Origin of the sequence: Streptomyces sp. NPDC007896 (genome assembly GCF_042959425.1) — a bacterium.
In the GTDB taxonomy this organism is placed as follows: Bacteria; Actinomycetota; Actinomycetes; order Streptomycetales; family Streptomycetaceae; genus Streptomyces.
In genome coordinates this window covers 112939-153649 of the sequence record NZ_JBIBKX010000025.1, presented here as the reverse complement: position 1 = coordinate 153649, position 40711 = coordinate 112939, and the positions used below count along the sequence as shown (strand labels likewise).

Here is a 40711-nt window from a genome sequence, read left to right as displayed (position 1 = left end):
CCAAACCCCCACCCCCACCACCCACATCACCGCACACCAAAACAACACCACCGTCTTCACCGCACAACTCACCACCCACACCCCCACCACCACCTGAGAGAACGATGATCCGGAAGTGTGGGACGGCGCGGCTGAATCCGCGGAAGTCGATTACGAGTTGTGGGCGGCGGGGAGGGCGGAGGCAGGCCGACGGGTGGATCCGTCGCAGCAGGCGCCCCCCGGTGGGCGGTCCACTGGTCGGCGCTGGGAACCGCGAGGGGTTTACCGGGGGCCTTCTACTTGACCCCTTCCATCTGTTCGCCGAGTTCGGCGAGCCCGTTACGACCCATGGCCTTCCACACCACGACGTGGTGTTCCTCGACGCTTTCCATGACGCGGCTTCCCCGGACGGCCTGTGCCGCTGGGCCTGAAGCTCGGCACGATCCTGCGCCTCCGTACCGGTGGGCTGACCAACGCTCGCGTGCCGAGGCAGCGGCGCAGCAATTCCCGCGCACCCGGAGACCGCTCACGCGTGGGAAGCCCGTCGACGCGGGCCGTTCGGACACCGGTAGCGCCTGAGCGATGCGCGCGAACGGATTGACCGCAGAACTTCGGGACACAAGCACGATGTGCTGAAGATACTTCTGGTCGCCCTGCTCGGCTCGCTGGCGATGGCCGGCGCGGCCACCGCCGTCCTGGTCTCACCCTGGTGGTGGGCCGCGGCCTGCCCGTTGCTTCTGCTCGCGCTCGTGGCCGTCCACGATCTCGTACAGCGTCGGCATTCCGTCCTACGGAACTACCCGCTGCTGGGGCACCTCCGATTCGCGCTGGAGGCGCTGCGGCCAGAGCTCCAGCAGTACTTCATCGAGCGCAACTTCGACGGCCGCCCCTTCGACCGCGACACCCGCAGCATCGTCTACGAGCGCGCCAAGGGCACCGATGCCGAGGAACCGTTCGGCACCGAACTCGACCTGTACCGGACGGGCAGCGAATTCCTCACTCCGTCCATGGCCCCCCGGTCGGTGCACACCGAGGCGCCGCGTGTCCGAATCGGCGGACCCGAGTGCACCCGGCCCTACGACATGGCCCTGCTCAATGTCTCGGCGATGAGCTTCGGCTCACTGTCGGCCAATGCCGTGCTGGCCCTCAACACCGGAGCACAGCTGGGCGGCTTCGCCCACGACACCGGCGAGGGCGGCCTGTCGGAGTACCACCTGCGCCCCGGCGGGGATCTCGTCTGGGAGATCGGCACCGGATACTTCGGCTGCCGGACGGACGACGGGGACTTCGACGAGCGACAGTTCGCCGCGAAAGCGGCGCACGAGCAGGTCAAGTGCGTGTCGTTGAAGATCAGCCAAGGCGCCAAACCCGGCATTGGAGGAGTCCTGCCGGGTGCCAAGGTGAACGCGGAGATCGCCGCAGTCCGCGGCGTTCCGCAAGGGGAGACCGTCATCTCGCCGCCCTTCCACCGCGTCTACTCCACACCGCGCGAGCTGGTGCGCTTCCTGGCCCGGATGCGCGAACTGGCCGACGGCAAGCCCGTCGGGTTCAAGCTGTGCGTCGGCTCGCGCCGTGAGTTCCTCGCCGTGTGCAAGGCGATGCTGGAGGAGGGCAGCGCACCGGACTTCATCGTCGTCGACGGCGCGGAGGGCGGAACGGGCGCGGCGCCGCTCGAGTTCGCGGACAACGTCGGCCTGCCGCTGGGTGAGGGACTGATGGCCGTGCACAACGCCCTCGTGGGCGTCGGGCTGCGCGACCGGATCAGGATAGGTGCGAGCGGCAAGGTCGCCACCGGCAGCGACCTCGTCAAACGCCTGCTCCAGGGAGCCGACTACACCAACTCCGCCCGCGCCATGATGTTCGCGATCGGATGCATCCAGGCCCAGCGCTGCCACACCAACACCTGCCCTGTAGGGGTCGCCACCCAGGACGAACGGCGCGCCCGCGCCGTCGACGTTCCCGACAAGTCCCAGCGCGTACGGCGCTATCAGCAGGCAACGGTCAAGAGCGCGCTCCAGATCATGGCCTCGATGGGCGTCGACGACCCGCACGGGCTGCAACCCCACATGCTGCTCCAGCGGGTGAACCCCCACACCGTCCGCTCCTACGCGGAACTCCATGAGTGGCTCACCCCTGGACAACTGCTCACATCGGCGCCCTCGAACTGGGCATCCGACTGGAAGACGGCAGACCCGGACCGCTTCACCCACTGATGCACCCACTCATTCATCCACTGAACCCGGCACTCATTCCGAGGGCCGCACCGGACCGAAGGGCCCTCCCGTGGCACGAACCGTCGCCCGCGTGATCGTCGACGCACTCAAGGACCTGGGCGTCCAGCATATCTTCGGAGTGGTCGGAGACGCCTTGAACCCACTGACCGACGCGATCCGCACCACTGACGACCTGAAGTGGGTCGGCTGCCGGCACGAAGAAGCCGCGGCCTTCGCCGCCGGAGCGCAGTCCCAGCTCTCGGGAACCCTCGGGGTGTGCATGGGAACGGTGGGACCCGGCTCCGTACACCTTCTCAACGGGCTGTACGACGCGGCCAAGAGCCGTACCCCCGTCCTCGCGATCTGCGGTCAGGTTCCCCTCGCCGAGGTCGGCAGCGACTACTTCCAGGAAGTCGACAACGACCTGCTCTTCCGTGACGTGGCCGTCTACCGTGCCACCGTCTCCTCCCCCGACCAGATGCCGCGGATGCTGGAGTCCGCCGTGCGTACAGCCGTCAGCCAAGGCGGAGTGGCGGTGCTCACCGTACCGGGGGACCTCGGTGACCGGGAGCTGAGCGACGACCGGCCCGCCCGCTTCGCCCTCGACCGGCCCGTCACCCGCCCGGACGACCCGGCGCTCGCGGCGGCCGCCGAACTCCTGAACGCCGCCGACCGCGTCACCCTGCTCGTCGGCCGCGGGGCGCGCGCCGCCCGCGCCGAGGTCCTTCGGACCGCCGAAGTGCTCGCCGCGCCGATGGTGCTCACCCTCAAGGCGAAGGAGGGGTTCGAGGGGGACAACGACCTCCAGGTGGGCCAAACCGGTCTGATAGGCAACCCCGCCGCTTCCCACGCGCTCGACAGCGGCGACGCGCTCCTGATGCTGGGTACCGACTTCCCGTACCGGGACTGGTACCCGAAGGGGTGCAAGGTCGTCCAGATCGACACCCGTGAGGAGCACTTGGGCCGCCGGGTTCCCGTGGACGTGGGTCTGACGGGCGATGTCGGCGCGACACTACGAGCCTTGCTCCCGCTGCTCGATGCGGTCCCGGACCACGGCCACCTGGACGGTGCGCGGGAACGGTTCGCCCACTGGCAGGAAGGACAGCGGCGCCTGGCCGACCCACGTCACGAGCGCCGCTGGACCGGGAAGCTGAGGGCCGCTCTGGACAACCGTGACCACGAGATCCGCCCCGAGGCGCTGGCCGCCGCAGTGGACGCCTACGCCGCCGAGGACGCCGTCTTCACCTCCGACACCGGGATGGCCACCGTCTGGCTGTCGCGCTTCGTCACCATGCGCGGCAGCAGGCGCCTGATCGGCTCCTACAACCTCGGCTCCATGGCCAATGCCATGCCCCAGGCCCTCGGGGCCCAGCTCTGGGCGCCCGATCGCCAGACCGTCGCCTTCTGCGGCGACGGCGGGCTGAGCATGCTGCTCGGCGACCTCATGACGATCAAGACATACCAACTGCCGGTGAAGCTGGTGGTCTTCGACAACCGCCGTCTGGGAATGGTCAAGCTCGAACAGGAGCAGGCCGGCCTGCCTGAATTCGGTACGGAACTCGACAACCCCGACTTCGCCGCGGTCGCCACCGCGCTCGGCCTCACCGGCATCCGCGTCACCGACCCGGCCGATCTCCACGACAGCGTGCGCCGGGCCTTCGGCACCCCTGGGCCGGTCCTGCTGGACGTGCTGACCAACCCCGAGGAGGTGGCCGTGCCGGGCAAGCCGACCGCGGCACAGGGGTGGGGCTTCGCGATCGCCAAGGTCAAGGAGATTCTCCCGAGCCATGAAGGCTGACCGGAAGCATCAGCCGGATGAGCGCCGCGAGGCGCAGGGCAGCGCCGCAGGGCCTACCCGTCCACTGCGGAGACCTTGACGAAGTACGCGAACCACAGCTGGGTCCACTACCTCGGCGCCCCGTCACGACTGCAGCCACTCGGTCCCGGGGGGCCGTGGAACCGTCTGCGAGGATGGGCGTATGAGTGTGCGGAGCAGGAATCATGTGACGGTGACCGGCCAGGCCGGTCGCCCTGTGCTGATGCTGGCGCACGGGTTCGGGTGCGACCAGAACATGTGGCGGCTGGTGGTACCGCTTCTGGAGCGCGACTTCACCGTGGTGCTCTTCGACCACGTGGGAGCGGGGCGTTCCGATCTTTCGGCGTGGAGCATGGAGCGTTACTCCTCGCTGGAGGGATATGCCGATGATGTGCTGGAGATCTGCCGTGAGTTGTCGCTCGGGCCGGTGACCTTTGTGGGGCATTCGGTGAGCGCGATGATGGGCGTTCTGGCCGCGGCGCGGGAGCCGGAGGCTTTCGCCGGTCTGGTCCTGCTCGCCCCGTCGCCGTGTTTCATCGACGATTCGACCGCCGGTTATCGGGGCGGGTTCAGTGCCGAGGACATCGATGAGCTCCTGGAATCGCTGGATGCGAACTATCTGGGCTGGTCAGGTGCCATGGCGCCGGTGATCATGGGCAATCCCGAGCGTCCGGAACTGGGCGAGGAGCTCACCAACAGCTTCTGCCGGACCGATCCCGACATCGCCCGGACCTTCGCCCGGGTGACATTCCTGTCCGACAACCGCGACGACCTCGCCAAGGTCACCGTGCCCACTTTGGTCGCGCAGTGTTCCAGAGACGCGATCGCGCCTCCGGAGGTCGGAGCCTTCGTACAGGCGCAGATCCCCGGGAGCCGCCTGGTCACGCTGAACGCGACCGGGCACTGCCCCCAGCTCGCCGCCCCGGAGGAGACGGCCGCCGCGATCAGCGCCTTCGCGAGAGCGGGTCGATGATGTGCAGGACCAGTGACGGCGAGAACAGCCAGAGCCGTGACGACCACGCGGCGTTCTCCGCACTGTTGGAAGACAGCGCGGAAGACCTGTACGAGCATGCGCCGTGCGGCTACCTCTCCACCCTGCTGGACGGTACGATCGCGAAGATCAACACCACGCTGCTCGACTGGCTGGGCCACCGACGCGGCGACGTCGTGGGCAACAAGACGTTCTCCGACCTGCTCACTGTCGGAGGCCGGCTCTACCACGAGACGCACTTCGCTCCGCTGCTGCGCATGCAGGGAGAGGTCAGCGGAATCGCTCTGGAACTCAGGACGGCCGACGGCAGCCGTCTGCCGGTACTGGTGACCTCCACGGTCAAGACCAGCAGCGACGGGCAGCCACTGCTGATCCGTACCACCGTCTTCGACGCCCGCGACCGCCGCGCCTACGAAACCGAGTTGCTGCGCGCCCGGCAGGAAGCAGAACGCGAACGCGAAGAACTCAAGCGCCTCAACGCCACCCTGCAACAGACTCTCCTGCCGCCTGCCCTGGTGAGTGTGCCCGGCTTGGACGTAGCCGCTCACTACCACATCGCCTCCACCGACAAGGTCGGCGGCGACTTCTACGACCTGTTCCCCCTCGCTTCCGGAACGTGGGGACTGTTCCTGGGGGATGTGTGTGGCAAGGGCGCGGCCGCAGCGGCCGTCACCTCCCTGGCCCGCTACACCCTGCGCGCCGCCGCCGTCTACGACCCCGACCCGGTTACCGTCCTGAGCAACCTCAACACGGTTCTCAACCACGAATACAACGGCCAGGACCCGCGGTTCTGCACGGTCATCTTCGGACTGCTCACCCCCGACACCGACCGAGGCGGCTTCCGTGTCACCCTGGCCAGCGGCGGTCACCCCCCAGCTCTGCTCATGCGCGCCGACGGCAGCGCCGATTACCTGCCCACCCCCGGCGGACAGCTCATCGGCGTCCTGCCCGACGCCCACATCGCCACCACCACCGTCCGCCTGGACCCCGGCGACACCCTGCTGCTCCACACAGACGGTCTCACCGAGGCACACACCGCCCAGATCACTGACGGCGACCGCTACGGTGACGACGCTCTCCTCGACTTCGCCCAGGCCCTGGCACCGACGACCGCCTCCGACGCCATCGCCGCGGTACGTGACCTGCTCGACACATTCGGCACCGGAGTGGACGACGACGCGGCCGTGCTCGCCATCAGCGTGCCCCGACCCACCCGTGAAGAGCAGCCGTGACCGAGCTGACCGTCCACACCCGCGCCACCCCCGCCGGGCCCGTCATCGAACTGACCGGAGAACTCGACAACGACAGCGCCCCCGACGTACGTGCGCTCCTGCCCCGCCTGACACTCCATGCAGGCCAGCAGCTCGTCATCGACCTGACCGGCATCACCTTCTGCGACTCCAGCGGCATCACCGTCCTGATCGCTGCCCGCAATCACGCCCTCGCCGCCCAGGCAGACATCGCTCTGGCAGCGGTCCCCGACCGCATCAGTCGAATCTTCCACATCGTCGGGCTGGACCATGTCTTCCCCACCCACCCCACCGCACAAGCAGCCGAAGCAGCCTGGACACCACCCACTGTGCTTCCTTGAGCAGTGCCCCATGGAAGGATCGGGATGTGACCTGTGACGTGTGTGGACACGAAGCGCGAAGGATGCCGGTATCGGAGCCGCAGACGGAATGGGGCCTGCGGGTGAAGGAGCGGTGGTTCTGCCCCTGGTGCCATGCATGGACCGAGCTGGGACACCAGCCGCAGGAGGTCTCCCGGCCGCAGTACCAGCCCGTGGACCTGCGCTGGGAGCGGGCGGAATCACCGGAGCTGCCCGGGGACGTGTCGCACGCCTACGACGATGCCCATGCCTACGAGGACTTCGGCATGACCTTGTGCGGCATAGTGAGCGACAGCCTGACCCCCTCTCCGTACGGCATGTGGACGCCGGAAGGGCAGGATGCCTGCCAACTCTGCGAGGAGGCCGCGGCCGCCATCGACCAGCGCTGGCCGCTGGGGATGCGCGGCGCCGGGAAACGGATTCATCCCACGCCTCCCGCCGATTCGGGCTGGCCCCCCTTCTAGGACAACCGACGCGATGACATGAGCCGCCTTCAGCGGATCAGTGCGCATCCGAGCCTGAGGAATGCTTCGTGGATGTCATCGCGAACCTCCCAGCGGATCCGTAGGCGGCGGAACCAGTGCGGATGGGCGAACACTCGCTCCACGACCCGGCGTTGGGCACCGAGTCCGGAGCTGTGCTCGGTGACGCGGCGGGCGATCAGCGGCTTCACACCGAGGTCCCGGACGAGCCGGCGGTAGTCAGGTGTTTGAGCCGGGTCCGACCGCTGTACCGGCCGGACCGGACACGACGAACGGCTCCGCCGACTCCCCCAGCCCGCAGTCCTGAATCAGCACCTGCCGCGGTTTCATACGTCGCGGCGCCGCACGACGACCAACGCGAGCACGACCGCGACGAGCGGCCAAACCGCGTACACGATCCAGGAACCGGCGACCGTGGCGGTGTAGTCCAGGGATTCGGGATCCGGCGGCCAGTTCTGGACCAGGCGCTTCCAGGCGGTGACGACCATCGCGTGGTTGACGTCGGCGGACCAGCGCTTGCGCTGCGAGAAGATCGTGGGCAGCATCAACAGCGTGAAGACGCTGGTGACCATGGTCGCGGCGCTGTGCCGGATCAGGACGCCGAGCCCCAGGCCGACGAGTGCGCAGACCGGGGCCAGCAGCGCGGATGCCACCAGCGCCCGGAGCACCCCGGGGTGGGTGATCGGGACGCCTGCGTGCCGCCCGTTGAGTATGGCCTGGGAGACCAGGAAGGAACCGGTGGAGACGGCCGTGCCGACAGCGGTCCACACGCCGGCGGTGACGACCGCTTTGGCCAACACCACTGAGCCGCGGGCAGGGACGGCCACGGTGGTGGTGCCGATCAAGCCGCTGCTGTATTCGCTCGCGACGGTGATGGCGCCGACACTGCCGGCGACGAGCATCAGCGTCATGTAGCCGGCCGGCGGATAGGCGTCGAAGGGCAGGAAGTCAGGGGGCGGCCGCATGCTCGCGCCGGAGCCCTCGAAGTTCTTGTAGTCCGCCAGTGCGGCCGCGGCGGCGGACCCGATGACGAACAGGATCGTGAGTGCGATCGTCCACGGAGTGGAGCGCAGGGACCACATCTTGACCCACTCCGCGGCCAGGAGGTCGTGGAAGCGGGCGGGCGGCTCGGCGACCGGCGCGTCCGACGTGGTCGGAGGGACGGAGTTGATCGTAGTCATCGGGGTTGCCCTGCCAGGTATTCGACACTGTCGGCGGTGAGTTCCATGAACGCCTCCTCGAGTGAGGCGGTTCGGGTGGTCAGCTCGTTCAGCATGATCTGGTTCTCGAAGGCAAGCGCTCCGATCCGCTCTGCCGGCAGCCCGGCCACGGCGAGTTTCTCGGTGCCCGTCGAGCCCTGCGGCTCGACCGATGCGCCTGCGGCGGCCAGCACCGCTGCCAGCGCGGCAGCCTGCGGGCTGCCCACCACGACGTTGAGGCGGGTGCTGCGGGCCGCGAAGTCCCCTAGCGACTCTGCGGCGATGAGCCGGCCCCGGCCGATGACGACGAGCCGGTCGGCGGTGTTCTCCATCTCCGACATCAGGTGGCTGGAGAGGAAGACGGTGCGCCCCTCGGCGGCCAGACGCCGGAACAGACGGCGCGCCCAGAGAACGCCTTCCGGGTCCATGCCGTTGATCGGCTCGTCGAACATCAGCACGGGCGGGTCTCCGAGCAGGGCGGTGGCGATACCGAGCCGCTGTTTCATGCCGAGCGAGAACCCGCCGATGCGGCGGGTCGCCGCATCGGCCAGCCCCACCTCCTGCAGTACCTCGTCCACCCGGCGCAGCGGGAGGCCGTTGCTGTGGGCCAGCGCGGACAGGTGGGCGGCGGCGCTGCGTCCGCCGTGGACCCGGGTGGCGTCGAGGAGTGCGCCGACGTGCCGCAGTCCGCGTCGGTGGCTGTGGAAGGGGACGTTGCTGACGGTGGCGGCACCGGCGGTTGGCGCGTCCAGGCCGAGAATCATCCGCAGGGTGGTGGTCTTGCCGGCACCGTTGGGGCCGAGGAATCCGGTGACCTGGCCCGGTCGAACGGTGAAGGACAGATGGTCTACGGCGGTCTTGCTGCCGTAGCGCTTGGTGAGTTCGCTGACTTCGATCACACGGTCAACCCTGCCGGGAGGCCCCCGGCCGGGCATTGGCCCTGGGGCGGCAATCGCGCCGCCGGGTTAGCCCGCGGGCGTACGTCCCGGGGCCGATGCCGCGTGGGCGGCGGCTGGTTAGTCTCACGGCATGGACGCCACACCGACCACCCCGACGGCTGCCTGCGGTTTCGCATCGCAGCCTCGCTCTCGAGAGGGCACACCGACGGCGCCAAGGCCGGCGGTGATGGCCTGGATCGGGGGTGTCCTGTACCTCTTCATGCTGCTTCTGCTGCTGGGGGGCGCGCCGCGGGCTTCCGGCACCGTCCACGCCGTCGGGTCGCTACTGGCTGTGAGCCTGCTCGCCGGTGTACTGCGCCGGGTGCCGTTGCTGGCTCTGGCCATGACACTCTTCGGCGCCACCGCCGTGGTGGTGATGCCGCCCCGCCACGCGCGTGCGAGCCTGGCGCTGTCGTATCAGGGCGAGTTCCTGTCGTATCTGGCGGTGGACCTTGTCCTGGGCTTCATCGTCGCAACCCGCACGCGACGGGATTCGATCGTCGCGGTGGCCGTGTCCCTCATCGCGCAGCTCCTGCTGATCGGCGGCTTCGCGCACGGGGACAACCTGACGGCCAACAGCGTGATCGCCCTTCTGGCGATGGCCGCATCGTGCACGGTCGGTCTGCTCAGTCGCGAGCGCCGCGAGCACGCGGTGGCGCTGCGCGCGCAGGAGGTGGCCGAGGCCGTGACCGCCGAACGGCTGCGGATCGCACGGGAGTTGCACGACATGGTTGCGCACAGTATCGGCATCATTGCCATCCAGGCCGGTGTGGGCCGCCGGGTCATCCAGACGCAGCCTGCGGAGGCCCGCGAGGCGCTGCGAGCCATCGAGGCCACCAGCAGGGAGACCTTGTCGGGCCTTCGGCGCACGCTGGTGGCGCTCCGTCAGGCCGCCCCGGAGTCAGCGGCCGCGGGGCAGTCATCTCGCACGCCCTCACCGGGACTGGCGGACATCGAGCTGCTCGCGGCGGCGACCGCGGACGCGGGGGTACGCGTCGACGTGCGCTTCAGCGGGGAGCAGCGGCCCTTGCCGGCCGACATCGACCTGTCCGCCTACCGTATCGTGCAGGAGGCGCTGACCAACGTGGTCCGTCACGCGGGCACCGGGCACTGCCGGGTGACCGTCGACTACGGGGACGAGGAGCTGTCCGTGGAGGTCGTCGACGACGGGCGCGGCGCCACTGAGAACGGCTTGGCCCACGGCTTCGGCATCGTCGGCATGCGGGAGCGGGTCGGCCTGCTGCACGGCCACCTCAGCGCCGGACCGCGTCCGGAGGGCGGCTTCCAGGTGGCTGCGCAACTGCCGCTACCCAAAACCAAAACCATCGGCGTTCGGCTGGAGGCCCGGTGACTGTCCGAGTCGTGCTCGCCGACGACCAGCCGTTGGTACGGTCCGGTCTGCGCGTGCTCATGGCCGATCACCCCGACCTGGAGGTCGTCGGTGAGGCCGCCACCGGCGCCGAGGCGGTCCAACTGGTCAGGAATGTCAGCCCCGACGTCGTGGTGATGGACATCAGGATGCCCGGCATGGACGGGATCGAGGCCACGCGCCAGGTCACGGCCGGTCCGGCAACGACCCGCGTCCTCATACTGACCACCTTCGACGAGGACGACCACGTGTATGGCGCGCTCCGAGCCGGCGCAAGCGGCTTCGTGGTCAAGGACATGGAGCTGGACGACATCCTCGCGGCGATCCGCGTGGTCGCTGCCGGCGACGCACTGATCGCGCCGAGCGTGACGCGCCGTCTGATCGCGGACTTCGTCGGACGCCCCGTGGCTGCCCCGGAGCGCCCTCCACGGCCGGTCGAGGGCCTCACCGACCGGGAATGGGAAGTGCTGGCCCTGGTCGGACGTGGCCGGTCGAACACCGAGATCGCGGAGGAACTCTTCATCACGGTGGCCACCGCCAAGTCGCACGTGTCACGGCTGTTCACCAAACTGGGCGCCCGGGACCGGGTTCACCTCGTGATCACCGCCTATGAGGTGGGGTTGGTCAAGCCGCCCCGCTGAGCGCGTCACTGGGCCCACCGCGAAGCCGGAAGGCTTCAGTACCTCGAACAGGTCCTGCCGGCGGGCAGGATCAATGCTGTCACCTGCGGCCACCGTCTGATCTTCTGTCTTCGCACACCGATGATCACCGGTGGCCGCACCCGTTCCCGGACCAGCCCCGACCAGCAACACCACGATCTGGGCCGGAGTACGAGCTCTGGAGTTGAATCGGCAGATGGACATGTCCTCCCGAGAGATCCGCATACCCCTCGACGAGGTCGTCGCAGTCCTCCAGGACCTCAACGAGTTCGTGGTTTCCCTCGACCGACTCGGATCCCGCCAGGCGTCCGCAACCGCCGACGAGTACACCGTCGGCAAATTCATCGCCGACTGGGATGTCGCTCGGCGATTGGCCCGCGCCCGAGACGTCCTCGGCGTCGCGCTTGACGGGCAACTAAGGGAGGACGAAATCGCCGAGCTCGACGCCCTGTGTGACCAGGGCCGCTTCTACGGCACGGATATCGCCGCCAGCACCCCCACAGACCAGTCCAACTGAGACGGCAAGCACATCGGGCACGAAGCCGGCGGCCGCGCCCTGCCCGAGTGGAGCCCGCAGGCCGCGCTCGAGCTGATGGACCTGCTGGGCACCAGCACGGCCATCGTGTCCGTCTCCACCCCCGGTACCGGCTTCCTCACCGACCCGGGCGAGGCCGCCGACCTGGCGCGGCGGCTCAACGACTTCTCCGCGTCCCTCGCCGCTGATCACGCGGGCCTATTCGGGTACTTCGCCACCCTGCCCATACCCGATGCCGCCGCCTCCGCCGCGGAGGCCCGGCGGACGCTGGAGGAACTCGGCGCCGACGGAGTCACCCTGCTGGCCAACAACCAGGGCGCCTACCTCGGCGCGGGCGGTCAGGACGCGCTGTGGCGGGTCCTGGACGAGCGGGGCGCGCTCGTCTTCGTGCACCCCGCCGAGTTGCCCGCACCGGCCGTCGAGGGCATTCCGCCGTTCGCCGCCGACTCCCTCCTGGACACGACACGGGCCGCGTACCTCCTCGTACGCAACGGCATCGCGCGCACGTACCCGAACATCCGGTTCATCCTCAGCCACGCCGGCGGCTTCGTGCCCTACGCCTCCCACCGCATGACCGTCGCCATCGCGAGCGACACCGGACGCAGCCCCCTGGACGTGCTGGACGACTTCCGCGCCTTCTACTTCGACACCGCACTGTCCTCCAGCCCCGCCGCCCTGCCCAGCCTGCTCGCCTTCGCCCGCCCCGGGCACGTCCTCTTCGGCAGCGACTGGCCCTTCGCCCCCACCCCGGCCGGCCAGTACTTCGCAGGCGGACTCGACACCGGCGTGGACCCCAACGTCCTCCAGGCCGTCAACCGCGGCAACGCCGAAGCCCTGTTCCCCCGCCTGGCCGCCACCCCCGCACCGACCCCGGCTCGTCCGGTCCCGACACGTCCGCGCCATGCCGCCCAACAGGCCTCCGCCCGCCTCGTCTTCAAGAGCTCTGGTCAGCACGGAGGGCAGTGGCCTGTCAGGGCGGAACACTAACAAAACGCCTCAACTGGTGACTGCGCTCATTGGGCGCAGGTGATCCAAGAGTCCATCGGGCGGCCCGCTTCAACTGCCGCTTCCAGGCGGCTCGGTCGGAGTGCAGACCGCGCTCGTGGTGTGACAGGCAAGGGTGCTCCAACGCCTACTCGAAGCCTCACGGGTGATCTCGACTGCGAGGACGGTGTCCTGACCCTCCTTGGTCCCCCATCCGCAGCGATACATCATCCAGAGGAAGGACGGCTTGATCCACGTCAAGCCTCGCTCGCAGCCTTTGTCTCCAACTCATTGAACGCGCCTTTGCCACACACTGCTCGCGTGACTCGTCAGCCCAGCAAGTCGAGGACCTCGCGGTAGTCGTCATAGGCTTCGCCGTATTGTTGGGCGGCGACAAGGAACATGGAACGGTCGGTCAAGGCCCGTCCCAACGCCTCCCGGCTCTGCTCCACGCCTGCCACGTCGGCCAAGCGGCGTGCGAGTGCCACGCCTGCGTTGAAGAGCGGGCGGAGTGGCTTCAGGATGCGGTGGCTGCGCTGCTCCCGGTAGAGGGCCGAGCGAATGGTAAGCCTTCGGTGCAGGGCTACCAGTTCGGGAAGATGTCCGCACGGGTCTGTCTTGGCCGCCTCTCTCAGGCTGGCGACCTGTTCTTCGAGGGCGGGCAGGCCGTTGAAGTACGCCTGCTTGATGTCGGGTGACCAGTCGTGGAACGGGAGGCCGAACGGAGGCGCGGGCGCCTTCGACAGCGGCACGGGCTCCACCGACCGGCCCGACAGGGCGTACAGAGTGGTCCACCACGACAGGATGTTGCTCCAGCTCTTGCGTTCCCCGGTCTCGTCCAGCTCGGACAGGAAGGCAAGGGCCTCCTCTCGGGCCCCGCGAGCCTCGACGCGGTGCCCGGCGGCGTCCAGCATCCCGGCCTGGTGGACCAGTTGCCATATCAGGATGGCCAGCGGTGTGCTTCCCTCGCCATCGACTTCGGCGCGGCTGGCGTCCACGATGTCCGCGAAGGCCTCCAGGGCCGCGTAGTGACGTCCAGCGGCATCCAGTTCCGCCGCCCATTCGACCATGGCCCAGAAAGAGACCTTCGCCGAGCCTTCCGAGCGAGCGGCTTGGACCAACTTCCCGCACAGTTCCGCGGCCTCCCGGTGACGCCCGTCCTCGGCCAGTACGGCGGTCAGCGGCCCGTGCCCGTACATGGGGCTGGACACTTGCCCGTGGGCGAAGCCCCAGCGCCCCGCCTCGGCCATCTCCTCGCATATGGCGAAGCCTTCTGCCCGTCGGCCGACGGCATACAGCTCGTACCGGTAAGCGGACAGGGCACGGACAAGCAACTCGGTCCTCTTCGGGTCGCCTGCGTCGACGCGCCGTGCCGTGACAGCCGCCTCGGCATGGCGAGCCAGCTGGACCTCTGGGTGGTCCCGGACCTCTGGCGCGTATCCGTACGAGAGCAGTGCCTCTGTCAGCTTCGGCAGGTAGGTCAAGGGACTCACCACCGAAAGCACCCGGTACGCCTCGACCTGTTGGCCGAGGCTCAGTCGGCCCGACCCGAGCAACATCGTTCGTGCCCGCAACACCGCATCCTGATCGACCTTGTCGGCGTGATCCATGACGGCGATTCTGCGAGCAGGGACAGGGGCCGGACAAGGCTGCTGAGCTGTGCAATCCGTCCTACGAAAACGGTCTCCGAGCTGTCATGATGAGGACGGCATCACCACTCGGCAGCGCAACTGACGCAGACGACCGATGACATGTTCCACCCCGTCAGTACCAGCGGACGTGGCCGGCCGCGCCCTGGCCTGTGCGGGCGGCGTGGCGGAGAACGCGCAGCGGGCCGTCAAGGAGCTCGTCGGCGTGGTGGTCAGGATCGTCGCCCAAGCCGGTCATCCACGCGTGGATCCGCTCGACGGCGTCCCGCCGCTGGGCTCCGGTCAGGGCAAGGGCTTCCTCGGCCGCCGGAAGCTGAGTGCGGACTTGCTCGGCGTCGAGCAGGAAGTCCCCGAACCAGCCCGGCAGCCGCAGCACCGCGTCGGGACCGAGCGCGTAGGCCAAGGCCGAGAACGGGCTGGCCTTGCGGGCCACGGCCACGAACAAGCCCTCCTCGCCATCGGACGGAAACTGGTCCATAACGGCGTCACGCAGGGCCTCCACGTGCTCGGAGTCGTCACGGCAGGCGTCGAGGAACGCGCTCAGCCGGGAGGCGTCCTCGTAAGCGCTCCAACTGCCGGGAGTGGTTGTCGACTCACTGAACATGGACTCGTGCGCCTTGCCCCGCCACCAATCCAGCCCGCCGGGCACGTCCCAGTGCACCGACACCGGCGCCGGCGACGAGTCCTGAACCGCAGCGCGCAGCAGGTCCCACACCTGCTCGTCAGGCATCGCGCCGACGACCCACACACCCGTGACGCTCACCCCTGCCTCCCACTGCTACTCCAACCCCAACAACCTGATCATGCACGACTCTGCGTGCCTCTATTTCGCTGGGTTGTGAACGCCGCTTGGTGCCATTTGTCTGCAGCATGATGGGCGCTGGTACCCGCACGGTGGTTGATGTCCTTGGCCGCTCGGTCGAGATGCGGTGGCTAGGGCGGAAACAGCCATTCCATCGCGGCAAGGCTCTTGTCGACGTACTTGCTTTGTTCCGTCTCGATGCCGTGTGCCAGGTCCTCGAAGACACTGCACCTGGCATAGAACACGGCGCGCTCGCTGAGAGCCGCGAGGTCGTTGGCGTCGGTTCGATAGCTGCTGATGGCGGCGCGGGCAGCGGCAGGGCCGAGATCGCGGTAGAGCAGCCCGAAGTCGTAGGCCGGATCGACGACGGCTGCATCGCTCCAGTCGATGATGCCGGTCACCGTCCATGCGACCGGGTCGATGAGAACGTGTTCGATCCCCAGATCGTTGTGGGAGAACGTTGGGGTGCATCCATCGTGCGGTGGTGCGGCATCCAAGAACGCCTCGACGGGTCGGCGGTGCGCCGCCGGTACCTGCCCGGCTACCGTCACATAGTTCTCCGTGGCCTCATGTCGCCACTCGGCCAGCGGCTGGTGGTCCGCGTCCACCAGATCGACCAGCCGATCGATGGGAACAGCATGCAGCGCAGTGAGCAGCTCGCCGAGCGTGGCGGCGATCGACGTGCCGTGGGCCGATCGCTGGTGCCGCGACATATCCAACAGTGGCGCGCCGGGAAGCTTGTAGTAGGCCAGACATCCCTGCTCCGCGACTGTGAACGTCGGTTCGGGGACGGGCAGCGGCGAGATATCGGCGACGGCAGCAAGCACGCGGGCCTCGTGGCCCACCAGGGCGGTCCGCCGTGCCAGGTCGGGCTCCTTGCTGAAGCGCACGATCAGCTCACCGTTGACCTCGTACGCCAGGTTGTCCAGGCCCTCGCCAAGCGGCACAACGGAGTCGATCTGATAGTCGAGCATGTGCGTCACCACGACGCTGCGGACGTCTGCGACGCGGTCGCGGCTGCGACTGGTCATCTGCCGACCTTATCAGTCGATCGCATGAGGCCGGCGGTGGTCATCGGGTGGCCGCGCGGTCGCCGGCCAGGCCCGCAAGGCGCGGATGTCCTCCTTTCAGGCACGGGAAAGAGGCTGTGAACGCGGCTTGGTGATCCACGTTATGCGGTCCCGCTTCCACGCAGCGGGAAAACGGGTGGATGCCGTGTGCACCGCGCGAATCCCTCGTCGGGGTTCTTCCGTGGCGTACGGGGTGGGGTCGGCCTGTGTGGGCGGCCACTGATTTTCGACTCGCCTTCACGAGGCACCTCGCGCCGTGACCGCGGACCGGGGAAGAGCAGGACGGCGGCCGAGAGGACGATCACTGCCGCAGATGCGGCCGCTTTGCTGATCGATGTGGCGATCGGTAGTGCGCCGACCAGACGGCGTAGCGCCGTGTGAGTTGCCAGTGCCACGGCCGCCCTCTTCGGGCGAGGGGGCTTGCGTCATCAGGCAAGGGGGCTTGCGTCATCGTCAACTTGTCCGTTGCCTCCGGCGCTGGGGCGATGCCGGTCGGGCACGACGCCCCCAGTACGTCTCGGTCGGCGGCGCGCGATCCGGGTCGGCGGTCGATCGGGATGCCTCCCCCGGAGGCGGTCGTCGGATTGCGGTGGGGCCGCACTCCCCTTAATTTCAGGTCGTCGGGTATACCGACAAGGCGGCATAAAATCATTATGTCCGCTTTTCCGTGGTGACAGCGAATGGAGCATTCATGTCGGTGATGACCGGTACTCAACCCCTACAGCAGTTCGGCCAGCAGATGGGCGGCTCGCAGCAGATCGCCCAGGTGGTCCAGCAAGCGATCCAGCAGGCGTGCCAGCAGACCAGCCAGCAGGTCGCGCAGCAACTGCAGCAGACGTTCCAGCAGATCCAGCAGGTCCAGCAGCAGCTCCAGCAGCAGGGATTGGCCCAGCAGGCGCACCCCTACCTGGCTCTCGCGCTGCACCGCTCGCTGCACACGGGCATTCAGCACGCTGTGGAACAGTCCGTGCAGCAGGCGCTGCCGACCGCGATCGTGGCGCTGCTCCAGCAGAGCCAGCAGGGCCAGCAGGGCCACCAGGGCCAGCAGCAGTGGGGTGGTGGGTTCGGCCAGCAGTCGTTCGGTCAGCCGTTCCAGCAGTACCAGCAGCCCGGCTTCGGCTTCGGCCAGATGGGCCAGCCGTACGGTATCGGCTGACCCTTGGGCGGCCTGATGCGGTGTGCCCGGAGCAGTCTCCGGGCACACCGCATCACCGTGGAAGCGCGAGATCGTGGAAGCGCGAGCCGCCCCGCCGCCGGATCAGGAGCACAACGACGACGTAGGCGTGGTGAAGGTGGACGTGATGGTCAAGGAAAGGCCCGGAAACGGCAGCGAGAGCGGGGCCGAGGGTGCGGGGGTGGGCGGGCCCGGACCCGAGGCTAGGCAAGCGGGGCCAAGCAAGAAGGGCGCGCAGTCACCCCTTCCGGTGCAGCCGCGCCGGGAGCGGTACATGGTGACACCGCTGCCGCAGCATCTGCTCCCACCGGGAGTGCCCGAACTCGGCATGGACGCAATGTGTGACCGACTGGACCGGATGCCCGAGGTCAAAGTGGTCCGCAGACTCCGGCCGTCGGAGAAGGCCCAATCGGGCGAACTGCCCCCCTCCTGCCCGGAAATCGCTGTCGTCGAGGCAGCCGAGGCTCAAGTACCGGCGATGCGGTCGCTGCACGTGCACATCGAGCCGGACCTGCCGCTCTCCGGAACCGGCCCCGCCGCCCGGCCGACCACGGGGGTCCTGCCGCTCCGCGATCCGGGGCTGGTCGCACCACTGGAAGAACCGGTGGCGATCTCGCTGCGCATCTGCGGCCCGGAGGGCGAACCGCTGGCCGGCGCCGGAGTGTTCCTGATCGGGGCGTCATGGCCGGGCCAGGGCCTCACCGGGGCCGACGGGACGACCACCGTCATGATGGCCACGGACACCCCGCAGTCCATTCAGTCCCTGTACGTCCGGCCCGCGGGCGGTTATGCGGACCGCTGGATCCATCGCCCGGATCTGTCGGTGACCCGGGAGAACCTGGTCACCCTCACCCCGCTGGCCAAGGTCTACCCAGGGCTGGAAGAGAGACAGCAGTACGGCTGGGGTCAGCAGGCCATGCGGTTGGACCGGCTGCCTCCCACATTCCGTGCCTTCGGGGTCAAGATCGCGGTCATCGGTTCGGGTGTCGCCGCCGAGCACCCCGATCTCAAACAACGGGTGCGCTCCGGGGTCGATCTCGTACGCGGCACGGAAGAGGGCTGGGCCCACGACACGGTGGGCACCGGTACCCACGCAGCGGGCATCATCGCCGGGGCGGACACCGGCACGGGCGTCATCGGCATCGCGGTCGACGCGGAGATCGATGTCTGTCAGGTCGTGCCCGACGGCTGCTTCAGCGACGTGATCGCCGCTCTGGACTACTGCATCGAACACGAGGTCGACATCGCCCATATCTCGGTGGCGACCCCGTACTCGTCGGCGCTGGTCTCACGCAAACTTGCCGATGCCAACGCGGCGGGTATCGCCTGCGTCGCCCCGGCGGGCGACACGGCTGGACCGGTCGCCTTCCCGGGCTCGTTGCCCACCGTGTTCACCGTGGGCGCCCTGGGGGTCTTCGGGTCCTATCCACCGGACACATCCCAAGCCACCCATTCGGGCCCGCAGCTGACACCGGAAGGGCTGTTCGCCGCGCCGTTCAGCTGCTACGGCCCCGGGGTCGACGCGGCTGCCCCCGGCGTGGCGGTTCTGTCGTGCTCGCCGCTCGGCGGATACACGGCTCTCGACGGCACCGGCACGGCGTCGGCCCACGTCGCCGGTCTTGCCGCCCTCGTTCTCGCCCACCACGAGGATTTCCACGGCCAACTGCTGCCACGCGGACCTGGCCGGGTGCAGCACCTGTTCGACATCATCGCCGGCAGCTGCCGCCCGCTGGCTGCCCCTGGCACGGTGGCGGCGGCCCGCGTCGGACGCGGCCTCCCCGACGCTCTCGTCGCCCTCGGCCTGGCCCTCGGAGTGCAACTCGCTCCGGCCTTGTCCCCGTACGCCTCGTCCATGGCCGGTTAGGCCCACGCCCACAACAGCAAGCGCACGCAACGGCGCCCGCCTTGAGGAGACGGGCGCCTTTGCGCGTGCCACGCGTCCCAGCAGACCTGCAGTACGGGGCCGGAATCCTGCTGATGTCGAGGCACTGCTGACCACTGGGTCGGGGGCGTGAGATTCAGTCCTCTGCGGACGCGATTCCCGTCGGGCAAGACGCTCCCCAGTTCGTCTCGAACGGGTCACCCAGCTTGACGCCCATCCGGCCGATCCCGCAGTACCCGTATATGTTGCGGTCAAGATATTGCTGGTGGCTGCGCTCGGCTGCGATATTTCCATGCCGAGGAGGCCATTGCGCGCTCTGGGTTGCGCCCGACCTACACGCCGACCGTGATGCTGCCGCGATGGCGGCTGAACATGGCCGATCTGCCGTCCTACGACCGTGCCAGGGCGTTTCGTCTGCTGGTCGCACTGTTCGCCATCGCGGACACCCTCCGGCGCGAGCGCTACGGCTTCGGCGGGTGCGGCCATGAGTGGCACCAGCTGGCCACTTGCGAGGATGCCGGGCCGGCCCCTACGTGAGCATCCTTTGGTGGGAGCCGCACCGACGGGGTTCGCAGCCGTGCGCAGCGCTCGACGAAGCGGGGCTCCCTCCATGTGCTGATCGGCTCGCTGGAGGTCGGGTAGATCTCCAGGAGCGAGAGGTATCCGTCCTTCGTGAAGACCATCACTCCGGCATCCTCCGGTTCGGCGTACCAGGCGTCCGCGGCCGGATTGCCGTGAGCGGGAGCCGGTCAGCAGCGCGTTCAACGTCGCCGCGACATCCAGCGGGGGGCAGCCATCCGCCTTGGCCACGCCGATCTGGCACGAAACGCCCGTTCCGGCGAGCCTGTGCTGCCATGTGACCCGTAGGCGGCAGCCGGCCGTTCGGTGAACTTGCCTGTCACGGCCTCAGGGCGGCCCGCGTTGGAGTGAGCGGTGCGTCAGGGGGCGCAGGTGCAGGTCGCGCTCGGGGCCCCACTGGACGCGGGCCGGTGCGCGCTTGAGTTGACCTTGCCAGGTGCCGCGGTCGGGGTGCAGGCCGGCACGTAGCTGGACAGGCAGGCATGGCGCAAAGCACGTATGAAGGTCTGGGGTGTTACCGCCCCCGGGTGGCAAACGACCAACTGTGGGCCGACCCAGCCGCGTTACGCGGCGTAGAGAGCCGGGCACACGTCGGGGCGCCCGTTGGGCTGGGTCCTTGCGGCCGTCGTTACTGCGAGGCAGCTTTGAGCTGAGCGGTGATTTTGGCCAGAGCCTTTTCGGCGGGGTGCTGTTTGATGAGCCCTTCACGCCCTGCGGCACGGAGCTCCACGACCGCTACACCTTCGGGACCTGCGGCCACAACAGCGGTCACAATGGTGGGGTTCAGGCCCCCAATCCCTACACCGACTATCGCTCGTACGGCGATGTCCCCGTTGTCTCGGGCCTCCGCGCCCAGCAGATTCCCCATGTCGGCCAGAGTCGTGTGGACCAGTTGGGTGACTGCCGTCACCGTTCCGGACAACTCGACACGAGTGGTACTGACGTCCTTCTTTGTCCATTTGAAGCCTCGCGCGGCTCCACGAGCACCGCCCCGTGCCCCTGCTCTACCCAAACCGTGCGTTCCGGTGGCCGCCCCTCCAGCGGCGGCTCCTATCGAGCCGCCCTTCGCACCGAGTTGCATCAGTGCGGCGAGCAGGAGCTCGTTCTCGCTGGCCTCATCGAACATGCCCGCCTCCTCAGCACCAACAAGACATGGCTCTACAACCAAGTCACCCAGTCTTACCACTGGCCAGCGGCCTTCTCTAGATCGGCTGCCGCATGTGGTCCGGCGGCCGCAGCTCCATCGCTGGCCCGCAGGTCACCTCCGTTCGGAGCCTCGCTATGTGTCTCGGCGTGTCCCTTGCCGAGACAGGCACCGGCGCTGTTTGAATCGTCATATGACTAAGGGTGACGATGCGGCCCTGTTCGGCAACCGATTCTTGACCATGCCCGCTCCCTCGGAGAGCTTCCCCGAGGAAGGCATGGCTGCGACGGACGCAATGAGGCTGCTGGATGTGGACCTCGCCATGGAGGGTGACCCGCAGCGTAACCTCGCGACGTTTGTCACCACTTGGATGGAGCCGGAGGCGCAACGGACCATCGCCGAGAATCTCCACCGCAATTTCATCGACCATGCGGAGTACCCGATTTCCGCCGAGATCGAGCAGCGTTGCGTGCGCATGCTCGCCGACCTCTTCAATGCGCCGGGCAGGACAACCGGATGTCGGACCCAGGGCTCGTCCGAGGCGATCATGCTCGGGGCGCTGTCGCTGAAGTGGAAGTGGCGGGAGCGCCGCCAGGCGGCCAATCTGTCGGTCGACCGACCCAACTTGATCTTCGGCGGGGACGTCCACGTCGTGTGGGAGAAGTTCTGCCGCTACTTCGACGTCGAGCCGCGGATCGTGCCGCTTGCCGAGGGCAAGTACACGATCGGCCCGGAGGACGTGGAGCCTCTCCTCGACGGGAACACGATCGGCGTCGTCGCCGTCCTCGGCACCACGTTCACCGGCCACAAGGACGACGTCGTCGGGATCGACAAGCTCCTGCGGGACGTCCGCAAGGAGCGGGACCTCGACATCCCGATCCACGTTGACGGAGCCAGTGGCGCATTCGTGTGGCCCTTCCTCTACCCGGACTCGAAATGGGACTTCCGGCTTGAGCAGGTCCGTTCGATCAACGTCTCGGGACACAAGTACGGCCTGGTCTACCCCGGCATCGGTTGGCTGGTCTTCCGCGAGGAGTCCGACCTGCCCAAGGACCTCGTGTTCCACGAGAACTACTTGGGCAAGACCGACGCGACGTTCACGCTGAACTTCTCTACCGGCGCGTCGATGGTGCTCGCGCAGTACTACAACTTCGTCCGGCTCGGTCGCCAGGGCTACACCTACGTCATGAAGATGTTGCAGGAGAACGCCCACGCGTTGGCGGACAACCTGCGTAGCAGCGGCCGCTTCAAAGTGATCGGGAGCGACCTCGAACAGCTGCCGCTGGTTGCCTTCCGTCTCGTCGGCAAGCACGCCTACGACGAGTCCGACGTCGCCTGGCAACTCTCGGCCGAACGCGGCTGGATGGTGCCTGCGTACACGCTCCCGCCCAACGCGGAGCGGGTGAAGATCATGCGTGCCCTGGTCAAGGAGACCCTGAGCCGCGAGCAGATCGATCGCCTGAGCCAGGACATTGCCGACGCGTGTCGCACGTTGGACGACAAGGGTGCGACCCATGAGATCGAGCGGGCTCAGGTCAAGCGCGGCACCGGCTACTGACGCACCTCTGCTCCCCGGTCGCACACACCTGCCGGCTCTGAGGGCGTCTCCACAGCGACCCCTGCCTCGGGTAGATCTGCTGCGCGTGCCAGATGCGTGCCAGATCGAACGGTCATTCACGGTCAGTTGAGGAGCACAGCGGCGTCCACGCGTTCGTGACCACCGTCGCAGCGCACAACGCGTGAGGAGACCCGTCAGGAGGTGAGGATGCCGATGCCGTCACCGAGCGGTTTCAGCCCGATCACGAAGAGCAGGACCGCCATCACGGCGACGTTGTGCTGAGCTGCCCAGTCTTTCCAATTGCCGAGTGTGGTCTTCGCTCGCTCTCCCCCGAGCATGGAGACCCCCAGTGGGGCCAGCAGGCCGAGGCTGGCAATCAGGACGAAGATCGCCAGCGAGGCGATCTCCTGCCCGACCAGCAGTCCGGCTGAGCCGATGGAGGCGGCCGCGGCGATGGTCAGCGGGGCGTTCTTGGCGTTGAGCGCGGTCAGGGCCAGTCCGAGTCCGAAGACCTTGACCGGCGTGAGGCGGTCGATCGCGGCCATCCACTTCGGCAGCTGGGCTTGTGAGGGATCCTTCGGTTGCCGGTGCCATTGCCGGGCGCCGAAGAGGACGAGGAGCACGCCCAGACTACTGCCACACCAGCGCGGCGACGCGGCGGAAGTTGCCGCCCAGGATCGCGGTGACGGCGTCGTGGGGGTATCCCCGGGCGAGCAGCGCGTCTTCGACAGTCAGCAGACTTTCCGGGGGCATGAAGTTGATCGGCCCCCAGCGAGTGTAGCAGTCGGGGAACAACTCCGGGCTCTGTTCGAGCATCGCGTTGAAGTCCTCGTGGTCGAACGGGTAGTCGGTCGACACTCCGACGTGTTCCGGGCCTACGAGATCGACGGCGTAATCGATGTGCCGCACAAGTGCGTCGATGGTGGCGTCGTTGGGGCCGAGGAAGATACCGACACCGGTGATGCCGATGACCCCGCCCGTGGCGGCGCATTCCTTGGCCTGTTCGTCGCTGATGTTGCGGGGATGGTCCCACACCGAGCGCATGCATGAGTGACTGTAGATCACCGGCTGTTCGGAGACCTCGCACATGTCCAGCCCGGTTCGGGCACCGCAGTGAGATCCGTCTACCACCATGCCGACGGCATTCATCTCCCTTATCAGCGCCCGACCGTAGGCGGTGAGCCCCTCGTCGACCTCGTCCAGGCAACCACCGCCCGCCGCGTTGCGGTTGTTGTAACTCGGCAGCATCATGCGGACACCGAGATCGTAGAAGTGGCGCACCCGGTCCAACTGCCCATCGAGCGGGCCGGAATCCTCCAGGTCGAAGGCCACCGCCACATCCCCCGCACGGCTGGCGGCTTCAACGTCGTCGACGCTCGCAGCGAGCCGCAAACGTTCATCCGCGGCGATCCGCTGTCGCCAACTCGCGATCAGGCCGGTGACGTCATCAGCGCTGTGGGGAACATAGCCCACGTTCACCGAGACGAAGCTGCCTCCCGGTCTGCGGTAGCGGGCCAGTTCGCCGACATCCGCGCCTCTCTCCAACGGCAGGCAGCAGTGTTGCTCCCACAGCAAGGGCGGACGGCGCGGGCCTGAAGATTCGTTCGGCATGGTACGCATCATGCCCGTGCCCCACCGGCTCCAGACTCGGCAGCGGGGACTGGGGTCCGTTCACCCTGGCCATCCTTCAGATCCCAGCCACAGGAACGACGGCTTGATCCACGTCATCCGATCTCGCTGCCAGGCCGCCGGGAAGCGGCCCTCCCGGGCTGCGAGCAGGCTGATCTCCGGTGGATTCGATGCGCGCCATCGAATTACCTGAGCACCCGGTTACCGAGTCCCTCCGACAGCAGATCAGAGCGGCGGCGATGCCGGCGAAGGCCAGGAAGTGTTCCGCTTTGCTTCGTAGCGACGGTGTGGATCTTCGACCCCTTCTTGCCGCGATCGGAAGGATCGCTGGGAGACAGCCACGACGTGAGGCGGGCGAATCGTCTGTGGCCGGAGAGAAACTTCCTGAGCATTGAGACATCAACCCCGTTGTGCGAAGCGGCATTTCATGACCTCCTCCCGTCGCCGATACGGTCGCGTTCATGGAGTGGAATATTGAGACGGCCGAAAACCTCGCGGCTGCCTTGCGCGCCGGTGAAGTGTCCTCGGCGGAACTGACCGACGAGGCGATCACCCGTATCGAGCGGGACGACAAGGCGATCAACGCGATCTGTGTGCCGGACTTCGACCGTGCACGGGCCGCCGCACGCGGTGCCGACCAGGCGCGCGCCCGCGGTGAGGACCGGCCGCTGCTCGGCATTCCGGTGACGGTCAAAGAGTCCTACAACATCGCCGGGCTGCCCACGACCTGGGGCATGCCGCTACACCGCGACTACATGCCGGCCGAGGACGCGGTGCAGGTGTCGCGGCTCAAGGCCGCAGGCGCGGTGATACTCGGTAAGACCAATGTGCCTTTGGGGCTGCAAGATGTGCAGAGCTTCAACGAGATCTACGGCACCACCAATAACCCGTGGGATCACGGTCGCACGCCGGGTGGATCCTCCGGCGGATCAGCGGCGGCCCTGGCGTCCGGATTCGGCGCGCTGTCCATCGGCTCCGACATTGGCGGTTCGTTGCGCACCCCCGCACATTTCTGCGGTGTCTACGCACACAAGCCGACGCTCGGGCTGGCGGCGAGCCGCGGTATGGTCCCGCCGTCCGCGCCGGCTTTGCCGGCCGACGTCGACCTCGCTGTCGTCGGTCCGATGGCGCGCACTGCCCGCGACCTCACGCTCCTGCTCGATGTCATGGCCGGACCGGACCCGCTGACGCTCGGTGTGGCGCACGACTTGACGCTGCCGCCCGCGCGCCACGAGCGGCTCTGCGACTTCCGGGTCCTGGTCCTCGACGAGCATCCGCTCATTCCGACCGGGTCCGCTGTGCGGGCGGGCGTGAACCGGGTGGCCGACGCGCTTGTCGACGGCGGTGCCCGCGTCGAGCGGCACAGTCCGCTGCTGCCCGATCTGACCGAAGCCGCGGTGCTCTACACGCAGTTGCTCTTTTCAGGCTTCGCCGCACGTTTTCCCGTCGAGGCGTACGAGCAACTGCGGACCCTCGCCGCCGGACTGGGGGCAGACGACCAGAGTCTCGACGCGGCGCGACTGCGCGGCATGGTGTTCAGCCACCGCGACTGGATCGAGGCGAACAACTGTCGCGAGCTCCACCGCCACGGCTGGCGGCAGCTCTTCACCGAGTTCGACGTCGTGGTGTGTCCCATCACGCCCACTCCCGCGTTCCCGCACGACCACAACCCCGATCCGAGGGAACGCCGACTCGACATCGACGGCGTCGAGTACCCGTACCTCGACCAGCTCGTCTGGGCCGGCCTGCCCACCATGCCCGGTCTTCCCGCCACCGCCGTACCAGCGGGCCGGTCCCCCGAGGGTCTGCCGGTGGGAGTGCAGCTCGTCGGTCCGATGTTCGAGGACCGCACCCCGCTGCGGCTGGCCGAACTGCTCGAGCAGAAGATCGGCGGCTTCCAGGCACCGAAGTAGGGCGCACTACCTGGGTGTCCGTCGAGGACGAGGTGCGGATCACGACGAGATCCTCCGCATGCGCACAGTCGCTGCCCAGCACGCAAATGTCACCCGCCTCCCGCAACACGAGAGGAGGTTGTCGCCGCAGGTCAGCGACGTGCACTTTCATCGGCGGCCTGGCGAACCACGGGGCGGTGCAGTGGAGTTGAGACGGCCTCGCTCTACCTGGCGCAAGTCGTCCTTCACAACTGTTCCCAGGCCGGCGAGGAACAGCCGGACCGTACCTATGGCGGCCTCCACGAGCAGCCTCGGTTGCGGCGTCAGCGCTACGCGAGGAGAGGCTTCCGGTGCGTGGTGAGTACGGCCTCGACACCGTCCAGGCAGCGGTAGCCTCACCGATAACTCATGGTGAAGTCCCGGCCGGCCAGACGCGCGCGGGCTGTGAATGGCGGCCGGCAAGATCACCTTCGACGCCGCGACTCTCGCCACACTCGATGCCATCGAGTCCCGATCCAACGAGGCCCCCATCGGCTGACCGGAACCAACGGCGGCCCCGACGTTCTTCGATTCGTGGACCGGAACCTGCCCGCGCCCGGCCCCGGCGAAGTTCGCGTCCGGGGTTACCGTGTCCGGGGTCAACCCGACGGACGGGCAGGTCCGCTCCGGCGCCGCCGACCCCAAGCACTTCTCCAAGGCCACCCCGCACCTCGACGGCGCCGGCACGATCGACGCGGTCGGTGAGGGGATCGACCAGAGCCGGGTCGGCCGACGGGTCCGGCTGTTCATGGCCTCTGCCGACGAGGCCGGTTTCGACGTCGGCGCCTCACTCGGCGTCCCCGCGCTCACCGCGCACCGCGCGCTCGCCGTCGCCGCGGGCGGGACCGGGGCGATCGGGCACGCGGTGATCCAGCTCGCCCGACGGGTCGGCACCATCGTGATCGGCGCGATCAGCGTCCCGGCGTGAGTCGTTCGGCAGTCGCGGTGAGTTCCCGCCAACTGGCGTGGTTTTTATCATGCGTTGAGGCCGTTTGTCGTCGGCGGTGTGCCGGGCATCGTTGACGTGCCGGACCGTCCGGCGCGGCGGAAGCGACGAGGTGGCACAGATGGCTGACGTGAACCCGGAACCGATCGCGACCTTCTGCGGCGACTGCAACTGCGGTTGTCCCCAGCTCTTCCTGGACCCGGATGCTGCCGAGGACAGGCGGGTACGCATCACCGACGACTTCGGACAGCAGGTACAGATGAGCGAGGAGCAGTTCGCCGACCTCGTCGCCCAGGCCAAGGCCGGCGCCCTGGACCGGCTCACCGTGCCGTCGGCCTGACGACGGCACAACTCCCGTGAACGACGACACCCTCACCGTCGGCGTCCTCCTCTTCGAGGGCGCCGAGGAACTCGACGTCGCCGGTCCTTGGGAGGTACTGGGGTTCTGGGCCGCCCACATCGCGTCGTCTCCGGTGCGGGTCCTGACCCTCGGGCCCCGGGCGGGTGTGGTGCGGTGTTCCAAGGGGCTCGGCCTCGTCGCGGATCACGACCTGATCACGGCGCCGCCGCTCGATCTGCTGACACCCATCGCGACTACCTCGACAAGCTCGCGAAGATCGACAGCTCGGTCGACCTACGCGCCGGGCAGCGGTACGTCGACTACGGCGACATCGTGACCTCCGCCGGTGTATCGGCCGGGATCGACATGGCGCTGCACCTCGTCGGCCGTTTCGGCGGGGCCGAGGAGAGCGAGCTGACCCGGAACGGAATCCAGTACGAGCCACACGGCGGGTGACGGCGCGTCACCGCTCCGCGGGCGCGGGCTCCACGTCGAGGGCGAGGGGCTGGGCGGCATACGTGATGCGGACGACGCCGTCGGGGTGTCGTTCCGTGGCGCCCCGTACGCCGAAGACGTCGCAGAGGAGGTCCGGTGTCAGGACCTCCAGTACGGGTCCCGCCGCCACCACCGCGCCCTCGCGGAGCACGACGAGGTGGTCGCAGAGCCGGGCGGCCAGGTCGAGGTCGTGCAGGACCGCCAGCGTGGTGATCCCTGTGCTGCGGATCAGATCCAGGAGTTCGAACCGGGCACGGATGTCGAGGTGGTTGGTGAGTTCGTCCAGGACCAGGAGCCGGGGTCGTTGGGCGAGAGCGCGGGCCAGCAGGACGCGCTGGCGTTCGCCGCCGGAGAGGGTGGCGTAGTCGCGGTCCGCAAAAGGGCCGACTCCGCAGCGCTCGACCGCCTCGGCCACGGCCTCACGGTCCTCGGCGCCGTCCCGGCCCATCAGTCCGTGGTGGGGCGTACGTCCCAGGGCGACGATCTCGGTCACCGTGAGGCCGGTCGTGGTGCCGGCGTCCTGAAGGACGGCAGCCGTGCGGCGGGCGGCGGTGCGCGCGGACAGCTCCCATACGTCGTCGCCGCCCACCCTGACCACGCCGTCGGCCGGCCGCAGCGAGCGGTAGACCGTGCGGAGCAGGGTGGACTTGCCGCTGCCGTTGGGGCCCACGAGCCCGACGATGTCGCCCTTGGCGGCCTCCAGGTGCACATCGCGGAGGATCTGCTTGCGGTCCAGGGTGATGTGGAGCTGGTCCACGGTCAGCTTCATACGCCGTCCAGGCTCTTCATACGGTGTCCAGCCCTCCATGCCGTGTCCAGCCCTCCATGCCGTGTCCAGCCCTCCATGCCGTGTCCAGCCCTCCATGCCGTGTCCAGCCCTTCATACGGTGTCCAGGCCCCTGTTCCGGCGCAGCAGCCACAGGAAGAACGGGGCGCCGAGCAGAGCGGTGAGGATGCCCAGCGGCAGTTCGTTGGGACGGCTGACGGTGCGGGAGAGCAGGTCGACGAGAACGAGGTAGATGGCGCCCAGGAGTGCGGTCAGGGGCAGCAGTCTGCGGTGGTCCGCGCCCGTGGTGAGGCGGACCAGGTGGGGAATCATCAGGCCGACGAAGCCGACGCCGCCGGCGACGGCGATGACCGTGCCGGTGAGCAGCGCGCTGATCACCAGCAGGACGGCGCGCAGCCGGTTGACGTCCACGCCGAGCGCGGTCGCGGACTCGTCGCCGGCCAGCAGGGCGTTGAGCCGCCGTCCGAACAGGGTCAGTACGACCGTGCTCGTCAGGACCACCACCGTGACCGTGGGCAGTTGGCTCCACTGGGCGCCGGCGACGCTGCCGAGCATCCAGAACATCACCGTCCGCAGCTCGGTGGGCGTCGCCAGCAGCTGGACGAAGCTCGTCACCGACAGCAGTACATAGCCGACCGCGACCCCCGCCAGCACCAGCCGGGTCGGGGCCAGCCGGCCCTGGCGTTGTCCCAGGGCGAAGACCAGGGCCCCGGCCGCGAGGGCGCCGACGAACGCCGCGCCGGACACGCCGAGACCGCCCAGCCCGCCGAGTGCCACACCGCCCAGGGTGATGACCAGCACGGCGCCCAGGGAGGCACCGTAGGAGAAGCCCAGGACGACCGGGTCGGCGAGCGGGTTGGAGACCAGGGTCTGGAGCACCGCCCCGGCGACGGCCAGGCCCGCGCCGACCAGGGCGGCCAGGGCGACGCGGGGTGCCCGGAAGGTCCACACGATCTGGTCCAGCGCCGGGTCTGCGGTGGCTGCCCGGCCGGTGACGTGGCGCAGGAGGACTCCCCACACATCCGCCACCGGGATGTTCACCGCGCCGATGCTCACCGCCACCACCATCACGGCGACGAGGACGACCAGCAGGCCGGCGACCGCCAGCGGCAGCCGCAGGCGGCTCGGGATCGGACTCGGGTTCAGAACTTGTCGGGGTGCAGCATCCTGGCGACCTTCTCGACGGCCAGGTCGTTGCTGGGGCCGAGGTACATCGAGTCGGACAGGGCCACGTACTTGTTGTTCTTCGCGGCCGGCCACTGGGGGAACTCCTTCAGCAGTTTCCTGGCGTAGGCCGCCGGGTTCGGGTCGTTGTAGCCGATGACGACGAGCGCGTCGACGTCGGTGGCGGCCACCTTCTCCTTGCTCAGGTCGGCGAAGGAGGTCTTGGACGCCGACGCGAAGGCGTTGCTGCCGCCGGCCTTGGCGAGGATGTCGTTGTAGATGCCCTTGGCGACGACCGAGCTGAAGTCGTTGCCGCCCATGGCCATGTTGGAGAACAGGATCATGACCTTGGGCTGCTTCTCGCCCTTCACCTTCGCGGAGACGTCGGCGATGTTCTTCTCCGACGCGGCGATCAGCTTCTCGGCGCGGTCACTGACGTCGAAGATCTTGCCCATGTCGCGCAGCAGCGTGTAGCTGTCGGCGATGGTCATCTTGGAGGTGTCCTGATCGCAGCCCTGCGGGGAGACGTAGGTGTCCGCGCCCACCTGCTTGAGCTGGTCGCGGGTGGCGAAGCCGTTCTTCTCGTCGAAGCCGTACGAAGTCGTGGACAGCACCAGGTCCGGCCGTAGCCCGATCATCGCCTCGCGCGGGATGTCGTAGGCGTCATTGAGCTTGACCTTGCCGGTCGGCAGGGCCTTGATGGCCTTGGCGCGGCCCGCCACCTCGGACATCCCGTAGCTCTGCTGGTTGGCGACGATGCGGTCGCCGACGCCGAGTGAGAGGAGCGTGGAGACCTCGGCCACCGAGGCGCCGTTCATCAGGACCACCCGGCTGGGCTCCTTGGTGAACTTCTCGGACACCCCGCAGTTCTGGAGGGTCGCCGGGTACCCGGACTTCGCGGCGGCGGCGGACGCCTTGCCGCCGGTGTCGTCGCCCTTGTCGGTCGACGAGTCGGCGCATGCCGTCGTGACCAGACAGAGGGCGCCGGCCAGGGCGACGGCGACCGGCCGTTTCTTCGACATGCTGGCTCCTTGTTGCGGGGTGCTCGTGAGGCGATGGGTTCTGTTGCAGTAGTCGGGGGGTGGAGCCCCTGAGTTCCCGGGCATGCCCAACTACCCTGCGGGAGTGGCGGGATGAATCCGTTTTCCGGTCGGGGCGGGCAGGGTTCCGGTGGTGACGCAGTGGTCGAGGTAGCGGAAGACGAGGTCGCGGTCGACGGGCGGGCAGGTGATGCCGCTGCCGCGCAGACCGTTCACGACGTTGTCGGCGCGGACGCGTCCCAGGCGCAGATCGGGCCCGGTGGCGTCGTCGGTGTCCGCGTCCCAGGAGTCGAAGAAGGCGAGCGTGGTCGCCGCCACGCCGGAGTCACCGCAGTCACCGGAGTCACCGGAGTCACCGGAGTCAGTGGAGTCAGTGGAGTGACTGGAGTCATCGAAGGAGCGCGGCAGTTCGGCACGCCACCGGGCCAGCGGCATACGCCGTAGCGGGTAGCCGTACTCCTCCAGCCAGTCGTAGACGTCATCCAGCCTCACCAGGCCGGCGGCGGCGTGGTTGAAGACGGTCACGCCCGGCGGGCGCTGTCCGAGGCAGAGGTGGACGAGGGCCCGGGCGACATGGTCGACGGGTGTCCAGGTCTCCTCCTCGAACAGGTCGGGGACGATGCCCGCGGGAACCCCCGCGCGCAGCACGCTCCAAAGGAAGTCCCGCTCGTTCACGTAACCGGTGGCGTACGGGCCGACGATTCGGCCGAGCCGGTGCACGGTGACCGGCAGGCCCCTCTCCGCGGCCTGTTCCAGCAGGCACTCGGCCGCCCACTTCGACTGCTGGTAGCCGTAGCGCAGTCCGGGGTGGGGCGGGAGGAACGCCTCCGGTACCTCCGGGGCGAGGCCGAGGGGCGGGGCGACGGAGAGGGTCGACACGAAGTGCAGGGGGGTCGAGCGCACGGCCGCCATGCGCAGTAGGCCACGGGTGGACTCGGTGTTGGCCGCGCGGAGGGTGGCGTACTCGCGCATGATGCTGACCGTCGCCGCGTTGTGGAAGATCGCGCCACAGGTGCGGGCGAGCTCGTCGAAGAGCGCCTCGTCCAGTCCGAGGCGGGGGCGGGCGAGGTCCGCGGGCACCGCCGTGACGCGTCGGTGCGCCGCGTCCGGGAGGCGGATCAGGTGGGTTTCCAGGGCCTGGTGGATGCGGGCGGCGGCCTCGGCGGGGCTCGCGGCACGGACCGGGCAGACGACCGCCGCGCCGGTGCTCGTCAGAAGCTCGGCCAGCAGGTGTACGCCCACGAAGCCGGTGGCGCCGGTGAGCAGGATTCTGTCCGGTGTGCCGGTCGCCCGGGGACCGTCGCCGGGGCGGACGTCCGGATCGAGGACGGTGTCGGCGAACAGGGCCGCCGGAAGGCCGGAAGCGGCCGGGCGAGGCTGTTCCTCATGTTCCTGCCGCTCCTGCTCCTGTTGCTCCAGCCGCTCCAGGAAAATCGCCAATTCGGCGGAGGTCGGGTGCTGGAAGAGCCAGGCGACCTTCACGTCACGGTGCAGTTCGACGCCGAGGCGGTTGGCGACCTGGATGGCCTGGAGCGAGTGGGCCCCCAGGTCGAACACGTCGTCCCGCGCCGAGACGGCGGCCACGCCGAGCGCCTGTTGCCAGACGGCGGCGATGGTGCGCTCCAGTGTGCTGTCGCAGGAGGCCGCCTGCGCATCGGGGGCGGGTCCCGTCGTGGCGAGCGCGTTCCTGTCGATCTTCCCTGAGCTCGTCCGGGGCAGGCGGTCACGGAACTCGACGGCCGACGGGATCATCGCCGCGGGCAGCGTCCTCCGGAGGTGGTCCCTGAGCAGGGCCACGGCCGGGGCGGGCCCGTCCGGGACGACGTACGCGACCAGGCGCCGCGTTCCGTCGCCCAGCACCTGCCCGACGACAGCCGCGCCACGGACTCCCGGGTGACCGAGGAGGGCGCCCTCGACCTCGGCCGGGTGCACACGGTGTCCGCTGATCTTGAACTCGTTGTCCGACCGGCCCAGGTAGCGCAGCTGTCCGTCGTCGCCGATCCGCACCAGATCGCCGGTGCGGTAGGCGCGGGGCGCTCCGGGGAGCCGGTCGAGAGGGGCGAAGCGGGAGGTGTCCGGTGGCCGGTGTCCGCGGTAGCCGAGGGCCAGGTTGTCGCCCAGGAGGTGGAGTTCCCCGTCGACGACCGCGGCTCGGGTGCCGGGCAGGGGCAGCCCGATCGGGACGTCGCCCGGGGCGAGCGAGGGGTCGTGGAGGTCGGCGACGGTGGCGACCACGGTGGCCTCGGTCGGCCCGTAGGTGTTCAGCAGCCGGACCGACGTACCGACGGCCTTGCGCCAGCGGTCGACCCGTTCGGCGAGGGCCGCCTCACCGCCGATGACGACGGTGCGCACGTCGGCGGGCAGCGTGACGGCGCCGGTCGAGAGGGCGTAGGCCAGTTCGTGCCAGTAGGCCGTGGGCAGGTCGAGGAAGCTGATCCGCAGCCGTGCGCAGGCGTCCAGGAACCCGGGGACCGATTCGGTCGTGTCGTCGCTGCGGACGACGAGCGTGGCGCCCGTGCACAGCGTGAGGAAGATTTCCTCGACGCTGGTGTCGAAGTGCAGGGGGGCGAACTGCAGGAGGCGGTCCCGGTGGTGAAGGCCGTAGCGGTGCGTGGCGCCGGCGACGAAGTGCGCGAGGGCGCGGTGGCCGATCTCGACGCCCTTGGGGCGCCCCGTGGAGCCCGAGGTGTGGAGGACGTAGGCGAGGTCCTCCGGCGTCGGTGGCGCCGGATGGGCCGCTGCGGACTCGGGCTCGGGCTCCGGCTCCGGCTCCGGCTCCGGCTCCGGCTCCGGCTCCGGCTGGTCGTATCGCAGAACGACCCGGTCCCCGAAGTCGTCGGCGTAGGCGCTGGTGGTGAGGACCAGGACCGGTCGGGCGTCGTCCAGCAGTTCCGCCCTGCGGGCCTCGGGCGCCGTCGGGTCGAGCGGGCAGTAGGCGGCACCGGAGAGCAGGACGCCAAGGACGGCGGTGATCGCGTCGATGCCGCGCGGCAGGGCGACGGCCACCAGGTCGCCGTGGCCGACCCGGCGGCCGGCCAGTCGGCGGGCGAGTGCACGTGCCGACCCGAAGAGTTGGGCATACGTGATGCTGTTGCCGTCGTGCTCGACGGCGACGGATCCGCCGCGCCGGGCGGCGTGGCCGGCGATCAGATCGAGAACGGGGCGCACGGGGCCGGGCAGCGGTCCACCGTCCAGGACCGGGACGGGCTCGCGCGCACGCGGATCGCCGAGCGCCCGGTCGGGGGCCGCGACAGCCTCCCTTAGCAGAGACAGCAGTCCCTCCTGGAGTGCGGCGACGTCCGCCTCGTCGTAGAGGTCGGGATTGGCGTCCACGGCGATGCGCAGTCCCCCGCCCTCGGAACGGTCGTAGACGTTGACCGCCAGGTCGTCGACGGGGCCCGCGGAGACGTTGTGCACCGTGCTGCGGTGGCCGGCGAACCGCAGGTCGTACTCGAAGGGCATGATGTTGACGCCGGGACCGGACAGCCGACGCTGCCCGCCGACGAGCTTGAGGTCGCGCCGCAGTCGTTCGTAGCGGTAGCGCTGGTGCGGCAGTCCGGCGCGGAGCTCGCGGGAGATCCGGGTGGCGAGGTCGCGCAGGCTGTCCGACGCGGTGATCGCGACGCGCAGGGGCAGGATGTTGCGCACCATGCAGGGAACGCGCAGCGATACGGAGCCCAGGCGTCCCATCGCCGGCAGGCTGAGGACGATCTCAGGTGCGCCGGTCACGCGGTGCAGCTGAGCCACGGTCACGGCCAACAGCACCTCGGACCAGGTGAGTTCGAGGTCTCGGGCGACGGCGCGCAGGGCCTTCGTCTGCGTCGCGTCGAGGTCCGCCACGCGCCGGTGGAACGTGCGCGCGGGCAGGGCCGTACGCCCTGCGGGTGTCGCCACGGGCGGCCGGTCCGCGAACCGGTCCGCCCAGTAGGCACGGGCCTTGGCGAAGCGCGGCGACTCCCGGTAGGCGCATTCCTCGTCCCGCACCGAGGCCAAGGTGCCGAAACCGCTGTCTTCCACCGGCTCGCCCGCCGTCAGGGCCGTGTAGACCTGGGCGACCCGACGGGCGACCAGCGAAAGGCCGAAGCCGTCGAGGGCGATGTGGTGCACGCGGTGGTACCAGAGGTACTGCTCCGGTGCGGTGCGCAGCAGGGCGTGGCCGAAGACGGGGCCGCGCGCGAGGTCGACGGGGCGGGCCATGTCCTCGTCCATCCAGGCCAGGGCCGCCGCGTGTGGATCGGGCTCGGCGGTGAGGTCTGCCGTGTGCAGGCGCCAGTCGCCGGCCGGGGCGTCCGTCTGCCAGGGGCGGCCCTGGCCGTCGACGACGAAGGCGACGTTCAGGGCCTGCGTCTCCGCGACCACGTGGTGCAGGGCCGCGTCGAAGGCGGCCATGTCCACCGGTCCGTCGATGAGCACATACTCGGCCGTGTTGTACGCGGGACTGTCCGGGTCGAGCTGCTGGCCGGTCCAGATGCCTTCCTGGGCGGCCAGCAACGGATGACGCCGCGCTGTGTCATTCAGGTCGCTGTCATGCGTCGGCATGGTCCGCTCCCCTCTGCCGTGCGGAGAGCAGCTGCCACCACTGGGCGAACGAGGTGCACTCGGCGAGTTCGACGAAGGTCACCTCCGCGCCGGTCTCCCGCCACCGTTCGAGGAGGGTGACGATCCGCAGGGAGTCCAGTCCGGCGTCTATGGGGTTCTCTTCGAGGTCGACTTCGTCGGGCCGCTGGTACAGAAACTCCGCCAGGTTCGCGCGGAAGCCCTCCAGCGTGAGGGGAGCAGGCATGTCGTTCTCTCTCGATCGGGCCTGGTGGAAGGTCAGTTGACCTTGCGCGCGGAGTCGCCCCAGAAGCGGTCGCGCAGCTCGCGGCGCAGGATCTTTCCGCTGGGGTTGCGCGGGACGGTGTCGATGAACTCGTAGCGGGCGGGCAGCTTGAAGCTCGCGAGCCGCGGGACGAGGAAGGTGTGCAGGTCCCGGGGGCTGGGCGGCTGCCCGGGCGCGGGGACGACGAAGGCGTGCACGTACTCGCCCCAGCGTTCGTCGGGGGCGCCGACGACGACGGCCTCCGCCACGCCGGGGTGATGCTCCAGTACGTTCTCGATCTCGGCGGGGTAGACGTTCTCGCCTGCGACGAGGATGGCGTCCTTGATGCGGTCGCGGATGAAGAGGTAGCCGTCCTCGTCGATGTATCCGGCGTCCCCGGTGTGGATCCAGCCGTCGACGAGGGTCTCGGCGGTCTTGTCGGGCAGTCCCCAGTACTCGACCATGTGGGCCGGCGTAGCCAGGCAGACCTCCCCGACGGAGCCCGGCGGAAGTTCGCGCCCCTCGCCGTCGATCACCTTGCTGCCCACCCCCGGATACGGCCGCCCGGCCGCCTGCATCAGGGAACCGCCGGGGACATGGGCGGCCGGTGGCAGGCAGACGGCGGTGTTGCCGGTCTCGGTGAGGCCGTAGATCTGGGCGAACTCGCAGTCGAGAACGGCGAGGCTCTCCTCCAGCAGTGCCTCGGAGATGGGGGAGCCGCCGTAGACGGTCTTGCGCAGGGTGGTGAAGTCCTGGGCGCCGACGCCGGGTTCGGTCAGCATCATGCGGAGCATGGCCGGGACGACGCAGGCGGTGGTGATGCCGAGGTCGCGGATGAGGTCGACGGCCCGGCGGGCGGCGAAGGTTCGCATCGCGACGATCGTGGTTCCGGCGTTGAAGTTCTGCGTGGCCCACCACAGGCCGCCGATGTGGAATCCGGGGATACCGATCAGCGCGATGTCACCGGCGCGCCAGTCGATCCAGTCCAGCCCCTCGCTCGCCAGCGCGTCGCGGATCGCGAAGAAGCTGCGGTGGGCGAGCACGACGCCCTTCGGGAGTCCGGTGGTGCCGCTGGTGTAGAGCTGGGCGACGGGGGTGTCGGGGGTGACGTGCAGCGTCGGGTCGGTGTCGGGGTGGGATGCCTTCCAGACGGCGAAGGGCTCTCCGAGCTCGACGACCGTTTCGGGGGGCGCGGTAGGCATCTTCTCGACGATCGGCCCGAACTCCTCCTCCAGGACGAGCAGTCGGGTCCCGGAGTCCCCCAGGATGTGGCTGACCTCGGGCGCGGTGAGTCGCCAGTTGACGGGTACGAGCACGGTCCCGCTCTTTGCACAGCCGAAGAGGATCTCGTAGTAGTGCTCGGACTCCTTGCCGAGGTACGCGACTCGGTCACCCGGCGTGAGTCCGGCGGCCTGGATGGCGTGGGCGACGCGGTTGCTCTCGCGGTGCAGTTGCTCGTACGTCACCGTGCGGCCCTCGAAGAGAACCGCGGGGGTCGTGGGCTGGTGGTGTGCGTGGAAGCTCGTGGTCTGAACGAGCGTCTGGAGCTCCGGGTGGTGGAGCCTGTCCATGGGCATGGGGGTCTCCGTCCTCTCTTGCCGCTGGGTGGGGTGGCAGGGGGCGCGTCAGGGGACGTCGACGAACGCCAGGATCGCCTCGCCGTCGCACCGGCCCGAGTCGGCGTCCCAGTAGCGGAAGGCGGTCTCGGCGTGGAGGAACGGGCTGCCGCCTGCCGGAGCGCGCCGGGTGACGGACCGGAATTCCATCTCCCCGGAGAATGCACGGGGGTTGACGGGTCGCCGGAAGTTGGAGGCGAAGCGGGCGATCAGGATGTCCGGGAGCTGGTGCCTCCAGAAGTCGTCCAGCGTCCAGGATTCGAACCCTGTCCCCAGCCCTTCCTTCACGGACTTGGCGACGAGGTAATACATCATCTGGTTGTAACAGATGTTCACCTCAACGGAATTCAGATGGCCGGTGTCGTCGATGTAGCACGACTCCGGAATCGCGAATTCGCAGCGGGCGACGGCTCGTCCGGCGTCGCTCTCGGTCACGACCGCCGAGCGCAGGTATTTGCAATGGCCCTTGTAGGGCACCAGAACCTGCACCAACAGGTCCTCGTCCGTGGGGTGCAGGGCCATGGAGGGGGCCTTCATGCCGCCTTGATCCCGTCGTGGAGCCTGCGCTCGTCGTGCACGGTGACGCGGTAGGAGACGGTCGGCTCGGGGGTGGTCGTGTGCCGAGCGCGGTGGATGAGGCTGCGGTTGTCCCAGACCAGCAGGTCACCCTGTTCGAAGCTCTGCACATGGATGCTGTCGTGCTGGAAGGTCTCGTCGAGCTGGCCGGTGGCCTCGAACAGGCGCGCAAGCAGCTCGTCGTCGAGCGGCTTGCCGTCCTGGTCCTCGATGCCGACGGTGAAGCCCTCGCTGATGTAGAGGACCGTCTCCCCGGTCATGGGGTGGGTGAACGTGGTCGGCTGGAGCACGGCCGGGGTCTTCCGCTCCACCTCTTCGATGATCTCGGAGATGGGCCGGTAGACGTCGTGGGGCCGGATCTTGAAGTACTTGCGCACCGAGTGCCGGCAGTACGTTCCGATGATCTCCTTCTTGAGTTCCTCGGGCAGCCTGTTGTAGGCCCGCCCCATGTCGATGAAGTACGTTCCGCGGTTCTTCTCGGGAATGACCTGGGGGTAGATCAGGGTGATTCCGAAGGGGTCCGGCATGAACTGGTAGTCGGCGTGCCAGAACTTACCGGTCTTCGGTACGCCTATCTGCTTTCCGTTCTCCGGCACGTTGGAGGAGACGAATATCTCCGTGACCTCCGGGTGGTGGTACATCGGCTCGTAGTAGGTCTCCGGACGTCCCAGCCGCTTGCCGAGTTCGAGGAACTCCTGGGGGGAGAGGTCCTGGCCCTTCAGGACGGCGATCTTCTTGGTGTAGACGGTGCTCTTGAGCGCGTCGATGTCGGCGGCCGATGCGGTGGCGTGGTCGAAGCCCTCGACCGTCGCGCCGATCGCGGTGCCGGGCTGTTCCTTGATGTGCATGGGAGCTGCCTTTCGTGGAGTGGGGAGGGGAGAGCGGAGGAGGTCAGACGGCCGCTCGACGGGCGTCGACGAGTCCGGCGAGCTCGCCCAGGGTGAGGTCGGGCCGGAGTTCGTCGTCGCCGACGGCCACACCTAGGTCGCGCTCGATGCGGATGCTGATCTCGACCATCGTCAGCGAGTCGACGTCCAGTTCGGCGAAGGTCGCCTCGGGGCTGATCCGGTCGGCCGGGGTGTCGTGCAGCCTCGCGAGGATCTCGACCAACTGGTCGTAGGTGGTGCTCATGACGTCGTCCGTTCTCCTTGGTCGTACGGATGGGGCGGCTCGTCGTACGGATGGACCGGTTCGTCGTACAGATGGGGCGGTCGGTCGTGCAGATGGGCCGGCGCGGGGAGCGTGGGCCAGGTCAGGAGGCAGGAGCCCCAGGTGAGGCCGCCTCCGAAGGCGGTGAGGAGCAGCCGGTCGCCGGCGCGGAGCGCCTGGCGGGCAGCCGCGTCGGCGAGGGCGAGCGGAATGGACGCGGCGCCCGTGTTGCCGACGGACTCGACATGCGTCACACACCGCTCGCGAGGGAGACCGAGGTCGTCGGCCACCGAGTGCAGGATCCGCAGATTGGCCTGGTGGGGTACGAAGTGGTCGACGTCGTCGATCTTCCAGCCGGCCCGGGACAGCGTGGCGCGCGCCGACTCGGCCATGCGCGTCACGGCGTGGCGGTAGACCTCCTTGCCCCGCATGGCGAAGTGCCGGTCCTGGCGGCTGGGTTCGCCCGGTCGGGAGCGCTGTCTGGAGCCGCCGGCCGCGACCGTGATCAGGTCCTCGTGGGCGCCGTCGCTGCCGAGGTCGAAGTGGCCGACCGCGCCGGGCTCGTCGGGGAGTCCGGCGCGCAGGACGACAGCTCCCGCGCCGTCGCCGAAGAGGATCGCGTTGGCCCGGTCGAGGGGATCCACGATCGTGGAGTAGGTGTCCGCCCCGATGAGCAGGACCCGTTCGGCCACGCCGGCCGCGATGAGCCCGGCGGCCGAGGCGAGGCCGTAGACGAACCCGGTGCACACGGCGCTGATGTCGAAGGCGGCCGCCCCCGTCAGACCGAGCCGTGCGGCGACCGCGGGCGCGGTGGCCGGGCAGCTGTGGTCCGGGGTCGTCGTGGCGACGAGGACGGCGTCGGCCCTGTCCGTCGCGGCGCAGGCGAGCGCTCTGCGGCCGGCTTCGACGGCCAGGTCGGACGTCGACTGTCCGGGGTCGACGACGTGCCGTCGGCGGATCCCGGTTCGGGTGCGGATCCATGCGTCGTCGGTATCGAGCCGTCGCGCGAGGTGCTCGTTGGTCACCACTCGGGACGGCACCCATCCGGCCAGCCCGCACAGGACGGCGGCCGGAGGAGCGTAAGAACCGGCGGCGGTAGGGGACATGGGGATTCTCCTGGCATGACGGAGGACGGACCGGAGGGCCCGGACACGGAAACGGGAGGCGAAGGGAGTGTCTAGGGACTGGTGCTGGTGGCCCTGCGAAGGGTGAGCAGTGCGAGCGCGCCGCAGCCGATGCCGCCCGCTATCGCGAACACGGCGGTACGGATGCCGTCGAGGAGCCCGGGCCCGGAGGCGTTCTGCCCGACGCCACCCGCGACCGCGACCAGTACGGCGAGGCCCACCGCGCCGCCCACCTGCAAGGTGGTCGAAGCCAGTCCAGAGGCGATGCCCTGGTCACCGGGGGCCACCCCGGCGGACGCGGCGATCCACATCCCCGTCCACGCGGCTCCCTGGCCGAGGCCCAGCAGTACGATTCCCGGCAGGAGGATGGGATACGAGCCGTCCGAGGTGAGGGCCAGGCCGAGTGCCGCGGCTCCGGCGGCGCCCAGCGTCATGCCGCCCACCAGCATGCGGCGCATGCCGAAGGCGGACACGGCCCGTT

39 protein-coding genes and 3 pseudogenes (1 of these 42 cut by a window edge) are annotated in these 40711 nt (G+C 68.9%); 19 read left to right on the top strand and 23 right to left on the bottom strand.

Translation table 11 applies throughout. The annotated features are described in order from the left end of the window. The first annotated feature begins 650 nt into the window (after positions 1 to 650). The 6 genes from ACFZDJ_RS49000 to ACFZDJ_RS48975 all read left to right on the top strand — a co-directional run bounded on the left by ACFZDJ_RS49000 (position 651) and on the right by ACFZDJ_RS48975 (position 7072). Positions 651 to 2192, top strand: coding sequence for a glutamate synthase-related protein (locus ACFZDJ_RS49000; protein WP_390939826.1), 1542 nt, complete (start codon positions 651 to 653; stop codon positions 2190 to 2192). A 70-nt stretch (positions 2193 to 2262) separates the two neighbouring features. Beyond that, the gene (locus ACFZDJ_RS48995) at positions 2263 to 3990 is read left to right on the top strand and encodes a thiamine pyrophosphate-dependent enzyme (protein WP_391069357.1); all 1728 of its coding nucleotides are present in this window, start codon (positions 2263 to 2265) and stop codon (positions 3988 to 3990) included. A 181-nt stretch (positions 3991 to 4171) separates the two neighbouring features. Beyond that, positions 4172 to 4981: an alpha/beta fold hydrolase gene (locus ACFZDJ_RS48990; protein ID WP_168504170.1), complete on the top strand. Its 810-nt coding sequence runs from the start codon at positions 4172 to 4174 to the stop codon at positions 4979 to 4981. Beyond that, entirely contained in the window at positions 4981 to 6231 is a 1251-nt protein-coding gene (locus ACFZDJ_RS48985; protein WP_390939824.1) for a SpoIIE family protein phosphatase, read from the top strand. Before ACFZDJ_RS48990 ends, ACFZDJ_RS48985 begins: the two co-directional genes overlap by 1 nt. Continuing rightward, on the top strand, positions 6228 to 6590 hold the full coding sequence (locus ACFZDJ_RS48980; RefSeq protein WP_391069355.1) for an anti-sigma factor antagonist: 363 nt from the start codon (positions 6228 to 6230) through the stop codon (positions 6588 to 6590). The genes ACFZDJ_RS48985 and ACFZDJ_RS48980 overlap by 4 nt, the downstream gene beginning before the upstream one ends. Before the next feature lie 62 nt (positions 6591 to 6652). Further along, complete coding sequence (locus tag ACFZDJ_RS48975) at positions 6653 to 7072, top strand: hypothetical protein (protein WP_390939813.1); 420 nt, start codon at positions 6653 to 6655, stop codon at positions 7070 to 7072. Positions 7073 to 7101: 29 nt separating this feature from the next. Here ACFZDJ_RS48975 and ACFZDJ_RS48970 read toward each other — a convergent pair whose 3' ends face one another. The 3 genes from ACFZDJ_RS48970 to ACFZDJ_RS48960 all read right to left on the bottom strand — a co-directional run bounded on the left by ACFZDJ_RS48970 (position 7102) and on the right by ACFZDJ_RS48960 (position 9188). Continuing rightward, on the bottom strand, positions 7102 to 7281 hold the full coding sequence (locus ACFZDJ_RS48970) for a hypothetical protein (protein WP_391069353.1): 180 nt from the start codon (positions 7279 to 7281) through the stop codon (positions 7102 to 7104). Positions 7282 to 7416: 135 nt separating this feature from the next. Beyond that, positions 7417 to 8271 carry an ABC transporter permease gene (locus ACFZDJ_RS48965; RefSeq protein WP_391069351.1) on the bottom strand — a complete coding sequence of 285 codons (855 nt, stop codon included), beginning with the start codon at positions 8269 to 8271 and terminating at the stop codon, positions 7417 to 7419. Continuing rightward, positions 8268 to 9188 carry an ATP-binding cassette domain-containing protein gene (locus tag ACFZDJ_RS48960; protein ID WP_391069349.1) on the bottom strand — a complete coding sequence of 307 codons (921 nt, stop codon included), beginning with the start codon at positions 9186 to 9188 and terminating at the stop codon, positions 8268 to 8270. The genes ACFZDJ_RS48965 and ACFZDJ_RS48960 overlap by 4 nt, the downstream gene beginning before the upstream one ends. 130 nt (positions 9189 to 9318) lie before the next feature. Here ACFZDJ_RS48960 and ACFZDJ_RS48955 point away from each other — a divergent pair, with 130 nt between their 5' ends. The 4 genes from ACFZDJ_RS48955 to ACFZDJ_RS48940 all read left to right on the top strand — a co-directional run bounded on the left by ACFZDJ_RS48955 (position 9319) and on the right by ACFZDJ_RS48940 (position 12777). Next, positions 9319 to 10578, top strand: coding sequence for a histidine kinase (locus ACFZDJ_RS48955; protein WP_391069347.1), 1260 nt, complete (start codon positions 9319 to 9321; stop codon positions 10576 to 10578). Then, entirely contained in the window at positions 10575 to 11237 is a 663-nt protein-coding gene (locus ACFZDJ_RS48950) for a response regulator (protein ID WP_390939805.1), read from the top strand. Before ACFZDJ_RS48955 ends, ACFZDJ_RS48950 begins: the two co-directional genes overlap by 4 nt. Before the next feature lie 214 nt (positions 11238 to 11451). Next, positions 11452 to 11772, top strand: a complete 321-nt coding sequence (locus ACFZDJ_RS48945) for a hypothetical protein (RefSeq protein WP_390939803.1) — start codon at positions 11452 to 11454, stop codon at positions 11770 to 11772. Positions 11773 to 11847: 75 nt separating this feature from the next. Beyond that, a complete protein-coding gene (locus tag ACFZDJ_RS48940) occupies positions 11848 to 12777 on the top strand; it encodes an amidohydrolase family protein (RefSeq protein WP_391069345.1) in 930 nt (309 codons plus the stop codon). Between the two features lie 61 nt (positions 12778 to 12838). On the opposite strand, the pseudogene ACFZDJ_RS48935 reads toward ACFZDJ_RS48940, so the two are convergent. The 4 genes and pseudogenes from ACFZDJ_RS48935 to ACFZDJ_RS48920 all read right to left on the bottom strand — a co-directional run. Continuing rightward, a pseudogene (locus ACFZDJ_RS48935) lies at positions 12839 to 13005 on the bottom strand (DUF4291 family protein); the annotation flags it as partial. 98 nt (positions 13006 to 13103) lie between these two features. Beyond that, positions 13104 to 14384, bottom strand: coding sequence for a hypothetical protein (locus ACFZDJ_RS48930; RefSeq protein ID WP_391069344.1), 1281 nt, complete (start codon positions 14382 to 14384; stop codon positions 13104 to 13106). A gap of 154 nt (positions 14385 to 14538) precedes the next feature. Then, complete coding sequence (locus ACFZDJ_RS48925; protein WP_391069342.1) at positions 14539 to 15186, bottom strand: hypothetical protein; 648 nt, start codon at positions 15184 to 15186, stop codon at positions 14539 to 14541. A gap of 170 nt (positions 15187 to 15356) precedes the next feature. Beyond that, complete coding sequence (locus ACFZDJ_RS48920; protein ID WP_391069340.1) at positions 15357 to 16256, bottom strand: phosphotransferase; 900 nt, start codon at positions 16254 to 16256, stop codon at positions 15357 to 15359. A gap of 739 nt (positions 16257 to 16995) precedes the next feature. Here ACFZDJ_RS48920 and ACFZDJ_RS48915 point away from each other — a divergent pair. The 3 genes from ACFZDJ_RS48915 (at position 16996) to ACFZDJ_RS48905 (ending at position 19888) form a co-directional block, all read left to right on the top strand. Further along, complete coding sequence (locus ACFZDJ_RS48915) at positions 16996 to 17451, top strand: hypothetical protein (protein WP_391069338.1); 456 nt, start codon at positions 16996 to 16998, stop codon at positions 17449 to 17451. Positions 17452 to 17743: 292 nt separating this feature from the next. Then, the gene (locus ACFZDJ_RS48910; protein ID WP_391069336.1) at positions 17744 to 19333 is read left to right on the top strand and encodes a S8 family serine peptidase; all 1590 of its coding nucleotides are present in this window, start codon (positions 17744 to 17746) and stop codon (positions 19331 to 19333) included. Between the two features lie 258 nt (positions 19334 to 19591). Then, positions 19592 to 19888: a DUF5958 family protein gene (locus ACFZDJ_RS48905; RefSeq protein WP_391069365.1), complete on the top strand. Its 297-nt coding sequence runs from the start codon at positions 19592 to 19594 to the stop codon at positions 19886 to 19888. Between the two features lie 378 nt (positions 19889 to 20266). Here ACFZDJ_RS48905 and ACFZDJ_RS48900 read toward each other — a convergent pair. Both ACFZDJ_RS48900 and ACFZDJ_RS48895 read right to left on the bottom strand, forming a co-directional pair. After that, a pseudogene (locus ACFZDJ_RS48900) lies at positions 20267 to 20433 on the bottom strand (DUF4291 family protein); the annotation flags it as partial. A gap of 125 nt (positions 20434 to 20558) precedes the next feature. After that, positions 20559 to 21056 (bottom strand): hypothetical protein, encoded by a 498-nt coding sequence (locus tag ACFZDJ_RS48895; RefSeq protein ID WP_391069334.1) that lies wholly within the window; start codon positions 21054 to 21056, stop codon positions 20559 to 20561. 199 nt (positions 21057 to 21255) lie between these two features. Here ACFZDJ_RS48895 and ACFZDJ_RS48890 point away from each other — a divergent pair, with 199 nt between their 5' ends. Further along, complete coding sequence (locus ACFZDJ_RS48890) at positions 21256 to 22632, top strand: glutamate decarboxylase (protein WP_391069332.1); 1377 nt, start codon at positions 21256 to 21258, stop codon at positions 22630 to 22632. Between the two features lie 194 nt (positions 22633 to 22826). On the opposite strand, the gene ACFZDJ_RS48885 is transcribed toward ACFZDJ_RS48890, so the two are convergent. The 3 genes and pseudogenes from ACFZDJ_RS48885 to ACFZDJ_RS48875 all read right to left on the bottom strand — a co-directional run. Then, positions 22827 to 23255: a GAP family protein gene (locus ACFZDJ_RS48885; RefSeq protein WP_391069330.1), complete on the bottom strand. Its 429-nt coding sequence runs from the start codon at positions 23253 to 23255 to the stop codon at positions 22827 to 22829. A 7-nt stretch (positions 23256 to 23262) separates the two neighbouring features. Beyond that, a complete protein-coding gene (locus ACFZDJ_RS48880) occupies positions 23263 to 24243 on the bottom strand; it encodes a membrane dipeptidase (protein WP_391069328.1) in 981 nt (326 codons plus the stop codon). Between the two features lie 84 nt (positions 24244 to 24327). Continuing rightward, positions 24328 to 24426, bottom strand: a pseudogene (locus tag ACFZDJ_RS48875) (DUF4291 family protein); the annotation flags it as partial. 296 nt (positions 24427 to 24722) lie between these two features. On the opposite strand from ACFZDJ_RS48875, the gene ACFZDJ_RS48870 reads away from it, so the two are divergent. The 5 genes from ACFZDJ_RS48870 (at position 24723) to ACFZDJ_RS48850 (ending at position 27934) form a co-directional block, all read left to right on the top strand. Beyond that, positions 24723 to 26174, top strand: a complete 1452-nt coding sequence (locus tag ACFZDJ_RS48870) for an amidase (RefSeq protein WP_391069326.1) — start codon at positions 24723 to 24725, stop codon at positions 26172 to 26174. Between the two features lie 607 nt (positions 26175 to 26781). Continuing rightward, positions 26782 to 27120: an alcohol dehydrogenase catalytic domain-containing protein gene (locus ACFZDJ_RS48865; RefSeq protein WP_391069324.1), complete on the top strand. Its 339-nt coding sequence runs from the start codon at positions 26782 to 26784 to the stop codon at positions 27118 to 27120. Between the two features lie 139 nt (positions 27121 to 27259). Next, positions 27260 to 27478 (top strand): hypothetical protein, encoded by a 219-nt coding sequence (locus ACFZDJ_RS48860; protein WP_168504572.1) that lies wholly within the window; start codon positions 27260 to 27262, stop codon positions 27476 to 27478. A gap of 16 nt (positions 27479 to 27494) precedes the next feature. Further along, on the top strand, positions 27495 to 27815 hold the full coding sequence (locus ACFZDJ_RS48855) for a hypothetical protein (RefSeq protein WP_391069322.1): 321 nt from the start codon (positions 27495 to 27497) through the stop codon (positions 27813 to 27815). Then, entirely contained in the window at positions 27812 to 27934 is a 123-nt protein-coding gene (locus ACFZDJ_RS48850; protein WP_391069320.1) for a hypothetical protein, read from the top strand. Before ACFZDJ_RS48855 ends, ACFZDJ_RS48850 begins: the two co-directional genes overlap by 4 nt. 7 nt (positions 27935 to 27941) lie before the next feature. On the opposite strand, the gene ACFZDJ_RS48845 is transcribed toward ACFZDJ_RS48850, so the two are convergent. The 11 genes from ACFZDJ_RS48845 to ACFZDJ_RS48795 all read right to left on the bottom strand — a co-directional run. Next, complete coding sequence (locus ACFZDJ_RS48845; RefSeq protein ID WP_391069318.1) at positions 27942 to 28742, bottom strand: ATP-binding cassette domain-containing protein; 801 nt, start codon at positions 28740 to 28742, stop codon at positions 27942 to 27944. 111 nt (positions 28743 to 28853) lie between these two features. Continuing rightward, the gene (locus tag ACFZDJ_RS48840; protein WP_390939766.1) at positions 28854 to 29828 is read right to left on the bottom strand and encodes an iron chelate uptake ABC transporter family permease subunit; all 975 of its coding nucleotides are present in this window, start codon (positions 29826 to 29828) and stop codon (positions 28854 to 28856) included. Between the two features lie 74 nt (positions 29829 to 29902). Then, the gene (locus ACFZDJ_RS48835; protein WP_391069316.1) at positions 29903 to 30946 is read right to left on the bottom strand and encodes an ABC transporter substrate-binding protein; all 1044 of its coding nucleotides are present in this window, start codon (positions 30944 to 30946) and stop codon (positions 29903 to 29905) included. A 90-nt stretch (positions 30947 to 31036) separates the two neighbouring features. Next, complete coding sequence (locus ACFZDJ_RS48830) at positions 31037 to 35503, bottom strand: amino acid adenylation domain-containing protein (protein WP_391069314.1); 4467 nt, start codon at positions 35501 to 35503, stop codon at positions 31037 to 31039. Then, entirely contained in the window at positions 35490 to 35747 is a 258-nt protein-coding gene (locus ACFZDJ_RS48825; protein WP_390939760.1) for a phosphopantetheine-binding protein, read from the bottom strand. Before ACFZDJ_RS48825 ends, ACFZDJ_RS48830 begins: the two co-directional genes overlap by 14 nt. Before the next feature lie 32 nt (positions 35748 to 35779). Next, entirely contained in the window at positions 35780 to 37342 is a 1563-nt protein-coding gene (locus tag ACFZDJ_RS48820; RefSeq protein ID WP_391069312.1) for a long-chain-fatty-acid--CoA ligase, read from the bottom strand. 48 nt (positions 37343 to 37390) lie between these two features. Beyond that, complete coding sequence (locus tag ACFZDJ_RS48815) at positions 37391 to 37918, bottom strand: FcoT family thioesterase (protein WP_391069310.1); 528 nt, start codon at positions 37916 to 37918, stop codon at positions 37391 to 37393. Next, positions 37915 to 38805, bottom strand: coding sequence for a TauD/TfdA family dioxygenase (locus tag ACFZDJ_RS48810; protein WP_390939754.1), 891 nt, complete (start codon positions 38803 to 38805; stop codon positions 37915 to 37917). Before ACFZDJ_RS48810 ends, ACFZDJ_RS48815 begins: the two co-directional genes overlap by 4 nt. A 43-nt stretch (positions 38806 to 38848) precedes the next feature. Then, on the bottom strand, positions 38849 to 39088 hold the full coding sequence (locus ACFZDJ_RS48805) for a phosphopantetheine-binding protein (protein ID WP_390939752.1): 240 nt from the start codon (positions 39086 to 39088) through the stop codon (positions 38849 to 38851). Beyond that, the gene (locus ACFZDJ_RS48800) at positions 39085 to 40212 is read right to left on the bottom strand and encodes a beta-ketoacyl-ACP synthase 3 (RefSeq protein ID WP_390939750.1); all 1128 of its coding nucleotides are present in this window, start codon (positions 40210 to 40212) and stop codon (positions 39085 to 39087) included. Before ACFZDJ_RS48800 ends, ACFZDJ_RS48805 begins: the two co-directional genes overlap by 4 nt. A gap of 71 nt (positions 40213 to 40283) precedes the next feature. Next, on the bottom strand, positions 40284 to 40711 hold the 3' end of the coding sequence (locus tag ACFZDJ_RS48795; RefSeq protein ID WP_391069364.1) for an MFS transporter. 982 nt of this gene lie beyond the right edge of the window; 428 of the gene's 1410 nt are visible here — the last part of the coding sequence; the start codon falls outside the window, past its right edge; it ends in the stop codon at positions 40284 to 40286.

Coding starts and splice junctions, on each gene's coding strand:
- ACFZDJ_RS48910 (WP_391069336.1), top strand. CDS start 17,744: ATGGTGACACCGCTGCCGCAGCATCTGCTCCCACCGGGAGTGCCCGAA.
- ACFZDJ_RS48800 (WP_390939750.1), bottom strand. CDS start 40,212: ATGTCCCCTACCGCCGCCGGTTCTTACGCTCCTCCGGCCGCCGTCCTG.
- ACFZDJ_RS49000 (WP_390939826.1), top strand. CDS start 651: ATGGCCGGCGCGGCCACCGCCGTCCTGGTCTCACCCTGGTGGTGGGCC.
- ACFZDJ_RS48880 (WP_391069328.1), bottom strand. CDS start 24,243: ATGCCGAACGAATCTTCAGGCCCGCGCCGTCCGCCCTTGCTGTGGGAG.
- ACFZDJ_RS48805 (WP_390939752.1), bottom strand. CDS start 39,088: ATGAGCACCACCTACGACCAGTTGGTCGAGATCCTCGCGAGGCTGCAC.
- ACFZDJ_RS48860 (WP_168504572.1), top strand. CDS start 27,260: ATGGCTGACGTGAACCCGGAACCGATCGCGACCTTCTGCGGCGACTGC.
- ACFZDJ_RS48985 (WP_390939824.1), top strand. CDS start 4,981: ATGTGCAGGACCAGTGACGGCGAGAACAGCCAGAGCCGTGACGACCAC.
- ACFZDJ_RS48840 (WP_390939766.1), bottom strand. CDS start 29,828: ATGGTGGTGGCGGTGAGCATCGGCGCGGTGAACATCCCGGTGGCGGAT.
- ACFZDJ_RS48870 (WP_391069326.1), top strand. CDS start 24,723: ATGGAGTGGAATATTGAGACGGCCGAAAACCTCGCGGCTGCCTTGCGC.
- ACFZDJ_RS48830 (WP_391069314.1), bottom strand. CDS start 35,503: ATGCCGACGCATGACAGCGACCTGAATGACACAGCGCGGCGTCATCCG.
- ACFZDJ_RS48990 (WP_168504170.1), top strand. CDS start 4,172: ATGAGTGTGCGGAGCAGGAATCATGTGACGGTGACCGGCCAGGCCGGT.
- ACFZDJ_RS48915 (WP_391069338.1), top strand. CDS start 16,996: ATGACCGGTACTCAACCCCTACAGCAGTTCGGCCAGCAGATGGGCGGC.
- ACFZDJ_RS48835 (WP_391069316.1), bottom strand. CDS start 30,946: ATGTCGAAGAAACGGCCGGTCGCCGTCGCCCTGGCCGGCGCCCTCTGT.
- ACFZDJ_RS48815 (WP_391069310.1), bottom strand. CDS start 37,918: ATGAAGGCCCCCTCCATGGCCCTGCACCCCACGGACGAGGACCTGTTG.
- ACFZDJ_RS48825 (WP_390939760.1), bottom strand. CDS start 35,747: ATGCCTGCTCCCCTCACGCTGGAGGGCTTCCGCGCGAACCTGGCGGAG.
- ACFZDJ_RS48940 (WP_391069345.1), top strand. CDS start 11,848: ATGGACCTGCTGGGCACCAGCACGGCCATCGTGTCCGTCTCCACCCCC.
- ACFZDJ_RS48945 (WP_390939803.1), top strand. CDS start 11,452: ATGGACATGTCCTCCCGAGAGATCCGCATACCCCTCGACGAGGTCGTC.
- ACFZDJ_RS48965 (WP_391069351.1), bottom strand. CDS start 8,271: ATGACTACGATCAACTCCGTCCCTCCGACCACGTCGGACGCGCCGGTC.
- ACFZDJ_RS48930 (WP_391069344.1), bottom strand. CDS start 14,384: ATGGATCACGCCGACAAGGTCGATCAGGATGCGGTGTTGCGGGCACGA.
- ACFZDJ_RS48845 (WP_391069318.1), bottom strand. CDS start 28,742: ATGAAGCTGACCGTGGACCAGCTCCACATCACCCTGGACCGCAAGCAG.
- ACFZDJ_RS48975 (WP_390939813.1), top strand. CDS start 6,653: ATGCCGGTATCGGAGCCGCAGACGGAATGGGGCCTGCGGGTGAAGGAG.
- ACFZDJ_RS48955 (WP_391069347.1), top strand. CDS start 9,319: ATGGACGCCACACCGACCACCCCGACGGCTGCCTGCGGTTTCGCATCG.
- ACFZDJ_RS48810 (WP_390939754.1), bottom strand. CDS start 38,805: ATGCACATCAAGGAACAGCCCGGCACCGCGATCGGCGCGACGGTCGAG.
- ACFZDJ_RS48820 (WP_391069312.1), bottom strand. CDS start 37,342: ATGCCCATGGACAGGCTCCACCACCCGGAGCTCCAGACGCTCGTTCAG.
- ACFZDJ_RS48895 (WP_391069334.1), bottom strand. CDS start 21,056: ATGTTCGATGAGGCCAGCGAGAACGAGCTCCTGCTCGCCGCACTGATG.
- ACFZDJ_RS48920 (WP_391069340.1), bottom strand. CDS start 16,256: ATGACCAGTCGCAGCCGCGACCGCGTCGCAGACGTCCGCAGCGTCGTG.